Annotated in this window: 50 protein-coding genes and 2 tRNA genes (1 of these 52 running past the window's edge); 18 read left to right on the top strand and 34 right to left on the bottom strand. The window is 62.8% G+C overall.

Features of this window, described 5'->3' with window-relative positions:
* From J2D75_RS10210 to J2D75_RS10220, 3 genes are all read right to left on the bottom strand, one after another.
* Positions 1-341, bottom strand: a 341-nt coding sequence (locus J2D75_RS10210) for a hypothetical protein (RefSeq protein ID WP_408736761.1), incomplete at its 3' end; no start/stop codon positions are given.
* A 296-nt stretch (positions 342-637) separates the two neighbouring features.
* Positions 638-1,769, bottom strand: a protein-coding gene (prfB, locus tag J2D75_RS10215; protein WP_207854727.1) for a peptide chain release factor 2 whose coding sequence is annotated in 2 segments (ribosomal slippage) — positions 638-1,699 and positions 1,701-1,769 — 1,131 coding nt in all. Because the reading frame shifts where the segments join, the coding sequence is not laid out codon by codon here.
* 57 nt (positions 1,770-1,826) lie between these two features.
* The gene (locus J2D75_RS10220) at positions 1,827-4,538 is read right to left on the bottom strand and encodes a penicillin-binding protein 1A (RefSeq protein ID WP_408736762.1); all 2,712 of its coding nucleotides are present in this window, start codon (positions 4,536-4,538) and stop codon (positions 1,827-1,829) included.
* A gap of 237 nt (positions 4,539-4,775) precedes the next feature.
* On the opposite strand from J2D75_RS10220, the gene J2D75_RS10225 reads away from it, so the two are divergent.
* A complete protein-coding gene (locus J2D75_RS10225) occupies positions 4,776-7,196 on the top strand; it encodes an EAL domain-containing protein (protein ID WP_207854729.1) in 2,421 nt (806 codons plus the stop codon).
* Between the two features lie 25 nt (positions 7,197-7,221).
* Here the strand turns inward: J2D75_RS10225 and hrcA are convergent, their stop codons facing one another.
* Positions 7,222-8,304 (bottom strand): heat-inducible transcriptional repressor HrcA, encoded by a 1,083-nt coding sequence (gene hrcA, locus J2D75_RS10230; RefSeq protein ID WP_207854730.1) that lies wholly within the window; start codon positions 8,302-8,304, stop codon positions 7,222-7,224.
* Here hrcA and J2D75_RS10235 point away from each other — a divergent pair.
* Complete coding sequence (locus tag J2D75_RS10235) at positions 8,292-8,468, top strand: hypothetical protein (RefSeq protein WP_207854731.1); 177 nt, start codon at positions 8,292-8,294, stop codon at positions 8,466-8,468. The genes hrcA and J2D75_RS10235 overlap by 13 nt on opposite strands.
* Positions 8,469-8,534: 66 nt before the next feature.
* Positions 8,535-9,134, top strand: a complete 600-nt coding sequence (gene rdgB, locus J2D75_RS10240) for an RdgB/HAM1 family non-canonical purine NTP pyrophosphatase (RefSeq protein WP_207854732.1) — start codon at positions 8,535-8,537, stop codon at positions 9,132-9,134.
* Between the two features lie 183 nt (positions 9,135-9,317).
* On the opposite strand, the gene J2D75_RS10245 is transcribed toward rdgB, so the two are convergent.
* The 3 genes from J2D75_RS10245 to cysS all read right to left on the bottom strand — a co-directional run bounded on the left by J2D75_RS10245 (position 9,318) and on the right by cysS (position 12,446).
* Positions 9,318-10,142 carry an EamA family transporter gene (locus tag J2D75_RS10245; RefSeq protein ID WP_243428682.1) on the bottom strand — a complete coding sequence of 275 codons (825 nt, stop codon included), beginning with the start codon at positions 10,140-10,142 and terminating at the stop codon, positions 9,318-9,320.
* A 145-nt stretch (positions 10,143-10,287) separates the two neighbouring features.
* On the bottom strand, positions 10,288-11,055 hold the full coding sequence (locus J2D75_RS10250; protein WP_207854734.1) for an RNA methyltransferase: 768 nt from the start codon (positions 11,053-11,055) through the stop codon (positions 10,288-10,290).
* Complete coding sequence (cysS, locus tag J2D75_RS10255) at positions 11,052-12,446, bottom strand: cysteine--tRNA ligase (protein ID WP_207854735.1); 1,395 nt, start codon at positions 12,444-12,446, stop codon at positions 11,052-11,054. The genes J2D75_RS10250 and cysS overlap by 4 nt, the downstream gene beginning before the upstream one ends.
* Positions 12,447-12,583: 137 nt before the next feature.
* Between cysS and J2D75_RS10260 the strand changes: the two genes are divergently transcribed.
* Positions 12,584-12,658, top strand: a tRNA-Thr gene (locus J2D75_RS10260).
* A gap of 77 nt (positions 12,659-12,735) precedes the next feature.
* Here the strand turns inward: J2D75_RS10260 and J2D75_RS10265 are convergent.
* From J2D75_RS10265 to tsaE, 6 genes are all read right to left on the bottom strand, one after another.
* Positions 12,736-14,079 carry a bifunctional folylpolyglutamate synthase/dihydrofolate synthase gene (locus J2D75_RS10265; RefSeq protein ID WP_243428683.1) on the bottom strand — a complete coding sequence of 448 codons (1,344 nt, stop codon included), beginning with the start codon at positions 14,077-14,079 and terminating at the stop codon, positions 12,736-12,738.
* Positions 14,080-14,113: 34 nt separating this feature from the next.
* Positions 14,114-15,019, bottom strand: a complete 906-nt coding sequence (gene accD, locus J2D75_RS10270; protein WP_207854737.1) for an acetyl-CoA carboxylase, carboxyltransferase subunit beta — start codon at positions 15,017-15,019, stop codon at positions 14,114-14,116.
* A 113-nt stretch (positions 15,020-15,132) separates the two neighbouring features.
* On the bottom strand, positions 15,133-15,459 hold the full coding sequence (gene trxA / locus J2D75_RS10275; RefSeq protein WP_207854738.1) for a thioredoxin TrxA: 327 nt from the start codon (positions 15,457-15,459) through the stop codon (positions 15,133-15,135).
* Positions 15,460-15,556: 97 nt separating this feature from the next.
* A complete protein-coding gene (gene addA, locus J2D75_RS10280) occupies positions 15,557-19,234 on the bottom strand; it encodes a double-strand break repair helicase AddA (RefSeq protein WP_207854739.1) in 3,678 nt (1,225 codons plus the stop codon).
* Complete coding sequence (gene addB / locus J2D75_RS10285) at positions 19,234-22,566, bottom strand: double-strand break repair protein AddB (protein ID WP_207854740.1); 3,333 nt, start codon at positions 22,564-22,566, stop codon at positions 19,234-19,236. The genes addA and addB overlap by 1 nt, the downstream gene beginning before the upstream one ends.
* On the bottom strand, positions 22,566-23,087 hold the full coding sequence (gene tsaE / locus J2D75_RS10290) for a tRNA (adenosine(37)-N6)-threonylcarbamoyltransferase complex ATPase subunit type 1 TsaE (RefSeq protein ID WP_207854741.1): 522 nt from the start codon (positions 23,085-23,087) through the stop codon (positions 22,566-22,568). The genes addB and tsaE overlap by 1 nt, the downstream gene beginning before the upstream one ends.
* 415 nt (positions 23,088-23,502) lie before the next feature.
* On the opposite strand from tsaE, the gene J2D75_RS10295 reads away from it, so the two are divergent.
* Entirely contained in the window at positions 23,503-24,279 is a 777-nt protein-coding gene (locus tag J2D75_RS10295; protein WP_207854742.1) for a response regulator transcription factor, read from the top strand.
* Between the two features lie 34 nt (positions 24,280-24,313).
* Here the strand turns inward: J2D75_RS10295 and thiD are convergent, their stop codons facing one another.
* From thiD to secA, 17 genes are all read right to left on the bottom strand, one after another.
* A complete protein-coding gene (gene thiD, locus J2D75_RS10300) occupies positions 24,314-25,180 on the bottom strand; it encodes a bifunctional hydroxymethylpyrimidine kinase/phosphomethylpyrimidine kinase (RefSeq protein ID WP_207854743.1) in 867 nt (288 codons plus the stop codon).
* A 56-nt stretch (positions 25,181-25,236) separates the two neighbouring features.
* Positions 25,237-26,586 (bottom strand): phosphoglucosamine mutase, encoded by a 1,350-nt coding sequence (glmM, locus tag J2D75_RS10305; RefSeq protein ID WP_207854744.1) that lies wholly within the window; start codon positions 26,584-26,586, stop codon positions 25,237-25,239.
* Between the two features lie 126 nt (positions 26,587-26,712).
* Positions 26,713-27,756: a dihydropteroate synthase gene (folP, locus tag J2D75_RS10310; protein ID WP_207854745.1), complete on the bottom strand. Its 1,044-nt coding sequence runs from the start codon at positions 27,754-27,756 to the stop codon at positions 26,713-26,715.
* Positions 27,757-27,879: 123 nt separating this feature from the next.
* Positions 27,880-29,811: an ATP-dependent zinc metalloprotease FtsH gene (gene ftsH, locus J2D75_RS10315; protein WP_207854746.1), complete on the bottom strand. Its 1,932-nt coding sequence runs from the start codon at positions 29,809-29,811 to the stop codon at positions 27,880-27,882.
* A gap of 116 nt (positions 29,812-29,927) precedes the next feature.
* Positions 29,928-31,223: a tRNA lysidine(34) synthetase TilS gene (gene tilS, locus J2D75_RS10320; RefSeq protein ID WP_341534975.1), complete on the bottom strand. Its 1,296-nt coding sequence runs from the start codon at positions 31,221-31,223 to the stop codon at positions 29,928-29,930.
* A gap of 129 nt (positions 31,224-31,352) precedes the next feature.
* A complete protein-coding gene (locus J2D75_RS10325; RefSeq protein WP_207854748.1) occupies positions 31,353-32,213 on the bottom strand; it encodes a tol-pal system YbgF family protein in 861 nt (286 codons plus the stop codon).
* A 145-nt stretch (positions 32,214-32,358) separates the two neighbouring features.
* On the bottom strand, positions 32,359-32,829 hold the full coding sequence (gene pal / locus J2D75_RS10330) for a peptidoglycan-associated lipoprotein Pal (RefSeq protein WP_207854749.1): 471 nt from the start codon (positions 32,827-32,829) through the stop codon (positions 32,359-32,361).
* A gap of 351 nt (positions 32,830-33,180) precedes the next feature.
* Entirely contained in the window at positions 33,181-34,551 is a 1,371-nt protein-coding gene (tolB, locus tag J2D75_RS10335) for a Tol-Pal system beta propeller repeat protein TolB (RefSeq protein ID WP_207854750.1), read from the bottom strand.
* 26 nt (positions 34,552-34,577) lie between these two features.
* Positions 34,578-35,579: an energy transducer TonB gene (locus tag J2D75_RS10340; RefSeq protein ID WP_207854751.1), complete on the bottom strand. Its 1,002-nt coding sequence runs from the start codon at positions 35,577-35,579 to the stop codon at positions 34,578-34,580.
* A gap of 30 nt (positions 35,580-35,609) precedes the next feature.
* On the bottom strand, positions 35,610-36,041 hold the full coding sequence (gene tolR / locus J2D75_RS10345) for a protein TolR (RefSeq protein ID WP_207854752.1): 432 nt from the start codon (positions 36,039-36,041) through the stop codon (positions 35,610-35,612).
* Between the two features lie 3 nt (positions 36,042-36,044).
* The gene (tolQ, locus tag J2D75_RS10350) at positions 36,045-36,764 is read right to left on the bottom strand and encodes a protein TolQ (RefSeq protein WP_207854753.1); all 720 of its coding nucleotides are present in this window, start codon (positions 36,762-36,764) and stop codon (positions 36,045-36,047) included.
* A gap of 122 nt (positions 36,765-36,886) precedes the next feature.
* Positions 36,887-37,300, bottom strand: coding sequence for a tol-pal system-associated acyl-CoA thioesterase (gene ybgC / locus J2D75_RS10355; RefSeq protein ID WP_207854754.1), 414 nt, complete (start codon positions 37,298-37,300; stop codon positions 36,887-36,889).
* A complete protein-coding gene (ruvB, locus tag J2D75_RS10360; protein WP_207854755.1) occupies positions 37,297-38,409 on the bottom strand; it encodes a Holliday junction branch migration DNA helicase RuvB in 1,113 nt (370 codons plus the stop codon). The genes ybgC and ruvB overlap by 4 nt, the downstream gene beginning before the upstream one ends.
* Positions 38,406-39,014, bottom strand: a complete 609-nt coding sequence (ruvA, locus tag J2D75_RS10365; RefSeq protein ID WP_207854756.1) for a Holliday junction branch migration protein RuvA — start codon at positions 39,012-39,014, stop codon at positions 38,406-38,408. The genes ruvB and ruvA overlap by 4 nt, the downstream gene beginning before the upstream one ends.
* Positions 39,011-39,517: a crossover junction endodeoxyribonuclease RuvC gene (gene ruvC / locus J2D75_RS10370; protein WP_207854757.1), complete on the bottom strand. Its 507-nt coding sequence runs from the start codon at positions 39,515-39,517 to the stop codon at positions 39,011-39,013. The genes ruvA and ruvC overlap by 4 nt, the downstream gene beginning before the upstream one ends.
* Before the next feature lie 3 nt (positions 39,518-39,520).
* Positions 39,521-40,270: a YebC/PmpR family DNA-binding transcriptional regulator gene (locus J2D75_RS10375; protein ID WP_207854758.1), complete on the bottom strand. Its 750-nt coding sequence runs from the start codon at positions 40,268-40,270 to the stop codon at positions 39,521-39,523.
* Positions 40,271-40,318: 48 nt separating this feature from the next.
* The gene (gene secA, locus J2D75_RS10380) at positions 40,319-43,045 is read right to left on the bottom strand and encodes a preprotein translocase subunit SecA (protein WP_207854759.1); all 2,727 of its coding nucleotides are present in this window, start codon (positions 43,043-43,045) and stop codon (positions 40,319-40,321) included.
* 294 nt (positions 43,046-43,339) lie between these two features.
* On the opposite strand from secA, the gene J2D75_RS10385 reads away from it, so the two are divergent.
* From J2D75_RS10385 to J2D75_RS10405, 5 genes are all read left to right on the top strand, one after another.
* Positions 43,340-44,287: a peptidylprolyl isomerase gene (locus tag J2D75_RS10385; protein WP_207854760.1), complete on the top strand. Its 948-nt coding sequence runs from the start codon at positions 43,340-43,342 to the stop codon at positions 44,285-44,287.
* 125 nt (positions 44,288-44,412) lie between these two features.
* Positions 44,413-45,654 carry a bifunctional glutamate N-acetyltransferase/amino-acid acetyltransferase ArgJ gene (gene argJ / locus J2D75_RS10390; RefSeq protein ID WP_207854761.1) on the top strand — a complete coding sequence of 414 codons (1,242 nt, stop codon included), beginning with the start codon at positions 44,413-44,415 and terminating at the stop codon, positions 45,652-45,654.
* A gap of 19 nt (positions 45,655-45,673) precedes the next feature.
* Complete coding sequence (locus tag J2D75_RS10395; RefSeq protein WP_207854762.1) at positions 45,674-46,345, top strand: RDD family protein; 672 nt, start codon at positions 45,674-45,676, stop codon at positions 46,343-46,345.
* A 212-nt stretch (positions 46,346-46,557) separates the two neighbouring features.
* The gene (locus J2D75_RS10400; protein ID WP_408736763.1) at positions 46,558-48,942 is read left to right on the top strand and encodes a mechanosensitive ion channel family protein; all 2,385 of its coding nucleotides are present in this window, start codon (positions 46,558-46,560) and stop codon (positions 48,940-48,942) included.
* A gap of 127 nt (positions 48,943-49,069) precedes the next feature.
* Complete coding sequence (locus J2D75_RS10405) at positions 49,070-49,789, top strand: 2OG-Fe dioxygenase family protein (protein ID WP_207854801.1); 720 nt, start codon at positions 49,070-49,072, stop codon at positions 49,787-49,789.
* A 35-nt stretch (positions 49,790-49,824) separates the two neighbouring features.
* Here the strand turns inward: J2D75_RS10405 and J2D75_RS10410 are convergent, their stop codons facing one another.
* Positions 49,825-49,971, bottom strand: coding sequence for a hypothetical protein (locus J2D75_RS10410; protein ID WP_207854764.1), 147 nt, complete (start codon positions 49,969-49,971; stop codon positions 49,825-49,827).
* Between the two features lie 249 nt (positions 49,972-50,220).
* On the opposite strand from J2D75_RS10410, the gene J2D75_RS10415 reads away from it, so the two are divergent.
* Positions 50,221-50,673, top strand: a complete 453-nt coding sequence (locus J2D75_RS10415; protein WP_207854765.1) for a hypothetical protein — start codon at positions 50,221-50,223, stop codon at positions 50,671-50,673.
* Positions 50,674-50,770: 97 nt separating this feature from the next.
* Here the strand turns inward: J2D75_RS10415 and J2D75_RS10420 are convergent, their stop codons facing one another.
* Positions 50,771-51,646, bottom strand: a complete 876-nt coding sequence (locus J2D75_RS10420) for a DnaJ C-terminal domain-containing protein (protein ID WP_207854766.1) — start codon at positions 51,644-51,646, stop codon at positions 50,771-50,773.
* A gap of 279 nt (positions 51,647-51,925) precedes the next feature.
* On the opposite strand from J2D75_RS10420, the gene J2D75_RS10425 reads away from it, so the two are divergent.
* The 6 genes from J2D75_RS10425 (at position 51,926) to J2D75_RS10450 (ending at position 55,966) form a co-directional block, all read left to right on the top strand.
* Positions 51,926-52,201: an accessory factor UbiK family protein gene (locus J2D75_RS10425; protein WP_207854767.1), complete on the top strand. Its 276-nt coding sequence runs from the start codon at positions 51,926-51,928 to the stop codon at positions 52,199-52,201.
* Between the two features lie 73 nt (positions 52,202-52,274).
* A complete protein-coding gene (locus tag J2D75_RS10430) occupies positions 52,275-52,775 on the top strand; it encodes a type III secretion system chaperone family protein (RefSeq protein WP_207854768.1) in 501 nt (166 codons plus the stop codon).
* 34 nt (positions 52,776-52,809) lie between these two features.
* On the top strand, positions 52,810-53,631 hold the full coding sequence (gene proC / locus J2D75_RS10435) for a pyrroline-5-carboxylate reductase (protein WP_207854769.1): 822 nt from the start codon (positions 52,810-52,812) through the stop codon (positions 53,629-53,631).
* A 52-nt stretch (positions 53,632-53,683) separates the two neighbouring features.
* Positions 53,684-54,331 (top strand): TetR family transcriptional regulator, encoded by a 648-nt coding sequence (locus J2D75_RS10440; protein WP_207854770.1) that lies wholly within the window; start codon positions 53,684-53,686, stop codon positions 54,329-54,331.
* Positions 54,332-54,426: 95 nt separating this feature from the next.
* A tRNA-Gln gene (locus tag J2D75_RS10445) sits at positions 54,427-54,501 on the top strand.
* 232 nt (positions 54,502-54,733) lie between these two features.
* Positions 54,734-55,966 (top strand): MFS transporter, encoded by a 1,233-nt coding sequence (locus J2D75_RS10450; protein ID WP_207854771.1) that lies wholly within the window; start codon positions 54,734-54,736, stop codon positions 55,964-55,966.
* Positions 55,967-56,076: 110 nt separating this feature from the next.
* Here J2D75_RS10450 and J2D75_RS10455 read toward each other — a convergent pair whose 3' ends face one another.
* A complete protein-coding gene (locus J2D75_RS10455) occupies positions 56,077-56,346 on the bottom strand; it encodes an HU family DNA-binding protein (protein WP_141376020.1) in 270 nt (89 codons plus the stop codon).
* Positions 56,347-57,021: 675 nt separating this feature from the next.
* Here J2D75_RS10455 and J2D75_RS10460 point away from each other — a divergent pair.
* Entirely contained in the window at positions 57,022-57,228 is a 207-nt protein-coding gene (locus J2D75_RS10460) for a hypothetical protein (protein WP_207854772.1), read from the top strand.
* Here J2D75_RS10460 and J2D75_RS10465 read toward each other — a convergent pair.
* Positions 57,179-57,671, bottom strand: partial view of a LysR family transcriptional regulator gene (locus J2D75_RS10465; RefSeq protein WP_207854773.1) — the end only. It continues 551 nt past the right edge of the window; only the last 493 of its 1,044 coding nucleotides appear in the window; the start codon falls outside the window, past its right edge; the stop codon is at positions 57,179-57,181. The genes J2D75_RS10460 and J2D75_RS10465 overlap by 50 nt on opposite strands.

Raw genomic sequence — 57,671 nt, forward strand, 5'->3', positions numbered from 1 at the left:
ACCTTGGGCGGCGTACGCGTGACATGCTGCATGGGCGGCTTGGGCGGCGGCGGCGTCTCGATTTTGGGCGGCGGAATATAGGGCGGGGGCGGCACCGTCATAACCGGCGGGGGTGGTGGGGGCGGCGGGGGCGGTGGAGGGGGCGGAGGCGGCGGTAGAATGCGCGTCTCAATCGGAGCATGGCGCTGCGGCGGCAGCGAACTGCCCCGCATGCCATACATCAGGCCCATAACCGCAAAAATGTGCAGAAGGCCAACAATGACCACGATGGCGGCCAGAAAAGCGCCACCCATCCTGAACACGTAATTTGCCGAGCTTTTCTGCCGCTCGCCGTCGACCATACCTGTCCATCTCCCGTGACTACCTACACGACTGAAAAAAACCGATCCGCCAAAGCCTTGCGGGGTATCAGGCACCCACACGCGCTATGGCCTCATGCGCCTGTATGATAGCCGTGGCGCATGGATCGGTTTTCCGTCTTTTCGCTGAGCGCAATTGGGCTATCTGAAACCGAAGATGTCAAGGGCACCCTCTGTGACGCAGCCCGATATATATGAAAATAATTATCATATGCAACCAATGCACACAGGCAGACCGCACGGAACCGCCACATAAGCGCTTCCGTGCGTATCAATCCTTACTGCGCCGTGGCGCTGGCCTCCGAGCGGGTGGCACCCACACGCATGGCCAGAGCGGCCGCCATGAACGCGTCGAGCCCGCCATCCAGCACCGCATCCGGGTTGCCGGTTTCAACGTTGGTACGCAAATCCTTGACCATCTGGTACGGGGCAAGAACGTAAGAGCGGATCTGGTGTCCCCAGCCAATATCGGTCTTGGCGGCTTCTGTCGCAGCGGCGGCGGCTTCGCGCTTTTGCAGCTCCGCCTCGTACATCCGCGCACGCAGCATCTGCATAGCCGTTGCCCGGTTACGATGCTGCGAGCGGTCAGTCTGACAGGCCACCACAATCCCTGTGGGAATATGGGTAATACGAATGGCGCTGTCCGTTTTGTTGACGTGCTGCCCACCCGCGCCCGAAGCCCGGAACGTATCCACCTTAAGGTCGGAATCGTTGATCTCGATCTCGATCGTATCGTCGATCACCGGATAGACCCAGACGGAAGCAAACGATGTCTGCCGCCGGGCTGCCGCATCAAACGGCGAAATACGCACCAGACGGTGCACGCCCGCCTCGGTCTTGAGCCAGCCATACGCATTGGGGCCAGAGACCAGAATGGTGGCGGATTTCAGCCCGGCCTGTTCGCCTTCCGAGCTTTCAATCAGCGTCACCTTATACTGGTGCGCCTCGGCCCAGCGGGTGTACATGCGCAGCATCATTTCGGCCCAGTCCTGAGCCTCCGTGCCACCCGCCCCGGCATTGACTTCCAGATAGCAGTCATTGCTGTCCGCCTCGCCCGAAAGCAGGCTTTCGATCTCACGCCGTTTGGCTTCCTCGGCCAGCGCGCGCAGGGTTGCGACGCCATCGGCCACAAGCTCGGCATCGCCTTCCATTTCGGCCAGCTCGACCAGCTCGCAGGTGTCGCTCACATTGGTTTCAAGCTGGAGAACGCCCTCGATCTGGTTAGCCAGCAGGGTGCGCTCGCGCATCAGCTTTTGCGCGGCTTCGGCATCGTTCCACAGGTCGGGGTCTTCGGCGCGGTTGTTCAGTTCCGCCAGTCGGGCTTCAGCGACATCCCAGTTAAAGATGCCTCCTCAGCAGCGCCACGGACTGCTTGATCTGGTCGTTAAGGGCTTCTGTCTCGGCAGACATGGGGCCTGATCTCCATGAGTTCGGTAAAAAAAGGGCGCAACACTGCCCGGCGGGCCTTCAATAAAGGCCCCCCATGCCAATGTCACCCCCGGAAGAAGGCTGGGCCGCATGCCCCGCGCTGTCAGAGGCGCCAGCACCGCTCCCCGCCGCACCGGCAGTCGCCCCTGAAGAAGAACCGGACGCCGCCATGTCGCTTTCAGAATCGGGCATGTTCTCGGCCCCTGTATCCGCCGCCGTCAGCTCACGCGAGCCATCGGCCAGATACAGGCTTTCGCCGGGGATCTGCCCATCCTTGAAGGCATCAATCCCGACACCGCGCCCGGTATCATACTGCACGAGCATGACGCCCGGCGGCGCGGGAAAGTCGAGCCGGGGCTGACCGGCCAGAGCCACCTTCATGACCTTGTTCCAGATCGGCCCGGCAATGGCCCCGCCGGTTTCATTCCGCCCGAGCGACTGAGGCGTATCAAAGCCGAACCAGACCACCGTAACCGTGTCAGGCGTATAGCCCGCGAACCACGCATCGTTAAAATTCTGGCTGGTGCCGGTCTTGCCCGCAACCGGCACATCAATCCCCTGCCCGGCCAGCATGCCGGTGCCGCGCCGGATGACATCCTGCAGCATGGTGGTGATCTGAAACGCGCTCTGCTCGCTCGCCACACGCGGCCTGTCATCACGCAGCATAGGCAGGGTATCGGGCGAAAGCAGGCCGGACGATACCGCTGCCGGGGTGGCCGGTACAGTCGCGGGAGACAGCGCCCCAGCGGCATCCACCGGGGTTAAGTCCGTTGCGGTCTTGTCGGCTGGCGCTGCATCAGCACCCTGCGTATCGGACTGGGCAGGCAGGGGGGCCAGTGTCAGGCCCGGAGCGCGCCACAGAACCCGGCCCTGCCGGTCCTGCACATCGTCAATCAGGGTGGGGGTGATCCGCCGCCCGCCCGAAGCCAGCGTGGCGTAAGCCCCGGCTTCCTTCAGCACCGTGGTTTCGACCGCCCCGAGTGCTGCGGGCAGCACCTGCGGCATGGTATCCACCAGCCCCAGCTTGATAGCCATGTCGGACACGGCTTTCATGCCAATATGGGCCGCCAGCCGGATGGTGACGAGGTTACGCGACTCCCGTAGCGCATCATGCAGGGTGGTCGCGCCCCAGAAGTCTTTCTCGTAGTTGTTCGGGTGCCATGTGCCGTAGGAAACGGGCGAATCCTCGAATTCCTGCGAGGGCGAAATGCCCTGTTCCATAGCCGTCAGATATACAAATGGCTTGAAGGAAGACCCCGGCTGGCGCAGGGCCTGTGTCGCCCGGTTGAACTGCGAGGCCTGAAAAGACCAGCCGCCCACAAGAGCGAGCACACGCCCGGTATGGGCATCAAGCGTAACCACAGCCCCTTCCACCAGAGGCACCTGCATAAGGGCCGCGCGGCCACCGGCAGCCTGCGGCTCCACCATGACCACATCCCCATTATGCAGGGGGTGGCTGCGGCGGGCCCATGTCAGATCACGCGCGAGCAGCAACGCTTCCTGAGCAGCCCCATCAGGCATGGGAGCAGACGCCTGCGGGTTGCGCCGCACAACGCTGTTTTCAAGCCAGCCTACGCGGCCCTTGGCGGCGTCCAGCACCACGGCCAGCCGCCACTGCTCTACAAGGCCAAGCGGCGGGGTCTGGGCGGCAAGAGCGGCTGTCCAGCTTGCCTGCGGGGTGTCAGGGCCAATACCCGGCAGGGTGCGTATCGCTCCCTGCCAGCCCCTGTGGGCGCGGTCATAGGCCAAAAGCCCCTGACGCAGGATCCCCTGTGCCGCACGCTGGAGCGGCAGATCAAGGCTGGTATGGACATCCAGCCCGCCCTGCATGGTCATGTCCTGACCATAGCGCTCGATCAGCTCACGGCGCACCTGCTCGGCAAACCATTCAGACCCCAAAGCCGGGCCGGGCCGGACAAACGCCCGCGTATCAAGCGGCTGGGCGGCGGCGGCATGGGCGGCCTCGGGCGTGAGCGCACCGATATCGGCCATGCGCTCCAGCACCCAGTTCCGGCGGCCACGCGCGGCATCGGGAAAACGTTCGGGGTTATAGTTGGTGGGTGATTTGGGCAGTGCGCCCAGAAAAGCCGCCTCGGCATCATCAAGCTGATCGAGCGGCTTGTTGAAATAGGTCTGGGCGGCGGCACCAATGCCGTATGCCCCGTTCCCGAGGTAAATTTCGTTCAGGTAGATTTCGAGAATCTTTTCCTTGGGCAGAACCTGCTCCACCCGCATGGCCAGAAACGCTTCCTTGGCCTTGCGCTTGAGGGACACCGCATTGGTGCCCAGCAGCATGATACGCGCCACCTGCTGCGTAATGGTGGACGCCCCGATAGGCCGCCGCCCCTTGCCGCGCGTAAGGTCCGTCAGCCCCGCGCGCAGAATGGCGGCGGGGTCTACGCCGTTATGAGTCCAGAATTTCTGGTCTTCCGCCGCGATAAAGGCGTTCTTCACCTTATCCGGGATAGCGTTATACGGCACAAAAATACGCCGCTCATTGGCCAGTTCGGCCACAAGCTGGTCATCCTGCGCGTACAGGCGGCTCATGACCGGCGGCTGGTACGAGCGCAGGCCCTCTACCGTAGGCAGATCGGCCATAATGCCCTGATACTGCCCCCACAGCATAATGCCGCCGCCAAGCCCCCCCGCCAGCACAATAGCCGCCGAAGCGCCAAGAAACCTGCGCAGGGTACGCCGCCGCAGGCCACGCCCGCTACTGCGCTGCACAACCCTGTCCGGCTGTTGGCCCATCTGCGTATCCTGACTGGAGGAAGAACCCGTTTCACCGGAAGGTGGAGTGCTTGTCATGTCGCTTCTTTACCATTATCCTATGGGTGCGTCTTCCCCCTCCCGCCGATTGTCTTCACAATCGTGGCGACATTCAGACCGAGCCATATTACGGCTTGCAATGAAGCGCCGTAAAAAGGCCATGGCGTTCGACTACCCCCCTCCCCCCGTTCGGATTATCCGAAATGGAGCCACACGCCAGTGATCGCTTTTCTGCAGCCTCTCTTTCATGACCATGACATCGGGATCATTACGGTTGCAGCCCTTCTGTGCGGGTGTGGTGCGTGGGTCACCACCGGGCTGTTCAACCGTTTTCTGCTCAGCCCCCCTCATGGCAAGGCCCGCTGGCTGGCCAAAACTGCCCTGATTGCGGGCACCACGGTGTGGTGTACCCATTTCATTGCCATGCTGGGTTACAGGCCGGGGGTGGCGGTCGGGTTCTCCTTCAGCCTGACAACCCTTTCACTGCTGATTGCTCTGACAGGCAGCCTGTGCGGCACAGCCCTTGCCGGGTGGCGGTGGGGCCACGCGCCGGTGCGGCTGCTCGGTGGGGCTGTCATGGGGTTGGGGATCGCCAGCATGCATTATGTTGGCATGCTGGCCTACCGGGTGCAGGGCAGCATGGACTGGAACATACCCTGCCTTGTCCTGTCCGTAGCACTGGCGACAGGGCTTGCCGCCGCGGCCTTTCTGGCCGGGGGCATTGCCGATCAGCAGGTACGGCGACCGGGCGTCATGACGGTGCTGCTCATGCTGGCCATTATCAGCCTGCATTTTACCGGCATGCTGGCGCTGCACATAACGCCTTCACCCGTTGCGGGGCATTTTGCCTCGCCCGAAACGCTCTGGATTCTGGCTCTGGTAACAGCGGGCATGGCGGGCATTATCGTGCTGAGCGGGCTGAACATCGCGCTGATGGACCACCGCAACGAGCGTGAACACAAGCGCCTGCTGCACATGATAGACGATATGCCCGTAGCAGTGATGACGGTCGAACCCGATACGCTGCGCATCAACTACGCCAACACGACCTCACGCAAGCTGATCCACAGCATCGAACATCTGCTGCCCGTCAAGGCCGAAAACCTGATCGGCACCTGCATTGACATCTTTCATCGCCACCCCGAGCACCAGCGCCGCATTCTGGCCAACCCTGCCAATCTGCCGCACAATGCGCGGATCAGTCTGGGCAACGAAATTCTTGATCTCAAGATTTCCGCCATCAACGACAATAACGGCCAATACCTTGGCCCCATGCTGACATGGGCGCTGGTTACCAAGGAAGTAGAAGCCGAAAACCGTATCCTGCATCTGGCCCGCTACGACAGCCTGACAGGCCTTGCCAACCGCAACACCTTTCATGGCCTGCTCGATACGCGGCTCCAGTCCGGCTCAACAGAGCTGAGCCTGCTGTTTATTGATCTGGACGGGTTCAAGCTGGTTAACGACACCCACGGCCACCGCGCGGGCGATACCCTGCTGCGCGAAACCGCACGCCGCCTGCAAGCCCTGTGCGATGAACGCAGCACAGACGCATGCCGGGTGTCGATCTGCCGTCTGGGGGGTGATGAATTTGTCATCATGTCCGAAAGCAACGCCCCAACCTTTAACGAGACACTGGCCGACACCGTTATCCGCTGCGTGGAAGAACCCTACCGGCTTGGCAAGGACCTGCATGTCAGGATCAGCGCCTCTGTGGGTATAGCGCTGTGCCCCCAGCACGGCACCGACAGCGAAACCCTGCTCTCGCGCGCGGATATAGCGCTCTACGCCGCCAAGGATGCGGGCAAAAACGCGTTCAAGTTCTTTGCCGATACGATGGAGCAGAACCTTCAGGATCGCCTGCATCTGGAAGATTCGCTCCGCGAAGCCCTGATTACGGGCGAAAACCTGTTCGTGTTCTATCAGCCCATCGTTAACGCCCAGACCAACGCCATTACAGCGCGTGAAGCCCTGATCCGCTGGTATTCGCACGATCAGGGCTGGATTTCGCCTGCCGTGTTCATTCCCGTGGCTGAACAGACCGGCCTGATCGAACGGCTGGGCCATCTTGTGCTGCACCGCGCCTGCCGCGATGCCGCCGCATGGCCGGACGAAGCGCGCGTGGCGGTCAATATTTCCGCAGCCCAGCTTGGGCAGGGCTCTCTGGAAGGCATGATTGCCGGTGCCTTGGATGCAGCGGGCCTGCCCGCCACACGGCTGGAAATCGAAGTCACCGAAACAGCGCTGGTCAATGACGAATCCCGCGTGATGGAAGAACTGCACCAGCTCAGGGCCATAGGCGTGCATGTCGCGCTGGATGACTTTGGCACCGGCTACTCCTCGCTATCGCATATCCGCAGCTTTCCGTTCGACAAGATCAAGATCGACGGTTCCTTCGTGCGCGATTCCACCACCCGCCCCGATTGTGCGGCCGTTGTGCGCGCCATTGCCGATATTGGCCACCGGCTGGGTGTCACCACCGTGGCCGAAGGGGTGGAAACGCAGGAGCATCTGGATGCGATCCGCGCCGAAGGCTGTCAGGAAATACAGGGGTATGTCTATGCCCGCCCCGAACCCGAACCCCACGACCGCGAGGCCATAAACCGCCTGAACGCACAAAAACCCAAGCCTGCCGCATAAAGCGCCCCGGCCGGGGTCTGGCAGGTCAGCCCAGCATGTCGCCCAGAAGGCGGGCGGTATAGTCAACCACCGGCACCACGCGACCATAATTGATCCGCGTGGGGCCAATCACCCCGATAGCCCCCACAATCCGGTTGGCCTCATTACGGGCCGGCGCCATGACCACCGACATGCCCGTGGTGCCAAACAGCCCGCTTTCCGCCCCGATAAAAATGCGCACGCCTTCGGAGTTTTCCACCAGCTCGAGCAGGCGCAGCATGGTTTCCTGAGCCTCCAGCCGGTCAAACAGCGACTGAATGGCCAGGAGCCGCTCCTGCCCGTCCACATCCGCCAAAAGGCGTGACTGCCCACGCACGATCAGCGTGCCGCCACTTTCGGCCCGGCCACCATTCCAGATAGCCAGCCCGCTTTCCACCACCTCGGCCGCCAGACTGTCCAGTGCTGTGCTGTCCTGCTCCATGTCAGTCGCAACCCTGCGCCGCAGATCACCCAGCGAAACCCCCATAGCGCGCGCGTTCAGGTAATTGGCGGCCTCCACCAGCGCTGAGGGTGGCATGCCCGGAGGCGTTTCGATCACACGGTTTTCCACATGGCCATCGGCCCCTACCAGCACCACCAGCGCACGGTTGCTGCCCAGTGCTACGAACTCGATATGCTTGACCCCGCCCTCGCCCTTGGGGGCAATGACCAGCCCCGCCGCACCAGACATACCCGCCAGCAGGGCAGAAGCCTCCGAGAGCGTGTCCTGCAAGGAACGCCCGAGCGCTTCAAGCGACTGGTCGATCACCTTCTGCTCCTCATCCGACAGGGCACCGAACTGTAGCAGCCCGTCCACGAACAGGCGCAGGCCCGCCTCTGTTGGCAGACGCCCGGCAGAAATATGAGGGGCGAACAGCAACCCGGCCTCTGTCAGCGAGGCCATGACATTACGGATTGTCGCAGGCGAAAGCGGCAGTCCCAACCTGCGCGCCACGGTACGTGAGCCGACAGGCTCGCCACTGGCCACGTATTCCTCCACCACCTCGCGCAGGATGGTGGCCGCACGCGCATCCAGACCGGGCGGCAGAGAAGGACGCACAGGCAGCAGGCCACGCATTGTCGTCGTCATCGGTCTTGCTCTCCTTCACGCCCCCTGCCCCGCCAGCCTTCCGGCGGCATCGCACAGCAGACCGCCCGCCTACTCCAGCAGAGGTGCAGGCCGGATTGCGGGGTTTCCTGATTGTCCTATACCGTGGCATTGGCACGCTGCCACCGGGTAGTCTGCCGCTGTAACAGTCTGCCACCGGCCGCATGACCCGCGCCACGTAAAAAACATGACCTGCAAAGGATAGACCCCGCATGACCAAACCCCGGCTCGAACGTGGCAGCCGCCTTGTACTGGCAACCCATAACGCGGGCAAACTGGCCGAGTTCAAAGCCCTTATGGCCCCTTTTGGCATTACCGTTCTTTCCGCTGGCGAACTGGGCCTGCCTGAACCCGAAGAAACCGCCACGAGCTTTGCAGGCAATGCCGCCATCAAGGCGCAGGCGGCGGCAAAAGCTGCCAACCTGCCAGCCCTTGCCGATGATTCGGGCCTGTGTGTTTCCGCACTGGGTGGTGCGCCGGGCATTTACTCCGCCCGCTGGGCCGGCCCGGACAAGGACTTTCCCGCCGCTATGAAACGGATCGAGGAGGGTATCGGCGCGGATGAGCGCACTGCATGGTTTACCTGCGTGCTGTGTCTGGCTTTCCCCGATGGCACGACCCACAGCTTTGAAGGCCGCGTGGAAGGCGAGATTGTCTGGCCGCCGCGCGGTACTGGCGGGCATGGCTATGACCCGATTTTCCAGCCCGCAGGCGAAACCCGCAGCTTTGCCGAAATGAGTGACGCCGAAAAAAACGCAATCAGCCACCGCGCCCGCGCCTTCGAAGCCTTTCGCACAACCTGTCTGGCCTGAGTGATAGCGGCCCTGTCGGTAGTTCTCCCACCGACAGGGCATGCACCACACGGACATCGCCCATAATGATCCGGGATAAAAAAATAGAAAAATTCCTGACAGAACCAGAATCTGTCTGATCTGTTATTTTCTATGCCGTGAATGAATAAGGCCAGATACCACGCAGTGCTTACGCCGTAACAATCAGTTTTCCAGCATAATTTTCTTGCCCCGCGAACCCGCTGTAACGGTCATTCCAATAGAAGCGCAGACAATACTGACAATACCCAGCCACTTGATAAGGGGTAACTCTTCATGCAGCAGTAAAAGCCCTGCCAGCGCCCCTACAACCGGCTCACCACTTGTTAAAACCCCAAAAATCCGCACGGGCAAACGCCGCAAGGCAAACATTTCCAGAGAATACGGAATAGCGCTCGACAATAAAGCCACCAGTACGGCCAGCATGATGACATGCGGCTGCATGATCAGCCGACTGGCATCAAGAATACTGAACGGCAAAACACACAGCGCAGCAAAGATCATTCCCAGAGCAGGCGCTTCCACGCCAAGGGCCTTCCCTGCTTTTTGCCCCATAATGATGTAAATACCCCAAAAGACGCCCGATACCGCCGCCAGCATGACGCCATTGATATTGAGAGCCGCCCCCCCGGCTGAAAACGGCAGTAATAATGCCAGGCCCAGTATAACCAGCGTAATCCACCCGAAATCCTGCAAACGCCGCAGGCCAAACGTGGCGACCGTCAGCGGGCCAATAAATTCAATACCAAGCGCAACCCCCAGAGGAATACGGCTTATGGCCATGTAAAAAAATAAATTCATGGCCCCCAAAGACAGCCCATAGGGAAACGCCGCACGGATCATCCCCCACGTGACCCGCACGCGCCAAACCCGAAAAACCCCAGACAGCAACACCGCGCCAATAGCCAGCCGCAAGGCGGTAACACTCGCAGGCCCCGTGACCATAAAGAGCTGCCGGGCAATGGAAACGCCAGAGGTTACTGAAACCATCGCGGCAACCATTGCGATAATGGGCACTATCAATTGTGATTTTTTATTCATTGCGCCAATATTTATTTAAATAACCGGCATTGTATTGTTTTTGGTAATTAATAGTCCGCCTGCATGGCCCCGCTGATACGGGGCCTACAAGACATCAGGAACGACGCGGGTGGGCCAGTTCGCGCACCACGCCGTGCAGGGTGCGCAGTTCCTGCTCCGTCACTTCGCCACGGGTAAAGAAATGGCGCAGGTTGCGCACCATTCCGGGGCGTTTTTCGGGATTGCGCAGAAAACCGCAATCATCCAGCTCGCGCTCCAGATGGGCGAAAAAATTCTCAAGCTCGCCCTTGGTGGCCACATGCGTCTCATTGGTCATGAGGCCGCGCGGGGGCGTGCTATCCTCGGTCATCCACCATTCATACGCCATGATCATGACGGCCTGCGCCAGATTGAGCGACATGAAAGCGGGGTTGAGCGGGTAGCGGATCAGCGCATCCGCACGGGCCATGTCCTCGTTATCCAGCCCCGCACGTTCGGGGCCGAACATCAGCCCCACCTTGAGCCCACGCTGGGTGGCGGCGCGTAGCTCGGCCGCGCCGCCGCGTGCGGTCATGACAGTTTTGACCACATGGCGCGGACGCGGACAGGTGGCATAGACATGATGCAGGTCGGCTATGGCATCATCCACCGTCTCATGCACGGTGGCGGCGTCCAGAATCCTGTCAGCCCCGGAGGCTGCGCGCCAGGCGCGTTCCTGCGGCCAGCCATCACGCGGGGCGACAAGCCGCAGGTGGAACAACCCGCCATTAGCCATGGCGCGTGCCGTGGTGCCGACATTCTCCGCCATCTGCGGGCGCACGAGGATAACCACGGGCGTATTGCCAATGGGTTCCAGCGGTGCGCCGCCATCACGCCCGGTCATGCGCGCCTCCAGCTTGTGCCCTCTCGGGTGTCTTCCAGTATAATGCCCTTGGCCTGCAATTCATCACGCAGGGCATCAGCGCGGGCAAAGTCGCGCGCCTTGCGCGCAGCCAGCCGCTCGGTAATCAGCGCGTCAATAACGGCATCATCCTCGCTCGCCCCACCCCGAAACCACTCGCCGGGGCTTGCCTGCAGCAGGCCCATCAGCCCGGCACCCTGCCGCAGGGCCAACGCTGCCTCGTGGTTGCCTGCAAGGGCGGCATCGGCCAGTGCATGCAGTTCAGCTATGGCCTTGGGGGTGTTCAGATCGTCCGCCAGCGCTTCCAGAACGCCGTGGAGCATGGGGGCGTCAAGCGGGGTATCATCCGCCGCATCCGCAACACCACCCGCTTCCAGTGCGCGGTAAAAGCGATCCAGCGTGCGCCGCGCTTCGGCCAGTCCGGCCTGTGTGTAATTGAGGGTGGAGCGATACTGCGCGCCCAGCAGCAAAAGGCGCAGGGCCTCCGCCGGGGCCTGAGCCAGCACATCGCGGATGGTCAGGAAATTGCCCAGTGACTTGGACATTTTCTCGCCATCCACAAGCAGCATCGCGTTATGCACCCAGTAATTGGCAAAACGCCCACCAGGAAAGCAGCACAGGCTCTGCGCACGCTCGTTTTCGTGGTGGGGGAACAGAAGATCCGACCCGCCGCCATGAATATCGAAACTGTCGCCCAGATAGCGGTGCGACATGGCCGAACATTCGATATGCCAGCCCGGACGCCCCCGGCCCCACGGGCTGTCCCAGCCGGGCTGCTCGGCATCCGAGGGCTTCCACAGCACGAAATCACCCGCCGCCTTCTTGTAGGGAGCGACCTCGACACGCGCACCGGCCTCAAGCTCGTCAGGATTACGGCCTGACAACGCACCGTATGAGGCAAACGAGCCAACCGAGAACAGCACATGCCCCTCGGCCTCATAGGCGTGGCCGTTTTCGATCAGGCGGGCGATCATGGCCTGCATTTCGGCAATGTTATGGGTCGCACGCGGCTCGATATCGGGCGGCAGCACACCAAGAGCCGCAAGATCCGCATGGAATTCCTGCGTGGTGCGCTGCGTCAGTGCTGCAATATCCTCGCCATTGGCGCGGGCGCGGGCGGTAATCTTGTCATCCACATCCGTGATGTTGCGCACGAAGGTCACACGCGGATACAGGTGGCGCAGGAGCCGCACCAGCACATCCGCTGTCAGCATGGCGCGCAGGTTGCCGATATGCGCCAGATCATACACCGTGGGGCCACAGTAATAGACCGTGACATGCTCGGGGTTGAGCGGCACGAACGGCACGGTGGCGCGCCGCTGGCTGTCATGCAGGGACAGGGTCGGCTGTGATCTTTGCGGAGCGTCAGACATGACCGCCTAATTGCGCCAGCCGCGAAAGCGATGCAAGACGCCCCGCAGCCAAAAAAGCATGAGCACACGCAAAAACAGGGCTTGACGGAACAGTCGGATTTTCGCTTATAGTCCCGCCCTGTGCGTAAAAGCGCCGTGCCCTTATAGCTCAGTGGTAGAGCAACCGCCTTGTAAGCGGTAGGTCGTGGGTTCAAATCCTACTGGGGGCACCACTTTTTTCCCTATAGTGCCAGTATGGCGTTACCGCCGATTCGGCCCAGACTGGCGGCAAACAGGCCCGCTGTGCGCCTTAGCGTGCGCGCCAGCCGTCCTGCCTGAGCGCTACACCAGCCAGATACAGGCTGCCACAGATCAGCACCCGGCCATGGGCCTGCCCATCCGCTACCGCTTGTGCGGCAATCTCACCGAGCGCACGCGCCAGCGTGGGGCCAACCTGCGCCCGCCCACCCGAAGCCCTTACGATGTCTTCCACCGGCAAAGCCAGATGCTGCTCCGGCTCGCTAATGGCCCACAGACCCGTGGCAAACGGCAGAATCGGCCCCAAAAAGCCCGTGGCATCCTTGGTCTGCTTCATACCCACCAGCATATGCAGCGGCGCGTCCGCCCAGCCGGGCAGCGCACCAGCCAGCGCATCGCCCGCACCGGGGTTATGCCCGCCGTCGAGCCATAGCTCCCACCCGGCAGGCAGCAGGGCCGCCAGCGTGCCGTGCAGGCGCTGCATACGCGCAGGCCATGAGACCCGGCCCACACCCTGCCATGCCGCCTCCGGCACAGTCAGGCCGGACAGGCGCAGGGCCTCCACGGCCAGACCCGCATTTTCACACTGCCACGGCCCCGGCAGCGAGGGCGCAGGCAGCTCAAGCGTGCCAAAACGATCCGTCAGGCGCAGGCCTGCACTCACACTCAGGCTACCACCACGAGTCGTATGCATATCGACAGGCAGGGGTTCTACCGTCCAGTCCTGCCCACGGCAGGCGAGTGGCGCCCCCAGCTTTGCGGCTTCGGCCTGTAGCACGGCCAGCACCTCGGGGTGCTGGTGGCCGGTTACAACCGGCACACCGGGTTTGATAATCCCGGCTTTTTCCATCGCGATGGCCGCAAGCGTATCGCCCAGAAACGCCTCATGATCGCGCGAGATGGCGGTTATCACGCAGGCGGCGGGGCGGGTCAGCACGTTCGTGGCATCGCACCGCCCGCCCAGACCCACCTCGATAATGGCCAGTTCAGCGGGGTGGCGGGCAAACAGCACGAAACCCGCAGCCGTCAGCACTTCGAAAACGGTAATGGGCGCACCCTCATTAACCCGCTCGATTTCCTCCAGCGTCGCCACCAGCTCGGCTTCGCTGACCAGTTGCCCCGCAATACGGAAGCGCTCGGTCACATCCACCAGATGCGGCGATGTCATGACATGCACGCGCCAGCCCGCTGCCTCGCCCAGAGCACGCAGCGTGGCGCAGGTGCTCCCCTTGCCGTTGGTACCGGCCACATGAATAACCGGCGGCAACCTGTTTTCGGGGTGGCCCAGACGGGCCAGCAGCGCCTGCAGACGATCGAGCGAAAGGTCGATCAGGGCTGGATACAGGCGGTTGAGCCGTTCCAGAATTTCTCCGGGGCGGCCAGTAAACTCCGTCATGGCCGTAGCCCCCTGCCCGGTGGCCACGGGGCGCTTACTCCGCTGCCCGTGCGGGTTCCGCCTTTTTGGGCGGCGGCGGGGCCGTAACATCGGCAGGGGCACGTGTCAGCAGACCGATAACCCGTGCCAGAGCCGCGGGGATATTCTTGCGCGCCACCACCATGTCCAGCATGCCATGATCAAGCAGGTATTCGGAGCGCTGGAAGCCCGGCGGCAGCTTTTCACGCACCGTATCTTCGATCACGCGCGGGCCAGCAAAGCCGATCAGGGCATTGGGTTCGCCAATCTGCACATCACCCAGCATGGCGAAAGAGGCCGTAACCCCGCCCGTGGTGGGGTTGGTCAGCACGACAATATAGGGCAGGCCCGCATCGCGCAGCATCTGCACCGCAACGGTGGTGCGCGGCATCTGCATAAGGCTGATAACGCCTTCCTGCATGCGTGCCCCGCCTGAAGCAGTAAACACCACCAGCGGTGATTTCTGCAAAATGGCCAGACGGGCAGCCGCTACAAAGCGCTCGCCAAAGGCCGCGCCCATGGTGCCCGCCATGAACTCAAACGCCATAACCGCCACAACAGCGGGATGGCCGCCAATGGTGCCATGCGCCACCGCGAGGGATTCGTCCTCATGGCTTTTGGCGCGGGCATCCTTCAGGCGGTCGGTATATTTTTTCTGATCGCGGAAGCCCAGCGGATCAACCGGAGCCTGCGGCAGTTCGATACGGCTGAACACGCCGTTATCAAACGTCCATTTCAGGCGGTCGGCCACAAGGGCGCGCATGTGGTGTCCACAATGCGGACACACGTTCTGGGCCTTGCGCAGCTCCTTGCTGAGCAGCATCTGGTTACAGGACTCACAGGTGGTCCACAGATTATCCGGCACCTCACGACGCAGAAGGCCGCGAAGTTTGGGACGGACATATTCGGTGATCCAGCTCATCGTAAACCCTGTGCCTGCGCTATGATTACTGCCGACCGGAATGCGGCCCAAACGCCTGCATTACGCTGGCCGCGCCATTCTGCCAAGCTTTATGGCGCGGCCATACCGTCTGTTCAGGCTGCGGATTCAACCCATGCACGCAGCTGGCTCTTGGGCAGAGCGCCTACTTTCGTCTCCAGAACCTTGCCATCACGCACCAGCATGAGGGTCGGAATGCTGCGCACGCCATAGGTGTTGGGGGTGAGGGGATTCTCGTCAATATTCACCTTGGCAACCGTGACCTTGCCCTGCAGATCGCGCCCGATTTCTTCAAGGGCCGGGCCGATCATCTTGCACGGGCCGCACCATTCGGCCCAGAAATCGACCAGCACAAGGCCGGACGCCTTGAGGACATCGGCCTCGAAGCTGGAATCGCTGACAGCCAGAGTATGTTCGCTCATGTTCGGAATTTCCCTGCTTTAGAAACACCCCACGGGGCCAGCCGCCCCGGAGGCTGGTTTTTTCAGTCCCCTACACTTAGGGCGACCACGGGCCGGGTCAAGGGGCGGCGGGGTGGTTGGCCTGCGGGGCGTGACTGTCCAGCAGCGTATCGGGCAGCTGATCAACCCGCGGCCCTTCAGTCCAGACCAGCATGCACACAATGGTGCGCTCGGGCCACAGGGCACGCAGCAGGGCGCGGTACGCTGCCATCTGCCGCAGGTAGAGCACGGGCGTATCCTGCACGCGGGCGGGCGGGTGGCGGCCACTTTTGTAATCGCACACCACAACCTGCGTGGGCAGCACGCACAGGCGATCCACCTGCCCCATGATAACCTGCCCGCCCGCCACACCGGCCAGACGCTGCTCGGCCCGCGCTGAGGGTGAAAACAGCGGCGCGAGATCAGGAGCCTGCAACACGGCCACCACCTGCCCGGCCAGTATTTGGGCATCGTGCGTATCTAACCCGCTGGACGGGCGCATGAGCCAGCGCCGCGCCAGTTCCAGATGCCGCGCGGGCGGATGATCGGGCAGGAACTGCAACAGCGCATGCACCATGTTGCCCCGGTGAAACGCCGCCTCACGCGCCTTGCCCGGCGGCAATCCGCCGACTGCCAGCGGAGAACGCGCGGGCGGGAGCGGGCCTAACATCGCATCATCCGGGCGGGCGGGAGCCAGCGGGCGCGCCAGCGGGGCTTCCGCCACGGGGGCGATGGCCCGCCACTCCGGCGCACGCCCTGCCCACTCTGGCAGCGCTGCTGGCGGCGTGTCTGGCAACGCGACGGGGGCAGAATCGGCGGCACGGCCCGTACCCGCCGGGGGGGCTGGCGTTTGGGCGGGGACCTGCGTGGGGGCGGGTGTGTGGGCGTTTTCTTCCAGCACCAGCATATCGCCCGGCCAGTCTCCGGGGGGGGGAGCCTCCCCCTCCGGCACAGACGTATCGTTCCACGCCACGCTGCGTGCGCCCGCACGCTCAAACCCCTCGCGGCAGCGTTCGTACCAGCTTTCAGCCGGAACCGTGCGGCCCGGTCGCCAGCCGCACACCACCAGCCGTTCGGCCGCGCGTGTAAGGGCCACGTAAAGCAGGCGGTTATATTCCTCCACCGCACGCGCCCGGGCTGTTTCGGCCAGAGCGCGGGTCAGCCCCACGCCCATCGCCACGCGGGGCGTATAAAGCGGCACATCCAGCCCGCTTAGCCTGTCCTGCGCCCAGAACAGCCTGTCCTCCGAACGGGGGGCCGAGACTGTATCGGGCAAAATGACCAGCCGCGCCTGCAAGCCTTTGGAACCATGCGCCGTCATGACCCGCACGGCATTGCCCCCCGCCTCGGCCTCGCGCCGGACAGTCTCGCGGGAATGGCGCAGCCAATGCACGAAGCCCTGTAACGAGGGTGGGTGCTGCTCCTGATAGCGCAGGGCGGCAGAGAGCAGTTCATCCAGCGGTTCCGCCGCCTCCGGCCCCAGTCGCGCCAGCAGGCGTGCACGCCCGCCAAGCTGGCCCAGCGCCATCGACAGCAAGGCATACGGCCCCAGATAATCCACCCGCCCGAACAGCGTATCGAGCACATGCCACGCCTGCGCCCAGTCTGCCCGCTCGGCATGGCGCGTGCGCAGGGCCGACCACAGGGGTTCATGCGCCCCACGCCCCGTAGCCAGCGCCATCAGGCTGTCATCGCTCAGCCCGCCGAGGGGCGATGTCAGCACGCAGGCGAGTGTCAGGTCATCCTGCGGCAGCAGCAGGGCCGAACACAGGGCCATGAGATCCTGCACCGCCAGTTGATCCGCCAGCCCCGTACGCACCAGTGTTGCGACGGGAATATCCTGCTCCTTGAGAGCACGCACCAGCATGGGTACGAAAGAGGAGCGGCGTGGCACCAGCACCAGTACATCCGCCGGGGTCAGCGGGGTTTCTCCCGCTGCCGGGGGGGCAGCAAGCTGGGCCGCGATATAGCGGGCCAGTGCATCAGCCAGTTTCTGGCGCGGGCTGGGGCGCGTTGTATTGGTGCGCACGGGCTGCCACGGGCTGGCATCTTCCGCCGCATCCTGCGTTTCGGCCAGCGGCCACAACTCCACCCGCCCGCCCTGACCCGGCCGGGCGGTAATATGGCGCATCCCGCGCTCACGCGCCTCCACCACGCCGCGCGCGGCCTCGGGGCTGTCGAACACCGCATCCACCAGCGCCAGAACCGGGGCCGTGGAACGGAAAGACACCGTCAGTTCGGGTTCGCACCAGGGTAGGCCCGCCTGCTCCGCCCGCTGCTTGAAACGGGCACGCCATGCCCGGAAGGCCTCAGGGTCAGCCCCCTGAAAACCGTAGATGGACTGCTTGTAGTCCCCCACCGCAAACACCGTGCGCGGTCCGGCCTCCTGTGCGCGTGATCCCGCGCCGGAGAAAAACTCCTCGGTCAGATCCCCCGCGATCCGCCACTGCTCTGGCGAGGTATCCTGCACCTCGTCCAGCAGCAGATGATCAATCCCGCCATCGAGCTTGTAGAGCACCCACGCCGCCCCCGGTTCGCGCAGCAGGGATAAGGTGCTGCGGATCAGGTCATCATACTCAAGCTGGCCCTGTAACGCCTTGCGCGCATCGTACAGCCGCGACACGGGGGCGACTGTCTGCAACAGAGCGCTCCCCAGCCGGGCAAGCGCACAGGCGCGGCGGTTTTCCTCCACCGCGATAATCCGCTCGGCTTCGCGCAGCAGGGCTTCAGCCGCCTGTGTGCAGGTTTCCGCCAGCTTGGCGGTAATCAGCCCCTGCTTGCGGGGCCTGCCATCGCGCGTGAGCAGGCCATCGCGCCAGTCCGCCCACCGCGCCGCACGCTCGGGCGGGGGCAGGGCCAGCCAGTCCAGCAGGTTGAGCGTGTTGGTTTTGATAGCGGGCGTGCCTTTTTCAGACAGTTCCAGCAGGGCCGCACGGACTGCCCCTTCCCCCGCGAAAGCCGTGCAGGCTTGGGTGACAAGCACCTGATCGGGTGTATCCGGCGCGTCCACTGACAGGCCCAGAACCCGGCACAGGGCGGCACGCGCAGCCACTGGCTGGCTGGCCATAAGATCGAGCATGGGCCTTGCCCGGCTCTCGCGCCGCAGGGCGGAGGCAAGGGTCATGAAATCCCCCAGCCCGATCTGTCCCGCCAATGGGGCAATAGCCTCGGCTGTGCTGCCACCCAGAACGGTTTCAGCACAGGTTTGCAGGGCCAGCGCCGCATCGGTTTCTTCCATGACCGTAAAATGCGGGTTCATGGCGGCTTCGAGCGGAAAGCGGCGCAGCAGCGACTGGCAGAAGGCGTGGATAGTGCCGATCCGCATGCCGCCGGGCATATCCAGCACCTCGGCAAACAGGGCGCGCGCGCGTTTGCGGGTCTGGGGCGAAAGCGGCACCGACAGGGCGCGCAGCTCCGCATCCAGCCGGGTGTCGGACAGGGTTACCCAGCGGCCCAGCCGCGTTTGCAGGCGAATGGCCATTTCAGCCGCCGCTGCCTTGGTAAAGGTCAGGCACAGGATACGGCCCGGTGGACTGCCGGGGCAGAGTTCATGCCCACCATCGGCGGCCGGGCGGGGCAGCATCAGGCGCAGCAGACGGTCGATCAGCAGCTTGGTCTTGCCACTTCCTGCTGAGGCAGACACGAACACCGAAGCCGTCGGGTCTGACGCCATAGCCTGCTGGGCGTTGGCCTGCGCTACCGCACGCTCAATAGCGCGGGCAATATCCTGCGCTTCGGAAAAGGAGCCCTCCGTCATCAGGATTCATGCTCCAGACGGCCCTGACTCCATTCCGGCACGCGTGCCAGACGGGCGTAATCGGCAAAGCGCGGCTCCTGCCCCGGATGTGGGTGCGACAGATACGGCTGATCGGGATCGTCATACGCGACGATACGCTCGATCAGGCTGAGCCATGTCTGCTCGGCCAGTTCGCTCAGGCCTGCGGCCTCCTTGGGGGTAATGGCCACTTCCTCTCCTGCTTCGGCGCCACCGGTCAGCCGCCAGTAAATCAGCCCATCCATAAGGCCCGCCTCCGCGCTCTCCTGTGTATGGGCCTGTGCGCTGGCCTGTGCGCCATCCGGCACACCCGCCACGCTGTCCGGCACAACATCCGCAAAACCGCCGCGCAGGATCATGGCGGCTTCAAGCGGGAGCTGAGGGCTCCAGCCCGCCAGCACATCACGCGCGGGTGGCAGCACGCCGGTCTTGTAATCCAGCACGCTGATCCGCCCCGAAGGCCCGCGTTCGATCCGGTCTGCCCGTCCGCTCAGCACGAAAGCGCCCCCCGGTGCATCTGGCACGAGCACACGCCCACGCAGTTCCGTCCAGATCGCCCGTGGTGCGCCCCCCGCCCTGCGCCGGGTTTCAGCCTGCGCCACCCAGCCCGCAATCCGGGCCAGACGCGGCGCCCACCACGCCCGCAGAGCGGGGCGCGGCCTGCGGGCAGCCAGACTTTCCACAAACAGGGCGGTCAGTCTGGCCTGTGCATCCTGCGGCCATGCCACGCCATGCAGCCTGACCCAGCGCTCAAGCGCGTCATGCACGATCATGCCATAATCCGAGGCATCGGCCGCCTCTTCCAGCTCGGGCATGGGGTTCAGCCGCAGAACATGGCGGGCATAGATGGCATAAGGGTCGCGCATCCATGTTTCGATCTCGGTCACACTCAGCCGCCGGGGGCGCAGGGCCACGGGGGGGCAGGGCCGTGGAGGTGCTACCGGCTGCGCCGCCCCACATGGCTGATCCAGCCCATGCAGCCAGTCCAGTACGGGGTGCGTGGGCAGGCTGGCCCCGCGCCCGGCCAGAAAGGCATCAAGCCGGGTGAGCCAGCGCGCAGGCACCACTGGCGCACCCTCGCGCCGCCGGGGGCAGGACAGTACTACGGCCTGCGCCGCCACCGCCGCTGCAACAAAATCATGCGCGGCCTGCCCCACCGCCTCCTCAGGCGAAGGCAGACCCACCGTCTGGCGCATGGGGCGGCTCATCCACGGCCCGGCATCCGCCGTGGCAGGCCATACGCCCTCACACAGCCCGCCCAGAATAACCGTATGCGCGGTTTGCAGCCGGGCCTCGAACAAGCCCCAGACCAGCACACGCGGGTGCAGGCCTGCGGGGTCTCCCCTACGCGCGGCCCGGTCCTGCGCCAGCACAGCCCCCAGCAGCCCATCCAGCACTGCGGGTGGCTGCGTAGGCAGGATATCCGCCGCAAGCATGAGTTCAGACAGGCGCGTGGCCAGCAGATTGCCATCCTCGCCCCGCCACAGACGGGCCTGTGCGTCCTCGCTCTGCGTGCAGGCCAGACGCTCTGCGGTCTCGACCAGCCCCGCCAGCAGCACCGGCACCGAGGCCCGGTGCCCTGCCTCGGGCGTTGCGGCTGCGGCTTCATCCGCCTGCCAGCCCAGTACCGGCGCCAGACAGGTTTCAAGCCTATCCATGAACGTTTCGAGCGGTTCGGGGCCGAAGGGTCTATCCGCCTCCTGCCCGCCTTCTACCTGTTCGCGCTCATGCGCCTGCTGGCGGGCCAGACTGTCCGACACGGCCGCGCGCAGGGCGGCAAAACCCGGAGCGGGGGCCGGGCCGCGCAGCACCTGCCGCTCCAGCAGGCGGGCCGAAGCACGACACACGCCCGGCGGCAGCCCGCAGGCCACCAGCGGGTGCTTGAGCACGGACAGCAGGGCTACGGGAGCAAAGCGGCTTTCCACCATCCGGGCAATCAGACGCAGCAGCACGGCGCCGGGCGTATCGGCCAGCGCCATGCCCGCGCTGTCATCGGCCATGACACCCCAGCGGGCAAGTTCCGTCACCACCCGCGAGGCCAGAACCCTGTCAGGCGTGATCAGGGCGACCGTGCGCCCCGGCTGCACGATGACCTCGCGCATGATCATGCTGATAGCCAGCGCTTCTTCCTGCTCATCCTGTGCGCTTACCCGCACGACACCGGGCAGCAGCCCCTCTCCCGCCTGCAAGGCAGAATCCTGCCCCGGCTCATCGTCCGTGCGCAGCACCCAGTCATCCAGCGCTGTGGCGGGTAGCATCACCCGCGACAGAACAGCCGCGCGCGCAGCCCGCCGGGCGGTCTGGGCCTCATCCGCAGCACCTTCTCCCATCTGGGCAACACCGGCCTGCACCGGCATGGCCGTGGGGGCCGCCAAGCGTGGCTCCTCCGCCCTGTCCCATACCTGCACCTGCCCGCGCCCATGACCCAGCGCCGCCAGCAGGCGGGCCAGCCCGGCCTGCGGGTGGCTATCTGGCAGGGCGTCAAACACGGGATCGGGCATGGCCATGTCCAGACCGGGCAGGATAACCCGCCCCCCGGGGCAAGCCAGCACCGCCGCCAACGCCTCGGCCGTGGGGGCCATGGCATGGGTAAAGCCCGCCGCCCACAGCCGCGTTGTCTCACCCCGTGCGGCCATACCGCGCCACAGGGCCGCCTGCGTGCGTAACAGGGCTACCTGCCGGGCCACCGGGTTCATCAATCCCTGACTGTCCAGCCAGACAGGCCATTCCTCGGTAATGATGGTCAGAAAACGCAGGATAATCTGCCAGTGCTCGGCAAAATCATCCTGCACCGCGCCGGGCAGGCGCTCTGTCAGGGACACGCCCGCCCATTCGGCCTCGTCCATAAGTGTGGCCAGAGCCCCGGCCAGCGGCCACGCCTGATCCAGCGTGGGACGGGTGCCAAAGGCTTTCTCCGCCTGCAAGACGAGGCGGGTCAGCACGGCCTGCCGGGTCATTGCCCCCACAGCCGGAGGCAGGTCGAGCGGGTCAATTTCGGGACTATCCGCCCCGTACCCGCCCTGTGTCACCACGGACAGGCCCAGCTCGGCCTCGTCCAGCGCACCGATGGGCAGGATACGGGGTAGCAGCATGGCGCCGCCATCCATCCGGCGCAGGAAGGCTTCGGTCAGGGCGCGCGCGGCGCGGCGGCCCGGCAGAACAATCAGCCCTTCGCCCATGGCCTCGCGGTCATACCCGCAAGCCTGTAACCAGCGGGCGGCAAGCTGATCCAGAAAGGGCAGATGGGCCGGAATACTCACCAGCCGGGAGTCAGCCTCCGGCCATTCGGGGCTGATTGCGGTAGGCTGCGGCATCAGCCCTGTGCTCCATCCGGGCTGGCGCGCCCCTGTTCCACCACACCCTGTGCTGCAGGAGCTGGAGCAAAACCAGCGGCCCGCAGCGCCTGTGCATCAAACCGGTCTGCCCAGCCCCGCAGATGGGCCACGCGCGTGCCATCGGGCCGGACATCCAGTGTGATATGCAGCGCATCGGCCGGGGTCATGTCTTCCAGCCGTTCGGGCCATTCCACCAGCACCAGCCCGTCACGCGCATCGTCCCAGCCCAGCTCGTCCAGCTCATCCGGCCCACCAAGGCGCCACAGATCGAAATGATGCACGGTGCATGCGGCGGCTGCGTACGGCTGTACAAGAGTATAAGTAGGGCTTGGCACATCCAGCCCCGCATCCTGACAGAACGCCCGCACGAACGCTCTGGCCAGCACGCTCTTGCCTGCCCCCAGCGGGCCGGACAGCAGAATGGCGTCTCCCGCACCGGCTTTGCCCGCCAGAAAAGACGCCAGAGCCTGCGTTGTTTTTTCCGTTTCCAGAATAATCATGTGTTCACCCGCCGCCCGGACGCCCCCGCGTTTTCCCGGCCCGATCCCTCAGGACAGGAGCGCCATATTCCGTTTTCTTTCAAAGCGGTTCTTCCACACCGGGTCAATGGTCATGCCCCTGTGCGCAGCGCGGCAAAAATGACACGCAGGACAGCTTTGCCACAAAAAAACCTTTTCTGACGCAACCCACGCGCGAACCATGCGTCACGGTTCATGTCAACATCAGAGACAAAACCGCTTATCGGCGGAAAACTGCAATGATCGAGGTTCCCATGTGCGTGAACAGGATACAACCACAGAGATATAAACGGCAGGGTTGCGCTTCCCAAAAGGACGCATCGCGCTATAATTTCTCTAGCCATTTGCAACCATAGGGTGCAAAAAATTTCTTGCCGCTTTTCTATGAGGTGCAACCATGCGCATTCTGTTCGTTGAGGATCATTTCGCCTCCAGCCGCGCCATTCTCTCAACACTCAAGAAAGTTGGTCTGACCTGCGATCTGGCACGCTCCGGGCAGAACGCCCTGGAACTCCTGCGCAATTATGATTATGGCCTCGCCATCATCAGTCAGCGTCTGCCGGGTCTTGACGGGTTTGCAATCCTGACCGCGCTGCGTTCGCTCAAGATCACGACGCCGGTTATTATTCTCTCTGGCATTGATACGGCCGAAACCAAGCTCCGGGCCTTTGCACTGGGCGCAGATGATTTCATGCGCCAGCCGCCCGACATGGCCGAGCTTGTCGCCCGTATTCAGGCTATCCTGCGCCGTTCCAACGGTTTTGCCCACCCGGTCATTCAGGTGGGGGATCTGAGCCTTGATCTCAACAGTCAGTCCGTGACCGTCAGGGATCAAATCCTGCACCTGACCGGCAAGGAATTTGCCGTTCTGGAACTGCTGGTTCTGCGCAAGGGCATTGCCCAGACCAAGGAAACATTCCTTAACCACCTCTATGGCGGGCGGGATGAGCCGGATATCAAGATTATTGATGTTTTTGTCTGCAAGCTGCGCAAAAAGCTTGAACGCGTGGGCATCAGAAACCTGATTTCCACCGTCTGGGGCAAAGGCTATATCCTGCACGAACCGCAGACCCGCAGCCTGCCGGCAACCGTACCCGCCATGATGCCAATGGGCACGATTGCGCACACACAGCCCCACACCAATCCGGCGGCTTTACGGGTGGTGGGCGAGTAACACCCCACCAACCTCTTTCAGGCTGGCAGCCTGTTCAGGCCAGCCCACCATGCCAGCCATGCGCATGCCATAATGGCCCCGCCCCCTGCCCAAAGCCGGGGGCATGGGCAATGGCGGCCTGCACATAACGCCGGGCCTGCTCTGTCGCTTCAATCAGGGAAAAGCCCTGCCCAAGCCGGGTGGCCAGTGCGCTGGCCAGCGTGCAGCCCGTGCCGTGGGTATGCCGCCCCGGCAAGCGCAAACCGGGAAATTCCGTCAGCCCGCTGTCATCAAGCAGAATATCGACAATGGTCTCACCCTGCATATGACCGCCCTTGAGCAGCACGGCCGCCCCGGTGCGCTCGCGCAGGGTACGGGCGGCCTCGCGCATATCCGCAAGGCTTTCCAGCTCCCGCCCGACAAGCTGCATGGCTTCGGGTAGGTTGGGGGTCATGACCGTTGCCAGAGGCAGCAATTCCCGCACGAGGCTGTCGAGTGCATCGGCCTGCAACAGAACGGCGCCCCCCTTGGCCACCATAACCGGGTCTACCACCACAGGCAGGCCGGGGGTCTGGTGTTTGATGGCCGCCACTTCCTCCGCCACGGCATGGATTTCAGCCGCACCGCCCAGCATGCCGGTTTTGATGGCGTCCAGCCCGATATCGTCGCGCACGCTGCGGATCTGTTCACGCACGAACTCTGGCGGCACAGGGAGGATACCCTGCACACCCAGCGTGTTCTGCGCTGTCAGGGCGGTCAAAGCGGTCATGGCGTAACCACCGAGCGCCGTTATGGCCTTGATATCCGCCTGAATACCCGCCCCACCGCCGGAATCACTCCCCGCAATGGACAGCACCCGCGCACGTGGCAGGCCGCCTACCCCCTGCACGGAGGCGGTATTCTCAGGAACGGAGGATGACATGGCGGGGCTTTCCATCGGTTTCTCTGCAGCCTGTTCTTTGTCAGCATGGGCCGTTTTCAGGCGGGAAGTATGACCCGTTCCAGACTTTCGCACATCTGGCTGACAGCCAGCTCGACCAGTGCGCTGTCTTCCGCCTCGACCATAACCCGCACCAGTGGCTCCGTGCCACTCCGGCGCAGAACCAACCGCCCGCGCCCGGCCAGAAGCCGCTCAACGTCCTGCTGGCGCTCGCGCACGCTTGGGGTTTCCAGTGGGCAGGCTCCTGTATACCGCACATTGCGCAACACCTGCGGCCAGGGCTTGAACAGGCGGCAGACCTCGCTGGCAGGGCGCTTCTGCTCCACCAGAACAGCCAGAACCTGTAGAGCCGCGATCAGCCCATCGCCCGTGGTGGCAAAGTCTGTCAGCACCATATGGCCCGACTGCTCACCCCCTACGTTAGCCCCGCGCTCACGCATGCGCTCGACCACGTAGCGGTCGCCTACGGCCGTACGCTCAAGCCCGACATTCAGGCTTTCCAGAAAACGCTCAAGCCCCAGATTGGACATGACAGTCGCCACAACCGCCCCGCCGACCAGCCGCCCTTCCCGCGCCCATGACTGGGCAATAAGGGCCAGAAGCTGATCGCCATCAATCAGGTGGCCGGTTTCATCGGCAATCAGCACCCGGTCGGCATCGCCATCCAGGGCAATGCCCAGATGCGCACCATGCCGCACCACCGCCTCGCACAAAGCTGCCGGCTGGGTGGAGCCGCATCCGGCGTTGATATTCACCCCATCCGGCTCACAACCAACGCGCACCACCTCGGCCCCGAGTTCCCACAAGGCCGTGGGGGCCACGCGGTAGGCCGAGCCATTGGCGCAGTCGATCACGATTTTCAGGCCATCGAGCCGCAGGCCACGCGGGAAAGACGCCTTCGCACTTTCCACATACCGGCCCGCCGCATCATTCAGCCGCGAGGCACGGCCAATCTGCTCGGGCGGGGCCAGACGGGCGTGCAGGTCGGCTTCCATCAGGCTTTCGATTTCAAGCTCGTCCTGATCCGACAGCTTGAAACCATCAGGGCCGAACAGCTTGATGCCGTTATCGTAAAACGGATTATGCGAAGCGGAGATCATCACCCCGAGGTCGGCCCGGAGCGAGCGGGTCAGCATGGCGATGGCGGGCGTGGGCAGCGGCCCCACCAGCGTCACATCCATACCAGCGGACAGAAAACCGGAAACCAGAGCGCTTTCGATCATATAGCCTGAAAGCCGCGTGTCCTTACCCAGCAACACACTATGCCGATGCTCGCCCCGCCGGAAGTGCAGGCCCGCCGCCTGCCCCAGTTTCTGGGCGATTTCCACCGTCATGGGCGGCTGATTGGCCTTGCCCCGAATACCGTCTGTTCCGAAAAAACGCCTCATGCCGCCTGTTCCAACCCCAGATTGCCGAGCAGACCCGCCTGTATCCGCGCAAACCGCGCTCCGCCCTGTTCCTTCCTTTTCCTAAAACGGTTTAGCCCCCAGTGAAACCGTATCATGACAAAGAAATTACGCTTTGGCAGCATAAAGCGCCTGCCATACCCTGACACCTTGCATCATGCCCGGCACATCATGCACCCGCAGCACGGGCTGGCCCAACGGCATGGCCTGAAGGGAGGCCGCCTGTGTACCCGCATCCCGCGCAGCGGGCGCGGTCTCGCCCGTCATGTCGCCAATCATACGCTTGCGGGACAGGGCAAACACAACCCGGCACCCCAGATTGGCCAGTAGCAGGCAGCGCCGCAGCAGTTCCACATTCTGCGCCGCTGTTTTGGCAAAACCGAAACCGGGGTCCACCATCAGCCGACTACGCGCAATGCCTGCCGCCTCGGCAGCGTCCACCCGCTCACCGAGTTCACGCACGACTTCGCAGGCGACATCCTCATAAACCGCGTACTGCTCCATGTCCTGCGGTGTGCCGCGCATGTGCATGAGCACAATGCCGCATGTATGCCCGGCCAACAGTGGCAGGGCGCCGGGATCATGCCGCAGGGCCGTCACATCGTTGATAACGGCTGCCCCCGCTGCCAGCGCGCGCTCCATCACCAGACCATTGCGCGTATCGACCGACAGGGCCGCCTGCGGCACCGCCTGCCGTAACGCGGTGATAACCGGCCCCACACGCTCCCATTCCTGCGCGGGCGTAATCACCGCCGAGCCGGGCCGCGTGCTTTCCCCACCAATATCGAGCACCCGGCACCCGGCCGCCACCATCGCCCGGCCTGCCTGCACGGCGGCCTCGGACGTGTCGTGCTGTCCGCCATCGCTGAAACTGTCCGGCGTTGCATTGAGGATACCCATAACCTGAGCCCCCGCAGGCAACCCCGCCGCAGAAACAGGAGCGACAACCCGCGCCAGCTCGCCCTGCCAGCCTGCTGGTATATCAGAAACCGGTCGCGGCGCGGAAAGCTGTGCGCCTTCAATCAGCCTGACGGCTGAAAAAGCAACATCGCCCCCCATAAGCCACTGCGCCGTGCCCTGCCGCACGGCCGTAACGGCCGCATCGCCATAAAGCAGGCCCATGGGTTCCACCAGCCGGTGCCACTGACCCATGCCCGTACTCCGCTCTCTTACGCCAAAAACAAAAGAACCCGGCCAGCGGCTCCGTAACGGAGCACACTGGCCGGGCCATAACACTCAGGCTTGATAAACCAACCCGATAAACCCACCGCAGCCCTAGCCGGGCTGTGGCACGGACTGAGAACCCTCTTCCGCCGCAGGGGTGGAAGGCGCGTCCTCTCCGGCGGCAACCTGCGGCACGGAAGCCCGGCGGTTGATCGGGCCTTTTTCGTCTTCCTCGGCCCGCTCGATCGGCTGACCGCGCATGATCTGACGGATTTCCTCGCCCGACAGGGTTTCAAACTCCAGCAGGGCATTGGCCAGACTATGAAGCTGATCCACATGGCCATGCAGATAAGTGCGGGCCTGTTCGTAGGCATCCTCGATCAGACGACGGATTTCCTCGTCGATCTCGCGCGCCGTTTCCTCGGAGAAGTTCCGGCTCGGCCCACCGAAGAAGCTGCCGCCCTGATCGTCATCCACATAGGCGATCATGCCCAGCTTTTCGCTCATGCCCCATTCGGTCACCATGCTGCGGGCAACGCGGGTGGCCATTTTAATGTCACCCATCGCGCCGTTGCAGATGTTGTCCTTGCCGTAAACCACTTCCTCCGCCACGCGGCCACCCATAGCCACAACCAGATGGGCAATGGCGTTGTTGCGGCTCATGGACAGGCGATCATCCTCGGGCAGACGCATGACCATACCCAGCGCACGACCACGCGGAATGATGGTGGCTTTATGGATAGGCTCGCTTTCGGGCACCAGCACGGCGGTAATGGCGTGTCCGGCCTCGTGATAGGCGGTACGCTTCTTTTCCTCATCGCTCATGACCAGCGAGCGACGCTCAACACCCATCAGCACCTTGTCCTTGGCGTTTTCAAACTCACGCATGGATACGGTACGCCGCCCCAGACGGGCTGCGGCCAGTGCGGCCTCGTTCACCAGATTGGCGAGATCCGCACCGGAGAAACCGGGCGTGCCACGCGCAATGATACGCGGCTCAACATCAGCCGCCAGCGGCACCTTGCGCATATGCACGCGCAGGATTTTCTCGCGCCCCGAAACATCGGGGTTAGGAACCACCACCTGCCGGTCAAACCGGCCGGGGCGCAGCAGGGCGGGGTCAAGCACATCCGGGCGGTTGGTCGCGGCAATCAGGATCACGCCCTCATTGCTTTCAAAACCGTCCATCTCCACCAGCATCTGGTTGAGGGTCTGCTCGCGTTCGTCGTTACCGCCGCCCATGCCCGCACCACGATGGCGGCCCACGGCGTCGATTTCGTCGATGAAGATAATGCACGGTGCGGCTTTCTTGCCCTGCTCGAACATGTCACGCACGCGGGAGGCACCAACACCGACGAACATTTCAACAAAGTCCGAACCGGAGATGGTGAAGAACGGCACATTGGCTTCCCCCGCAATGGCGCGGGCCAGCAGCGTCTTACCCGTACCGGGAGGGCCGACAAGCAGCACGCCCTTGGGAATTTTGCCGCCAAGGCGGGTGAACTTCTGCGGGTCTTTCAGAAAATCCACGATTTCCTGAAGCTCGGCCTTCGGTTCATCAATGCCCGCCACGTCATCAAACGTCACGCGGCCATGTTTTTCGGTCAGCATTCTGGCGCGCGACTTGCCAAAGCCCATGGCGCGGCCACCGGCACCCTGCATCTGGCGCATCATGAACAGCCATGCGGCTACCAGCAGCAGAATGGGCAGCGCGTTCAGGAAATAGCGCAGCAGCGGGCTACCATCCTGATCAAGCGGCTTGGCCGAGACCTCAACCCCCTTGCTCACCAGATGCGAGACAAGGGACGGATCATCCGGCGCGTAGCTTTCAAACGCCGTGCCATCCTTGAGCGTGCCGGAAATATTGTGGTTCTGCATGACCACCGAGCGAACATGCCCTGCATCCACATCCGCCACAAAGTCGGAATAGGCGAGCTGCTGCGCGGCGTGCTGAGCACTTCCGGGCTGGAACATGTTCACAAGCAGGAGAAGCACCAGAATGATGCTGACCCACAGCGCCAGATTGCGGCCTAAATTATTCATCGTGCCCGAGTATCCATAGTTCTAGAGCGAGAGCGCGCCCTGTGCTGTATCTTGCCCGCCCATGCTCAGAAAAAGCAACCTCTCCAGCCTGTAAATGGGTACGAACGCCGCCATTCCTAGGGCTGGAAGCAAATATTATCCGGCCCAGCCCCTGACAGGGGGCCATAAACTCCCCCGCCGCTCAGCGGGGCTGGGGGGGTAAAAAAGAAAGATGCAGCCTTATATCCGCTGGCATCGGCTGGCATCAGCCCCTCTGGCGCAACCCAGTCGAGCGCTGGCACGGCCACCCGCACGCCACGCCACCACAGGGCAGGCAAGGTCGCACAGAAAGCCGCAGGCCAGCCCTGCCGTGCGGCCCGAGGCAACCCGGCACCCGCAGCCGCCACGTAAAGCCCGGCGGAGTCCGCTGTGTTATCGGCCCCCTCTGCTGCCGCCCGGCACGAGTCTGCGGGCACGCTCAGGGTAAAGCGTCCGTCCCACACGGCACCCGCGCGGGCAGGCATGGCCGGGGCCATTGCCGCCGCCTCACGCAGTAGCCACCAGATATCACGCCAGCGCACCAGCCGCGCACCAGCCAGCGTAGCTCCCCCTTGCGCTGGCCCGCCAGCCTGCACCGCAGCGCACAAACGTTCCACCGCATCGGGTGCAGGCGGATACACCCGCCCGCTGATACAGCGGATCAGCATGGCCAAAAGCGCTGGTTCGGGCAGGTGCGGCCCCAGTCGCGCCCAGCCCTGCGGCAGCACAGCAACCGTACGGGCCAGCACAGCCGCGCGCTCGGCCTCACGCGCCATGCGCCCCTCCCCGGCCTCCATCGCCAGACACCAGAATTTTTCGCGCAGGCTCTCATCACCCAGCGCGTGTCTGATCCGCACCCGCTCGGCCCGCCTGTCCTCATTGGAAGGATCATCCACCCATGCCAGCCCGGCGGCCCGTAGAGTATTGCGCAGCGCCAGCCGCGAAACCCCGAGCAAAGGCCTTACCAGCCGCAGGTCAGGCAGCAGGCTGATCCAGCCCATACCCGCCAGCCCGTCCGGCCCGCTGCCTGCTGCCTGCCGCATACAGGCGGTTTCAGCCTGATCATCCGCCTGATGGCCCAACAACAGATCCAGGCACCCTTCCGCCCGGCAGGCCGCACGCAGGGCGGCATAGCGTGCATTCCGCGCACGATGCGCAATGCCCGGCCCATACGGCAGGTCTGTCAGTGTCAGAAGGCGGGCGGGTACGCCCATAACCCGCAGGCGCTCGATGGTAAGGGCCGCTTCGGCAGCGGATTCCGCCCGCAATCCATGGTCCACCACAAAAGCCAGAAGAGAGTGCCGCCACTGGCGGGCAAGCCACGCCAGACACAGGCTGTCACCCCCGCCGGAAACCGCCAGCGCTACAGGCGGCTGGCCGGGGGCATCCGCCACGAATGGCCCCAACCCCGCCATATGTCCGGCAAACCATCGGGGGCAGACAGCCTGCCCGGAAAAAACAGGCCGCCCCGCAAACAGGACGGAAATACCCCTACCCCCCTAAGCCGTGTGGCCGGGCTGGCATCAACCGCATCCACCGCGCTGGGCATAAATGTCCGCCGCGTTACTGACACGCTTGGCAGGCTCAGGAAATTCTGCATGCAGTTTGCTGAGCGCCTGACAGGCGGCCTTCTTGTCACCCAGCGCCAGCAGCGTTGCGGTCACACCCAGCAGGGCATCAGGTGCGCGGGTGCTTTTGGGAGACAGGCTATAAGCCTCGTAATAGGCCAAAGCCGACTGGCGATACTGCTTCTGCCCGGCAAGAGACTGCGCCAGCAGGAACTGTGCATCCACCTTGAAAGCGCCCTTGGCGTGCTGTAGGGCCGCCTGCGCGTTTTCATGCGCGGTATCGTAGTCTTTCTTGACCAGCGCCGCCTTACCCGCCTTGAGCAGATCATCAGGCGTGGTGGGAGCACTTTCGGCCGCCGCTGCAGGTGCGCTGGTGGAGGCTGCCGTGGAAGCCGCTGCACCGGCAGACGCACCGCCTGCACCATTCTGGGCCGCGAACTGGTTATCGCCAATCTGCTTGGCGAGAGCGGCTGTCTTCTGCTGCAAATCGTTGGTGAGCTGATCAATCTCGCCACGCATATCGCGCTGCTGCTGTTCCAGCGTGCTCACACGCTCCAGCAACTGCGAAACCAGATCGCCGTTGGCGGCTGCCCCGCCGGACGATGCTGCGGGTGCCACAATATCGCCCCCGTGAGAGGACTGAACCTGTTCAAGCTCCTGCCTGAGCGCCAGAATCTGGTTCTGCAAGGCAATGCCTTCGCGGCTGGAAACATCCTGCGCCCAGCCTGCGGGGGCCGTTGTAGCCAGCAGTGCCGCTACACCAAGAGCCGCCAGCCCCTGCCGCGCACTCTGCCCTGTCGTGAACCTGGCCTTCATGGGAACCTCTCGCTTGCTTTCCTGTCGGGCAAGGATTTCACCATTGTGCCCGGCAAAATCAAGTACGTAAAAACAAAACAGGCCGGGCCTTTGATGGCCCGGCCTGTCAGCCGATCAGATCAGAAATTCAGAAATACTGAAGTTCTTACTTAACGGAGGTAATGGCGTTACGGTTCTGCGCCCAAGCTTCCTCGTTGTCACCAAGAGCCGTGGGACGGTCCTTGCCGTAGGAAATGGTGGAGATGCGCGTGGACGCAACACCCTTGGACACCAGGAAGTCACGCGCGGCGTTGGCGCGACGCTGGCCCAGGGCGATGTTGTATTCTTCGGTGCCGCGGTCATCGCAGTTACCGGCGACTTCAACATTCACCTGCTGGTACTTCGCCAGCCAGTCAGCCTGCTTCTGCAGGGTCACCTTGGCGTCGTCCTTCAGGCCGCTCTTGTTGAGGTCGTAGAACACGCGGTCGCCAACGTTGGCAACGAGGTCAGCTTCGCTGCCCGGGACGGGGCCAGACGGGATGCTCGCACCCGTGGAGGCACCGGTGTTCGCCTTTTCATTCGCGCAGGCTGACAGAAGAGCAACCATACCAAGCGCGGCAACAACTTTCAGTCTCATGTGTCGGATCCTGAGAATTAGCCCCAAAAGGGAGCTATTCGGAGAAAAAAGAGTTAATAACCTTGTATCCCCGCGTATCCCTTCAGCTCCTCTCCGAATCCCTTCAAAGAGCCGACGAATTTTGGAGACCAATTCGCCCTAAGCCATAGCTTATCCGCGAGGTCAAGTTTCATTTCAATTTGTCATGACTGGCATGACAATACTGATACCGAAACGACACAATAATTCTTGAAAACCCGTGTTCATCCCTTTGAACACACGCAGTTTTGTACGGCCTCGAATGGCGTTTTTCCGCCCTGTCGCCTCACGCGCACACAGCGCGGAGACTCCAAGGCAAAAAAATATTCGTGCTCAGCCGTTCAACGGCGACCAGGTCGGGTCAGACGCCTGTTCAGGCGTGGACACCACGCGGTCGTTAAAGCCGGTAATGTCCACCATACCGATCCCGGAGCTGAATCCGCTACCACCGGCCCCGGCCCGCGTCTGGCGGCAATAAACCAGCACACGCCCGTTGGGGCAGAAGCTCGGGTTTTCAACCGTAAAGCCTTCGGTCATGATCCGCTCGCCCGTGCCGTCCGGGGACATGACCCCCAGCGAGAAGGCATTGTTGGCAATACGCGTAAAGGCAATCAGATCGCCACGGGGCGACCAGACCGGCGTGCCATACGTACCCTGACCATAGGAAATGCGGTGCGCAGCGCCCCCTGTGGCAGGCATGACATAAAGCTGCGGTGCACCCCCACGGTCGGAGTTGAACACGATCTGTGAGCCATCAGGGCTGAAACTGGGGCTGGTGTCGATCGCACCCGATGCCGTGATCTGCCGCCGCACGCCCGAAGACAGGTCAACCGTATACAGGTCGGAGCCCCCATTGCGCGTGACCGACAGCACAACCGTATGCCCGTCAGGCGAGAAATGCGGCGCGAAGGAAATGCCCTGAAAATCACCCAGAACCCGCTGCCGTCCAGTGCTGAGGTTGAACAGATACACACGCGGGCGATCATTGGCGTAGGACATGAACGCAATTTCATCGCGCGTGGGGCTGAAGCGCGGCGTCAGGGTCAGCCAGTGGCCAGCCGTGAGCATACGGCAGTTGGCGCCATCCTGATCCATGATCGCAAGCCGTGTAGTCTGGCGCCCACGCGGGCCATTGCGCGAAATAAAGGCGATCCGGGTATCAAAATACCCTTTCTCACCCAGCATGCGCTCATAGATCACATCACCCACAATATGGGCGATACGCCGCCAGTTGGCGGCCGAGGTGGTGTAGGCCGTGCCCTGAATCTGCTGGTGAGCCAGCACGTCCCACAGGCGGATTTCAACCCGCACGGACGAACCGCTACCCGTGACGCTGCCCGTAACCTGTGCATGCGCGCCCATAGCCTTGGCTGCGGCGAAATCGGGCGTACCCGTATTGGCCCCGCCGGGAATGACGCGGAACAGCCCTGTCGTGTTCAGGTCGTTGGTCAGCACCTGTGCAATCTGCTGGCCAAGCCCCGCCCCAAGATCAGGAACGATAATGGGGATAGGAGCCGTGCGGGCCTGATCGACCGTAATTTCGGCCTCGGCCCCCGTGGTGGCCGCGCGGGCGGTACCCTCAAGCGGCACAGCCAGAATACCGGCAGCGGCCAGACCGCCCCCCAGCAGCGAGCGACGGCCCAGGTTGCTCGCCAGCAGATCGGCGTCCTGATCGGAAATAAGAGGCCGGGTACTTTTCAGCATGTTTTGTCCTCCCTCTGGCCTGATTTTCAAGGCCTGAACACAAATTTCAACTGCTGGGTCTGTCCGAGCAGTTCCTTGGGAATGGGCAGTTTGGCGCAGGTCGGATTCAGCACCGCGGCCCGGGCGCGTTCGGCCAGCGCACGGTAAGAGGAATCCGAGTCCATACGCGCCTGGGTTTCGGGCGCGAACTGCACGATACGTGCTTCACCCGTGCCATCGACCGTCACCACCAGATGCGCGACAAAGGTCGCGTAATCCTTGGCGGCCGTATCTTCGGTGTAGCAACGCCGCACCTGTGCGCCGATAGCCTTCTGCTGGCCAACACTCAGGCTGCCCACGATATTGCCCACCGGCGACCCCCCACCACCGGGCGAGCCACCCGCCAGCGGGTTGGCACGGGCCTTGGGCGGGTGCGTCTGCTTCTGATCCGTGCGGAAGGCATCAAGCGTCGCCAGCAGCGAGTGCGTGTCTGGAACCGATTTCTTGACCTTGTTCGGCTGGGTGATGTGCGAAGGCACCACCATGTCCGGCACCTGATCGGCCTGCTGCGTAATCGGCGCAGGCGGCGCCACCATAGGAGACGGCTTGACCGGAGCGGGGGGCGAAGGCGGCGTTTTGACAGCCTCGGGCGATGGTTCCTCCGCCTTGGGGGGCAGCGGCTCGTCAGGCAGCTTTTCCACCTGAGGTTCAGGCGGGGGCGGCACCGGCGGAGGCGGTGGGGGCGGCGGAGGCGGTTCCTCGTTAGGAACATCCTTCGGCTGATCGGGCGTGGGCGGTGCTTCCTGCGCCTGCGGTGCCGGAGGCTTGGGATTGGTCGAAGGCGCATCGGCCTTGGCCGAAGGGCCACCGCTGTTATCGGATGGCTCGAACTCCATCTCGACTGGTGCTGGCTGCGGCTCTTCCGGCGGGGGCGTATGCGGCAGCGTGACCAGCATGGCCACAATCAACGCCACATGCAGCGCGCCCGACGTATAAAGTGAGCGACGGAGCAGAACCTGATCAAACCGCCGTGGCCGTGCCATGGGCATTCCCTTAACCTCTGTGCCCTTGAAGCTGGTCTAGTGGCTGGCGCCTGCGGGCTGCTGCGCCAGCAGGGCCACATGCGTGAAACCTCCCGACGTGATCTGCCCCATGACCTGCATGACACGCCCATAATCGATATGGGCATCGCCGCGCACGAAGATACGGTGCGTGGGATCGTTGTTGGAGGCGGCCTTGAGCTGCTCAACGAGCTGATCAGGTGTTACGGGGTCATCCCCCAGATACAGGCCGCCATCCGCCTTGATGGAAACGGTAATGGGTTTGGTATCGGAGTTGACCGGCTTGGCGTCCGTCTTGGGCAGGTCAACATTCACGCCGCTGGTCATCATGGGGGATGTGACCATGAAGATGATCAGCAGCACCAGCATGACGTCCACCATGGGAGTCACGTTGATATCGGCCATCGGACGCCTGCGGCGCCCTCTCCCTCCTGATGACGGCATGCCCATGGCTTACGCCCTTTCTTCGGACTGGCGCGACAGGATGGCGGCAAACTCGGCGCCGAAACCATCCAGCCTGTCCTCGAACAGATCCAGACTGTTGCTGATGATGTTGTACGCCACATAAGCGGGAATAGCCGTCACCAGACCGATGGCCGTAGCAAACAGCGCTTCGGAAATACCGGGGGCGACAACGCTCAGGTTGGTATTATGTTCAGCGGCAATGGAGCTGAACGAGTGCATGATGCCCCACACCGTACCGAACAGGCCCACGAACGGCGCAACCGGAGCCACCGTCGCCAGAAAAATCACCCAGCGGCGCAGGCGATCCATCTCACGGGTGATGGTAATGCCAATCGCGCGGTCAACCCGCTCCTTCACCCCGCCACGCACCAGATCAACACCCGGAATACGGGCCGAGCGTCGCCATTCGCCCATGGCCGCGCCAAAAACCGCCGTCATGGGGTTGGTGGGCTTGGCGCCATCCGTGTCGTACAGATCATCCAGACTGCCACCAGACCAGAAGCGATCCTCAAAGCTGGAAGCCTCGCGATTGATGCGCCGCAGCGTCAACGTCTTGGCGAAAATAATGGCCCACACCACAATGCTACACCCGAGCAGGCCAAGCATCACCAGTTTCACCACTAGCGAGGCATTGATGAACAACGCCCATACCGACAGATCTCCCGCCGCGCTCACGCCGAGATTCGCCGTATCAACCGCACGATCCAATAACGCCTCCTGCCTTTAGCACCCCAACCGGACAAAACAGCCACCGACTCGGGAAAAGCCGATACTGCCCGATACTGCCGCCTGTATTACTGTGTTCCTCAACAAAGCAGAAGAGGCGCTTTTCAGTCCCTGACCGCCAGTTTTCGCAGAAGATCACGCCAGTTGGGCGGAAATCGGGCAGGATGGCCATCACTTGCCCGCACGCAGGCCAGACCCACCTCCATTTCCGCAGCGATAACCCCCTCGCGCGTGACGGTCTGGCCCAGTACGCAACTGGCCGCACCCAGCCGCAAAAGCCGGGTTGTGACACATAGAATATCATCCAGACGCAGGGGGCTGCGGTAGGTCAGGCGGGCATCGCGCACCACAAAAACCAGACCATGCTCACGCAAAAGTTCCGAAACCGGCATGCCCATGGAGCGAATGGCCTCGGTGCGGGCGCGCTCGGCAAAAGCCAGATAGCGCGCGTGATAGACAATGCCCCCCGCGTCGGTATCCTCATAATAAACGCGGAACTCTATGGCGTGTTCGCTCATGCCTGATCTCCCACGTGCGGCCCGGCGGAATCGCTTGCCGCCTCGTCATTCAGCCAATCGGACTGGGCACTCTGCCCTGTGCGAGCACTTTCATCTGGCGGGGGCACCAGCCCCAGATGCCGCCAGCCCCGCTCACCCAGAACACGCCCGCGACTTGTCCGCAGCACCAGCCCTTCCTGTATCAGATAAGGCTCGATCACATCTTCCAGCGTATCGCGCGATTCGGCCAGTGCGGCGGCGAGTGTTTCAACCCCAACCGGGCCGCCATTATGGTATTCCGCAATCCGGCGCAGGTAACGCCTGTCCATGCCATCCAGCCCCAGCGAATCGACCTCAAGCCGTTGCAGGGCGGCATCCACCACCTCGGCCCGTACGGCCTCGCCCGATGGCACGGTCATGGAGGCAAAATCGCGCACCCGGCGTAAAAGCCGCCCGGCAATACGGGGTGTGCCGCGCGCACGGCGGGCAATTTCCATTGCGCCATCGGTGGACAGGGCAAAGCCCAGCTTGTCCGCCCCGCGCGCGACAATACGCACCAGCTCTTCGGGCGTGTAGAATACCAGCCGCAGCGGAATACCAAAACGGTCGCGCAAAGGCGTTGCCAGCAGCCCCGCGCGGGTGGTTGCGGCCACCAGCGTAAAGGGCGGCAGGTCTATACGCACCGAGCGCGCGGCCGGGCCTTCGCCAATAATCAGGTCGAGCTGAAAATCCTCCATCGCGGGATAGAGAATTTCCTCAATCGCGGGCTGAAGACGATGAATTTCGTCAATAAACAGCACATCGCGCGGCTGCAGGTTGGTCAGGATAGCCGCCAGATCGCCCGCACGCTGGATAACCGGCCCCGATGTGGCGCGAAACCCCACCCCCAGCTCGCGCGAGACAATCTGGGCCAGCGTGGTTTTGCCCAGACCCGGCGGGCCATGCAGCAGCACGTGATCCAGCGCCTCGCCACGCTGGCGGGCGGCAGCTATGAAAATGGACAGGTTTTCGCGGCTAGCCTGCTGGCCAGTAAAATCGGCCAGTGTTTGCGGGCGCAGTGCGCCATCGGCCGGGTCTTCCTCAAGCCGGGCGGGGTCAACCGCCCGCTCGGGCATGAACTCCGCCGTCATCGCGCCAGATCCTTCAGGCTGTCACGCAGCACGGCATCCAGTGTTGCGCCGGAACCGTGGGCCTCCATCACACGGCGCAGCACAGGCAGCGCCTCCACCCGGCGGAAACCAAGCCCGGCCAGTGCGAGCAGGGCATCAGCCTCGATCCCCCCTTCAGGGGTAGCGCTCACGGGCAGAACAATATCAGCCCCCGCACCGGGCATACGGCCCGCCTTATCGCGCAGTTCGGTAATAATCCGTTCGGCCAGACGCCCCCCGACACCGGGTGCACGTGTCAGGCTGGCCTTGTCCGAAGCGCTCAACACCGCCACCAGCTCCCCCGCGGACAGCGTGGACAGGATCGCCAGCGCCACCTTGGCCCCGACCCCCTGCACCCCTGTCAGCAGCCGGAACCATGCACGCTCGGCACTTTCGGCAAAACCGTAAAGCAGGATTGCGTCCTCGCGCACCACGGTTTCCACCAGAATGCGGGCTTTTTCGGGCGGGTTGGGCAAGGCTGCCAGCGTGCGGCTGGACGCCGCAAGCAGATAGCCCACGCCATTCACATCCACCACGCAGCTTCCGGTTTCAACCTGAATGACCAGACCGCACAGAAACGCTATCATGCCATTCTTACCCCAGCCGCAATATGGCGCGCACTGGCGCGATGATGAGCATGGCAGATCGCCACCGCCAGTGCATCGGATGCATCGGCCCGCGCGACTTCCACCCCCGGCAAAAGGCGGCGCACCATCATTTCAACCTGTGTCTTGTCAGCCGAGCCGGTGCCAACCACCGCTTTTTTGACCGCCAGCGCCCCGTATTCCGCCACCACCAGCCCCGCCAGCGCCGGGGCCAGCAAGGCCACCCCACGCGCATAACCCAGCTTGAGGGTCGCAGCCCCATTCCGGTTAACGTAGGTTTCCTCTACCGCCGCCTCATCGGGGCTATGCCTGTCAATCAGGCCGAGAAGGCTCTCATGCAGCGCCCGCAGGCGCTCAGGCACGCTTTCGGCGCTGTTGGTAGCGATAACGCCATTGGCAACATGGCGCAGCCTGTTGCCCTCGACATCAATCACGCCCCAGCCGGTAAAGCGCAGGCCGGGATCAATGCCGAGCAGACGCGCCACGGATCAGGACGACAGCTTTTCCGCCAGATCATCCGGCAGATCGAAATTGGCGTAAACATTCTGCACATCGTCATGATCGTCCAGAACATCGAGCAGCTTGAACACGCTGCGCGCCTTTTCCTCGTCCAGTGTCACGGTGTTTTCAGGACGCCAGTCCAGCTTGGCACTTTCGGGTTCACCAAAGCGGGTTTCCAGCGCGTCACGCACAGCAAAGAACGACTCCACCTCGCAGGTGACTTCGTGCCCGGCAGCGGTGCTCACCACGTTTTCGGCCCCTGCCTCGATTGCGGCTTCAAGCATGTCATCTTCCGAGGCGGTGGCCGCCGGATACACGATCACACCCAGACGGCGGAACATGAACGACACGGAATTGGCTTCGCCCAGAGAACCGCCGTATTTGGAAAAAGCCGCGCGCACATCGGACGCCGTGCGGTTGCGGTTGTCGGTCAGCGCTTCCACGATAACGGCCACACCCGCCGGGCCGTAGCCCTCGTAGCGAATTTCCACGTAGTCATCACCACCCGCGGCCCCGCTAGCCTTCTTGATCGCGCGTTCGATCGTATCCTTGGGCATATTCACTTCGCGGGCGGCAACAATGGCCGCGCGCAGGCGCGGATTGGAGCCGGGGTCTGGCAGACCGGAGCGCGTGGCCACCGTCAGTTCGCGGATGATCTTGCCGAACTGCTTGGCGCGCTTGGCATCCTGCGCACCCTTGCGGTGCATGATGTTCTTGAACTGGGAATGACCAGCCATATTCCTTAACCCTGTCTACTATCCTGCCATGCCGCCACATGCCCCTTATCAGGGCACGCGACCGTGGCAATGCTTGTATTTCCGCCCCGAGCCGCACGGACACGGCGCATTGCGGGGCGTTTCCCCCCAGCTTGAGGGGTCATCCGGCATAATGGCGCTGCCCCCGATGGGGGTTGCCATGACCGGAGCGGTACCCGGCGCCAGCTCGGCTGCCGTATTGGCGGCAAAGCCCGGCACTTCGGGGTCCGCGTGGATGGCGGCGGTATCCGCGAACGGATCGACGGCCATCGGCGGGGGCGTGACTTCCACCCGCGCCATAAGTGATGTCACGCGCTGGCGCATTTCCTCCAGCATGAACGTAAACAGCGTGAAAGCCTCATGCTTGTATTCGTTCAGCGGATCTTTCTGCCCGTAAGCGCGCAGGCCAATACCCTGACGGAGCTGATCAAGCGCATGCAGATGCTCTTTCCAGACCGCGTCATAGGTTGTCAGCAGAACCTGCTTTTCAATAAAGCGCATCAGATCGGGGCCAATATTGGCCGCCCGTGCCGCCTGTGCCTGCGTGGCGGCCTGACTAATGCGCGAGGCCATGCCCTCGGCATCCATACCGTCCTCACGCGACCAGTCCGCCAGTGGCAGATCAAGCGCGAAAGTGCGGCTTACCTCCTGTGTCAGCCCTTCAATATTCCACTGTTCGGCAAACGATTTTTCCGGGATGTGCTGGGCCACCAGCATGTCGATGACATCATCCTGCGCGTCTGCAACGATGGTGGAGACATCTTCCGTCGCCATGAACTCACGGCGCTGGGTATACACTTCCTTGCGCTGGTCATTCATCACATCATCATATTTGAGCGTGTTCTTGCGCATGTCGAAGTTGCGGGCTTCGACCTTTTTCTGCGCGCGCTCAAGCGCCTTGCTCAGCCAGGGATGAACAATGGCCTCGCCCTCCTTCATGCCCATTTTCTGGAACATGCCGCTCATGCGGTCGGAGCCGAAAATCCGCATCAGGTCATCCTGAAGCGAGATAAAGAAGCGCGAATTACCCGGATCACCCTGCCGCCCGGCACGGCCGCGCAGCTGGTTATCAATACGGCGGCTTTCATGCCGCTCGGTGCCGATCACGTACAGACCGCCCGCTTCGCGCACAATTTCGTGATCACGCGCGACACGGGTACGGATCGCCTGCTCAGCGGCGTCGCGCTCGGGGCCTTCGGGGGCATCGCCCAGTTCCTGAGCGATCAGCATTTCCACATTGCCGCCCAGCTTGATGTCGGTGCCACGCCCGGCCATGTTGGTGGCGATGGTAATCGCACCCGGCGCGCCCGCCTGCGCGACAATCCCGGCTTCCTTTTCATGGAAACGGGCATTGAGCACATTATGCGGCACGTTTTCGCGCTTGAGCAGCTCGGACAGAGCCTCGCTTTTCTCAATCGACGTAGTGCCAACCAGAATGGGCTGGCCGCGTTCATGCACCGCACGGATGAGCGTTACCACCGCACCGAATTTTTCGGCCTCGGTCAGGTAGATTTCGTCATCCTCGTCCTTGCGGGACACGGGGCGGTTGGTGGGGATGGCCACCACATCGAGATTATAGATCTCGGCAAATTCGTCGGCTTCCGTCATGGCCGTGCCGGTCATGCCCGACAGGCGCGGATAAAGCCTGAAGAAGTTCTGGAAGGTAATGGAGGCCAGCGTCTGGTTTTCCTGCTGAACCTCGACATGTTCCTTGGCTTCGAGTGCCTGATGCAGGCCATCGGAATACCGGCGGCCTTCCATCATACGGCCGGTAAACTCGTCGATGATAACGACCTTGCCACCCCGCACGATGTAATCCACATCGCGTGCGAACAGGGTATGGGCGCGAAGCGACTGCTGCACATGATGCACCACGGCTACGTGGTGCAGGTCGTACAGCCCGCCTTCGCCCAGCACACCGGCGGCGCGGAGCAGGTCTTCCACCTGTTCGGAACCGCTGTCCGTCAGAATGACGGTGCGGAACTTTTCGTCTTTTTCGTAGGCTGTCTCATCGCGCACCAGCTCGCTCACCACCGCATCCACCGCGCGGTACAGATCGGAACTGTCTTCCGCCGGACCGGAGATGATCAGCGGCGTGCGAGCCTCGTCGATCAGGATCGAGTCCACTTCATCGACAATGGCGTGGTGGAAGGGCCTCTGAACCATTTCGTTCAGATGGTACTTCATGTTGTCACGCAGGTAGTCGAAGCCGAATTCGTTATTGGTACCGTAGGTGATGTCAGCCGCATAGGCCTGCCTGCGGGCATCATCTGGCATGTTGGGCACGATCACGCCCGTGGTCAGGCCCAGAAATTCGTAGAGCCGCCCCATTTCGGCCGCGTCACGCGCGGCCAGATAGTCATTGACCGTAACAACATGCACGCCCTTGCCCGACAGCCCGCTGAGATAGACGGCCAATGTCGCCACAAGGGTCTTGCCCTCACCAGTGCGCATTTCCGCGATGCGGCCAGCATGCAGCACCATGCCGCCGATAAGCTGCACATCAAAATGCCGCATGCCCAGCACACGTTTGGCCGCTTCGCGCGTTACAGCAAAAGCCTCGGGCAGGAGATCGTCCAGCGTGGAGCCATTGCTCAGACGTTCTCTGAACTCCAGAGTTTTTGCGGCAAGGGCTGCATCATCCAGAACCTGGATCTGCGGTTCAAGCGCGTTGATTTCCTGCACACGGCGTTGGAAAACCTTGAGTGTCCGCTCATTGGCTGTGCCAAACAGGGCGCGGATGACGCGAGAAAACATGAACACCTTTCCGGAACTGAACCGCCTTACGAATGATACAGCCATGACGCCTGCCGGACAGGCAATGGCACCAGCGCGCAGGCCTGTCTTGGGCACGGCTTGCTCCGCAAAATAGGACCGGGCCGGTCTGCGGTCAACCAACCCCTGCCTTTTGTGCCGAACCTCGCCCCCGCGCGCATGGGCCACACCGGCTGCAAGCGGCAGAGCGGGCGCGCAAGAAACAGGGCTTGCCGGGTGGGTTAGCCTCCTTCATACAGGGTGGACAGTTTTCAACCTGTGCAAGGTTCTGATTTCATGCGGTTCACGTCCTACGCGTCCGGGCTGGCGGTTGCCACCCTGCTTGGTTCATCCCTGCTGGTTCATCCCTCCCATGCAGCCGACCCCGCCTCCCCTCCTGCCGCGGCCCCGGCTGCCGACAAGGAAAAGCCGGCAGACCCGGCCTCCGTTGTCGCAACCGTAAACGGTGAAAAAATCACTCTGGCGGACGTGCAGGAAGCTGCGGGCAGCATTCCCCCACAGATGCGCCAGCTCCCGCCCAACGTGATCATTCCCATGCTGGTCAACCAGCTGATCGACCAGAAGGCGATCCTGCTCGCAGCACGCAAGGACGGGCTGGACAAGAAGCCGGAAACCCAGAAGCTGATGACCTCTGCCGCCGACACGGCGCTGCAGAACGCCTGGCTGTCGCAGTCGGTCATGCCGCACCTGACGGATGCGGACATGTCCAAGTACTACGAAGAAAACTACGCCAACAAGGCGCCTGAAAAGGAAGTGCACGCCCGGCACATCCTGCTCAAGACCGAAGCCGAAGGGCAGGATGTCATCAAGAAGCTGAAGGCCGGTGCCGATTTCGGCAAGCTGGCCGCCGAGCTTTCCACCGACAAGGGCAGCGCCCAGCAGAACGGTGGCGATCTGGGCTGGTTCAAGAAAGGCGACATGATCCCCGCCTTCTCCGATGCCGCTTTCGCCATGAAAAAGGGTGATATCAGCACCACTCCGGTCAAGAGCCAGTACGGCTACCACGTGATTCAGGTGCTCGACACCCGCACGGACCCCGTGCCGTCGCTGGATTCCGTGCGTGACAAGATCCGTCAGGCGCTGATCCAGAAATACGTGCGTGAAGCCGTGGATAAAGCCGCAGCCCACGTCAAGATCGTGCGTTTCGACCCCACCACCGGCAAGCAGCTGCCTAATGCACCCGCCGCACCGGCCGGGGCAGCAGCCGCACCCGCCAAAAAATAAGTAACGCATAAACCACCCCCATCGCGGCCATGCCGCAAGGGGGTGGCTGGATACGGCACGGGCGGGTATAATCCCGCCCGTCTTCCATTTTACCCCCTGTCCTTACCGTCCAAGGATTCCGCCTCATGGCGCAGCCTCTGCCTGTTTCTCCGCTTGCTCTTCCCCTGCCTGAACTGGGCCTGGTTCGCGGGGTTCGTCTGGGGGCCATTGCCGCAGGAATCCGCTACAAAGGCCGCAAGGATCTGGTGCTGGCCGAGTTTGACCCCGGCACCACGGTGGCGGGCGTTTTCACGCGCTCCAAGTGCCCCGGCGCCCCGGTGGACTGGTGCCGCGCCATCCTGCCCGCAGGCCGTGCGCGCGCACTGGTGGTAAATGCGGGCAACGCCAATGTTTTCACCGGCCGGGCCGGACGCGAAACCTGCGAGCAGACAGCCCAGGCAGCCGCCACACTCACCCACTGCACGCCGGATGAAGTCTATCTGGCCTCTACGGGTGTTATTGGCGAAATCCTGCCTGCTCAGCGCATTACCGCAGCCCTGCCCGCCCTGCATGAAGCCCTGAGCGAAACCGGCTGGGAAGCCGCGGCACGCGGGATCATGACCACCGACACCTTCCCCAAGGCCGCGCGGCGCACGGCCCTACTGGGCGGGGTTGAAGTCACCATTCAGGGCATGGCCAAGGGCAGCGGCATGATCGCGCCCGACATGGCCACCATGCTGTCCTTTGTCGCAACCGACGCCGCCCTGCCCGCGCCCCTTTTACAGGCCATGCTGTCAGCCGGGGTCAAGCGTACGTTCAACTGCATTACGGTTGATTCCGACACCTCCACCTCCGACATGGTGCTGCTGTTCGCCACGGGTGCGGCAGGGAACGCCCTGCCCGCCAGCACCACGGCCGATGCCCCTGAACTCGCGGCCTTCCGTCAGGCGCTGGACAGCCTGCTGGAAGAACTGGCCCTGATGGTGATCCGCGATGGTGAGGGTGCGACCAAGCTCATGACCATTGATGTGACCGGTGCGGTCTCTGACGAATCCGCATGGCGCGTGGCCATGGCCATTGGCAACTCGCCGCTGGTCAAGACCGCTATCGCGGGGGAAGATGCCAACTGGGGCCGCATTGTCATGGCTGTCGGCAAATGCGGCGAACCCGCAGACCGTGATACGCTGAGCGTTTCCATTGGCGGTGTCTGCATCGCCCAAAACGGCACCGTGCGGGATGGCTATGACGAAACCCCCGTGGTCGCCCACATGAAGGGGCAGGAAATCGCCATCGCGGTTGATCTGGGACTGGGCGAAGGCCGCACCCGCGCCTGGAGCTGCGACCTGACCCACGGCTATATCGACATCAACGGCTCCTATCGGAGCTGAAAACCCGGAGCAGGCTTCAATGTCTACATTTACGCCGCCCCCCGGCTGGGGCTCCCCCCCTGCCACACCCGCCGCGCCAGATAACGGCGCATGGAACAACCCTCAGGCACAGGTCTGGGTTTATGCCGGGTTCTGGTGGCGTGTCTGGGCCTTTCTGATTGATACCGTGCTGCTTTCCGTTGCGGAAGGCGTGGCGGGGATGTTCGTGGGGCCGGAAATTTCCGTCCGCTGGCAGGAGCTGCCTTTGTCCGGGGCGGATGGCCAGTCTACCAATGTGGTGGACATCGCAGCACTGGCGGATACCACGCAGCCATACGCGCATATGCTGCATGGCGTGTCCGTTCTGGTGCCGCACCTGCAAACCGGCAACTGGCAGACCCCCGGCAGCGTCTTGCTGGCCCTGCTGCCAGCACTGTATTTTATCCTGTTCGAATCCTCGCGCCTGCAGGCCACTCCCGGCAAACAGCTATGCCGCCTGAAGGTTGTCACCCTCACCGGCGAGCGGATTTCGCTACCGCGCGCCGTGGTGCGGTTTGCCATCAAGGCATTCATTTCTTTCCCGCTCCTGTATATTGGCGTGCTGATGGTGGCCTTCACCCGCCGCAAGCAGGGGCTGCATGACCTGATCGCGGGCACGCTTGTTGTCCGCCACGACGCACCGCGCACCGTATCCTTCGGCCCTCGGGGCTGAACGCGCACCCGCTGGCCCCGGCCCGAACCGATCGGGCGGGGCCAGTTTTTTTCCTGTTCCTTCATCAGAAAAAGGATATGGCACCCATGGGAACCAGCCCGGACCAGACCCGTTTTCTCACGCATCGTGATGCGGCCCTACCGCCCGATGCCCGCCCCTCCGGCCCTGAAGGACAGAAACGCGTTTCTTCTTCCGGCCTGTTCAGAATGCTTATGCTGCTGGCGGTGTTCTGCCTTGGCCTGCTGGGCCTGAACACCGGCGCACATGCGGCTGACGCCACGGCCGCAGCACAGGCAAACGGGCTGAGCCAGCAGGATGCCCAGCAGCTTCTGTCCGTTCTGAACGACCCGCAAAAACGTGCGGACTTTACCCGCACGCTCTCGCTCATGGCCAAGGGGTTACCCGCAGCCCCCGCCACCCCGAAAGCCAACCCAGCCGCCCCTCCGGTCATGCTGGATACGGATGTGCATTCCGAACTCGGTGTGCTGGGTGACACGGCGCAGTCCTATGTCCAGAACTTCACCAGCCTGTTTACGGATCTGGGTGCGGTCGGCTCCTGGACGCGCCATGTGATCCATACGCCCGACCTGCGCCAGAAGCTGGTGGATTCCTTCACCCGTGCGTTCCTGATCATGATCGTGGCCCTGCTGGCCGAGCGTGGCGCCAGTATCGCCCTGCGGCGGCCGCTGCTGTCCGTAACCCACCATGCCGAGGCCCGCGAGGCCCGTCAGGCCATGGCGCAGGCCACAGCCAGTGTTCAGGAAAGCTCATCCGAAAACCACGATGACGCAGACCAGAACTCCATTCAGGCCCGCGAAACCGACCAGAGGCGCGGCAATGAAGTGCTGCGCTACCTCGTGCGCGTGCCCTATAACGTGCTGCATTTCCTCATCAAGCTCGTGCCGGTGGGCGTGTGCCTGCTGCTGGGCTATCTGGGGGCGGAATTCCTGACCACCACCGATCAGGCCAGCACGGTCACGCTGACCCTGATCAACGCCTATGCCATCGCGCGTGGGCTGTATCTGGTGGTGGAAACCACGCTGGCCCCGCGCTCGCCCGTTATCCGGCTTGTCCCGGCTTCCGACCCCACAGCACGTCTGCTGACCCGCTGGTGGAACGTGCTGGTGGCAGCACCCTCGCTGGTAATCTGCCTGTCCACACTGGGCAGCGAGTTTGACATGGCCACCCGTGGCGTGGACGCAATGCTGCGCGCGGTGGTGCTGATCCAGCATCTGATCATTGCCGCGTTCATCTGGCGTATCCGCACCATTGTCGGCTCAGCCCTTCAGCCTTCGGAAGCCTGGCGGCGCAAGAACGCCCTGTGGGGTTTTGTCAGTTCACTGGCGCGACTGTGGTGGGTGCCTGTCATGTTTCTGGACATGGCGCTGTGGTTTGTCTGGGCGGCCCATCTCAAGGGTGGCTACCAGTGGATTCTGCATGGCTCGTTGCTGAGCCTGGTTTTTCTGGTGCTCTCGCGCGTGCTGGCATTGCTGGTCTATGGCCTGCAGGACAGGCTGTTTCGGGTCAGCCCCGAATTGCAGGCCCAGTATCCTGACCTGCAGCGCCGGGCTGATTTCTATTACCCCTTCGTGCGCCGGATCATGACGGCGTTCCTGATCCTGATCACCCTGATCGCGCTGGCCCAGAGCTGGGGTATTCCGGCCCTGCGCTTTTTCAGCGACTCGCCTATCGGCACACGCCTGCTCGGGGCTGCGATCTGCCTTGTTATCGGTATGGCGGTGGCCGCTGTGGCGTGGGAGCTGGTCAATGGGCTGCTGAACAAGCAGATCACACGCTATGCTTCCTCCGCGCAGGCGGGGCGCGCGGCCCGGCTGCGAACCATTCTGCCGATTATCCGCACCTTCCTGCTCACGCTCATTATCGTGTTTGTGGCGGTTACCACACTCTCCCAGATCGGGATCAATGTGGCGCCACTGCTGACAGGTGCAGGTATTCTGGGTGTGGGCCTGTCGTTTGGTTCACAAAGTCTGGTCAAAGACGTGATCACCGGCTTTTTCATGCTGGCTGAAGACGCCATACAGGTCGGGGACTGGGTAACAACCGGCGGCGTTGCGGGTACGGTGGAGCATCTTTCCATCCGCACGCTGCGGGTGCGCTCCTTTGATGGCGATCTGCACATCATCCCGTTTTCGTCCGTGACCTCCATTGCCAATACCGCGCGTGACTTCAACCAGATTATCGTGCGGCAAACGCTTGATCTGAGCGAAAACTCGGTCAAGGTCGCGCAGATCATGAAGGACACCATCGCGGCCATGCGCAAGGAAGACGCCTTCGCGCCCATGATCCTGTCCGATTACACTGATCTGGGCGTGGACAGTTCCGACCAGAACGGTGCGGTGCTGATCGGCATCATCCGAACAGCGCCGATGATGAAATGGAAAGTGCAGCGCGAGTTCTACCGCCGTATTGCCGCACAGATGGCGCAGGCGGGCATCAAGTTCTACACGCCCACCGCCTACACCACCTCGCCTCCGGGTATTCCGATGCACATGGCGCTGGACGCCCTGCCCGAAGCGGCTTACCCGCATGCCCCCGAGGCCGATACCCCCCCCAAACCCGCCACCCCGGCGGGCTGAAAAAGCACGGCGTCTGTTCGGCGCGGCCGGTTTGGGGCAGACTGGCCGCGCCGCCCTTCATGCGGCGCAGATTGCAGGAAACGCCCTCATGTCCACCATCGCTCCGCCCCCTTCCGCGCCGGAAGGGATGCGGCCCCTCCTTGAAACCCTTCTGGAAAACCCGCTGGCGCACGATGGTTTCGTGTTCGTGCGGGCCGATACCATGCACACCCTGCTACCGGACCTGGCGCAGTGGGATCGTTTCGCCGCAAGCTGGGATGATCTGGGTGTGGATCTTTACATGGCCGATGGCGGGCGCTACCGGCGGCGGCGCTATGCCACGTTCTCGCTCAGTGGCGAGACCATCAGCCGCAAACCCCACCAGCCCCATTACCAGAGCCGCGATTACAATACGCTCAATGGCGGGATTGAGCGCTGGTTTGAACCGTTCCTGCCCGAAACCGCCACCAGCCCTGCGCTGGAATCCATTCTCAGGCTGGTATGCCGGGTGGCAACAGACCTTACCCCGCCCACACGCAGGCCCGGCTCATGGCATGCGGAAACGCACCAGTTCCGTATCGAGGCGCAGTCAGACAGGCCCGGCCACCCCACACCCGAAGGGCTGCACCGCGATGGCGTGGACTGGGTGTGCGTGATCATGATCCGGCGTGAAAATGTGGCGAGCGGCGAGACCTCCATTCACGATCTCAACCGCCAGCTTGTGGGCAGCTTTACCCTGACCCAGCCGCTGGACACCGCCTTCGTCAACGATAACCGCGTGTATCACGGGGTCACGCCGGTTGAACCGCATGATCCCACGCGCCCGGGCTGGCGCGATGTGCTGGTTGTAACCCTGCGGCACGAATAAACCGGGGCAAAACGGGGCCGGTCTGGCCCCGTCTTTCAGTATCCCGCGTAGGATATGGCGTGCAGGCCAAGGGCGAGAATGCCCAGCACAAACAGCATAGCCCCTGCCATCTGTGCGCCTTCGCGCAGGCCAAGGCGTTCGGGTTGCTGGCTCGTGGCCGCCGGTGTGAGTGTCTCACCCATAAAGTCTGCTCCTTACCTGTTGCCAGTAACAGCCCCGGCCACAGCGCTGTCATGCGCGTCTTTGGCCTTCTTCACGGGGCTTTGCACCTGACATCCTCAGGCGCGCGACTTATCCTGTCTTCCTTATCCGGTCCGGGGCGGGCCGCCGTCAAGCACTGGACGCACGCCCCCTGAATACGGCACACAGGAGAGCCTGCCCCGAGGCGGTTTGCCGCACCGTGGAACGGCCTTGCATTTCATGGAGCTGGCATGACCCGTTTTTTCCGTTTTTCCGCAGCACTGCTCTTGAGCATCAGCCCTGCTCTGGCCACACACGCCACCGCAGCACAGCCAGACGCCAAACCCGCAGCCCCCAAAGCCACGGCAACCGCGCACAAGCCATCTTACCCGACAGCCCTTTTCTGCGGCACATGGGCGATGATGTCCGCCGCAGACGCTATCGAAGTGGCGGCAAACCGCGCCATGGGGCCTGCCGCCCGCCTGCTGCTGACCCTGCCGCCCATGTACAGCCGGGTGGTCAAGCAGGAGCGTTTCAGCCTGACACGGGTTGACGGCTCAAGCTGGACAACCTCCAGCCCGCCCCTAACACTTACCTTTACCCTGCAAACGGACAATACAGCGCTGCTGGTCATCAACAGCACGGATGGCCACAAGATGGAGCTGCCGCTCTACCGCGACGACACCCGCACCCAGAACCCCTGAGCCTTCTCCGCCCGCTCAAACCCCGCACGCGCCGTACCCTGAAAACGGGTCATAGCCCCGCTGGCCCATGGCCTGTTGCGGGGCTGGTGTGCGGCCTTCAGGCCTGCGGGTTCCAGTCGCGCAGGAAGGCTTCCAGTGCGGCATCGGCCTTGCCAATTTTAACCTGAAGCGTGACGTACAGATTACCCGCCTCGCGCTTGCCGTGGGCCTGCACACCTTTGCCACGCAGGCGCAGCATCGTACCGCTATCGGAACCGGCCGGCACATTCATCCTGACCGTACCGGTCGGAGTGGGCACCATGATGGGGCCACCCAGAACAGCGGTTTTCAGATCAACCGGCAAGGTTTCGCGCAGGTCAGCCCCATCGCGCGTGTAGGTGGGGTCAGCCAGCACGGTTACGGTAATCAGGGCATCGCCATCGGGGCCGCCCTGCATGCCGGGGTTGCCCTTGCCGCGCAGGCGCAGCACCTGCCCATCCTCTATCCCCGGCGGAATTTTTACATCCAGCGTGCTGCCATCAGGCAGGGACACGCGCGATGTCGTGCCGTTAACCGCGTCCTGAAAACTAACCTTGAGCGCATAGGACGAATCCGCCCCCTGCCGTGGCCCGCCACGGCGGCCACGCGTGCCGCCAAACCCGCCGAACATGCTGCCAAACAGGTCGTTGAAGTTTTCCTCATTGAACCCGCCGCCCGCACCGCCGCCGCCGTGAAAGCCGCCACCATAGCCGGGGGGGGCGCGCTCCTGACCGGAGGCGTCGATTTCGCCCCGGTCGAAACGCGCGCGTTTTTCCGCGTCAGACAGCAGATCATTGGCCTGATTGACCGCCTTGAACTGCTCTTCCGCCTTTTTGTCATCCGGGTTGAGATCCGGGTGATATTTCTTGGCCAGCTTACGGTATGCCTTGCGGATGTCATCCTGGCTGGCTGTCCTTGCAACACCAAGAACCTCGTAGGGATCACGTCCGCTCATGCAACCGGTTTCTCCATCTGCTGCCCATTGGCGGAACCTGCGCCGGGCATTGTCTTTACCTTTTTATCCATTGCCTTAGATAATGGGAATGCTCCAGCCCCCGGTCAATGGAGCGCTGCACCGAAATGCTCCCTCTCCCCCCGCCACAGACGACAGGCATAAAGTTGGGGCGGAACATCTGGGCGCGCCAGCCTTTATCCTTTATAGGTTCAAAGGCAGAACAGGAGATACCAAGCGCGTGAAGGGCTTGTGTATCCCGGATTGAATGGAGAACCGGCCATGGCTGATAGACCCCGCTTCCTTGACGACCTTGCCGGTGTGGCGGGTGGCGCCGTTTCCGCCCTGACAGGCGTGCGCGAGGAAATTCACGCCATTGTCCGCAATCGTGTGGATGAAGTGCTGACCACGCTCCAGGTTGTCCGCCGCGAAGAATTTGAAGTCATGCGCGAACTGGCCGCTCAGGCCCGTATCGGACAGGAAGAGGCCGAACGCCGCCTCAACGCGCTTGAAGAGCGCGTCCGCACGCTTGAACACGCATCGGCGCATAAGGGCTGAACAGGCCGCAACCCGCCCTTTTGCCAGTGTGTCAATCCGTTCATATCTCATGCAGGCACGGAGAACCGCCACCATGCCAGCCCTGACGAGCGATTCCACGCCAGTACCCGCCAACCCGCTTGACCTGATGGAACAGGTTATCGGGGGGCTTGGCTGGACATTCGACCGCTGCACCCCCACCGAAATGGCCGCCGAAGCCCCGGCACGCTGGTGCGATTACGGCCTGTTTTTTTCATGGTCGGCCGAACTGGGCACGATCCTGTTCACCTGCGCGTTCGATCTGCGTGCCGGGGCCACCCGCCGCGCAGCGCTGTACGAGCTGATCGGCCTTGCCAACGAGCAGATGTGGATCGGCCATTTCAGTGTCGATGCGGAAGACGGCGTGCTGCTGTTCCGCCACGCGCTGCTGCTACGGAACACGCAGGCCGTAGCCGATATTTTTGAAGATATGATCGACATCGCCCTGAACGAGTGCGAGCGGTTTTACCCCGCGTTCCGTTTTTTCCTGACGGAAAAGCTCTCCGCCTCCGAAGCGTTGGGCATGGCCCTGCTGGACTGTCAGGGCGAGGCCTGACAGCAGGTTTCGCGCGCATGAACAGGATTTTTCCATGAGCACATCCACACAACTGCCCTCTATCCTTCTGGTCGGGTGTGGCAAGATGGGCGGCGCCATGCTCGATGGCTGGCTGGCCTGTGGCCTGCCCCCCTCCGCCGTGATTGACCGCCACCGCGACAGCCTGCCCGCGCCGCATATCCTCGTGCCATCGCTCGATGACCTGCCCGCGGACTTCCTGCCCGATGTCATCATTCTTGCGGTCAAACCCCAAAAAGCCGATGCCACGCTGGAAATGCTGGCGCAGCGCTTTGCCCGCGCCACCCTGCTCTCCGTCATGGCCGGGCGCAGCATTGCCAGCCTGAGCACTGTTTACACCCGCGCGGCGGCGCAGTCCGCCCCGGTCTTTATCCGCGCCATGCCCAACACCCCCAGCACGCTGGGCGCTGGCATGACCGGCCTGTATGCCCCCGCCGATGCCACACCAGAGCAGAAGCAGCATTGCGACAGCCTCATGCGCGCAGTGGGAGAAACCGTATGGGTGGATACGGAACAGCAGATCGACGCCGTAACCGGCATTTCCGGTAGTGGCCCGGCCTATGTGTTCCTACTGGCCGAACTGCTTGAAAAAGCCGGTGTGGAGCAAGGACTGCCACAGGCAACCGCACGCACGCTGGCCCGCGCCACGCTGTATGGTGCTGGACAGATGCTGCACAGCCTGCCAACCGATGCCGCCGAACTACGGCGCAATGTTACCAGCCCCGGCGGCACTACGGCCGAAGCACTTGGCGTGCTGATGGCCCCCGATGCCTGGCCCGCGAGCACATCGCAAGCTGTTGCCGCCGCCGTGCGCCGCGCAGGCGAACTGGCGGGCTGACCCACCCACCACCGCCGTTCCCTGCCTGACGACTCCACCAGAAAGCGCCACCATGACAACCGATCCGTTCGATACAGCCCTTGTAACCGCTGCCCTGTCTTTAGCGGCTGAAAAGGGTTGGGGGCAATTTAGCGTGCAGGAGGCCGCCCGCGCGGCCGATCTGTCCGAAACCGAGGCGCGGCGGCGTTTTTCATGCAAGACAAAAATTGCACTGGCCCTCGGCCGCATGGCGGATGACGCAGCCCTTGCCGACGATGCCGGATATGGCTCCACGCGTGAGCGGCTGTTTGACCTGCTGATGCGCAGGCTCGATGTCTTTCAGGCCCATCGGGCTGGCGTGCGCGCCCTGCTTAAAGCCATGCCTTTCGACCCGCCAATGGTACTGGCACTTGGCGCGGCTACCCTGCAAAGCATGCGCCAGATTGCACAGGCAGCGGGCATTGACGCTGCCGGGCTGACAGGCATGGCCCGCGCTTCTGCCCTGACCGCACTCTGGACGGCGACCTTCCATACATGGGAAAAAGACGACAGCACCGATATGGGCCGCACCATGGCAGCCCTTGATCAGGCACTGGACAAAGCGGGCCGCTGGGGACTGTTTGCCAGCAACGGCACAGAGCCGGAAGACGAGGCCGGATTGCCCGACCTGCCCGATGACACGCTGGTAGATCAGAACTGGCCGAGCGAAACAACACCCTGAGAAATCGAAATCTGACGCTATCGGTCTTTACGAAAGCCGGTGCTTCAGCCTAAAAGGAAAACCCCGGACAGAATAATTTGTTCTGTCGGGCATAATGGGGCGTAGCCAAGCGGTAAGGCAGCGGATTTTGATTCCGCCATGCGGAGGTTCGAATCCTCCCGCCCCAGCCACGCTCCTGCTTTTCCAAAAAACATCGCTCAAGCCAGTCCGAGCCGGTTTTCTGCCGTGGTGTCATACCCATTGGCCCTGCACGGGTATCTCTGCTCCGTGACTTTTCTTTTTGTCACGATGAGTGCCAAAGTGCTTCCCCTCAAAAACACTGGAGCGGGTCGTACACGCATCTGCCGTGACACCGCCCGCGCCGGTCGCCCGTTTTTCCCTCTCCTGTCACGGCCCCCACGCATGTCCGAACCGTCTTCTCCTTCTCTTTTCAGCCAACCGGGGCTGCCTGCTGTTCTCGGTGGGCGCGCGCTCTCGGCTTTTGCGGCACAAGTACTGGCTGTGGCCGTAGGCTGGCAGATTTACGCCCTGACCCACAGCACTGCAGCGCTAGGTTTTGTCGGGTTGGCGCAGTTTCTGCCCATGTTCGCGCTGATTTTACCCGCAGGCCACGCCGCCGATCAGCACAACCGCCAGAAAATCGTTCTGACCTGCCAGATCATCGAAATGCTGGCGACCGCCGCCACAGCCTATGCGGCTTTCACCCACAACCTGACGCCGGGCATGCTGTATGCGCTGGTGGCGTTGTTTGGAGCGTGCAAGGCTTTTGAAATGCCTGCCCAGCAGACATTTCTCCCCTCTCTGGTCTCACCCGCCCTGTTTCCCCGCGCCACGGCTCTGTCTGCCTCGCTGTTTCAGGTAGCCAGCATTGCCGGGCCATCGCTCGGGGGGCTGCTTTACGGTGCGGGGGCAGCGCTCTGTTACAGCCTGTGCGCCGCAGGGTTTGCACTGGCGGCACTGGCAACAGCCTCGCTGTCCATCACGCGCCCTGCCAAAGCGCGCCAGCCTGCAACACTGGCCAGTGTCTTTGGCGGCATTGCCTTCCTGCGCCGCAAGCCCGCCATGCTGGGTGCGATCTCGCTTGATCTGTTTGCCGTGCTGCTGGGCGGGGCGACCGCCATGCTGCCGGTTTTTGCCACCGATATTCTGCATGCCGGCCCAGTGGCCCTTGGCCTACTGCGCGCGGCCCCCGCTGTGGGCGCGCTGCTGGTTGCCGCCATTCTGGCCCGCCATCCGCTGGGCCGCCATGCCGGGTTGTGGATGTTTGCAGCCGTAGGCATTTTCGGTCTGGCCACCATTGTCTTTGGCCTGTCCCGTTCGGCGTGGCTTTCCGTCATCATGCTGGCGATCCTGGGGGGGGCTGATGTTGTTAGCGTGATGGTGCGCGGCGCTCTGGTGCAGCTTGGCACCCCGGATGAAATGCGCGGCCGGGTTTCCGCCGTAAACATGCTGTTTATCGGCTCATCCAACCAGCTTGGCGAATTCGAAAGCGGAATGCTGGCGTCGCTGGCCGGGCCTGTGGGGGCAGTCGTTCTGGGGGGTGTGGGCACGCTGCTGGTGGCAGCGGGCTGGATGTTTCTCTTTCCCGGCCTGCGCAAACTCGACCGGCTGGAAGACATTAGCCCCGAAAGCTGAACAGCCGGGGGTAATCACCCTGTGTCACGGACATGAAAAAACCGCGCTGGCTTTAAAACCAGCGCGGTTTTTTATCGGCTCTGCCTGAACAGACGAAATGACAGTATGTGTCAGACCGCTTTTTTCAGGTTAGGGCTGGCCTTGAAACGTACGGTCTTGCCCGCCTTGACCTTGACGGGTTCGCCCGTGCGCGGGTTCAGCGCCTTACGGGCCTTTGTCTTGCGAACCGTGAACGTACCGAAAGAAGGCAGGGTAAAACCGCCTTCGCGCTTGAGTTCCTGCACGATCGCGTCAATCAGATCATTGGCGGCCTGATTGGCGGCAACACCGGTGCAGTTGATCGAATCCTGGATCACCGCCGCAATAAAGGCTTTGCTCATCGAGTTTCTGGCTCCCTATTTTTCAGACAGAATTTTAGAGACAATAATTACCTGGCCGTGACGCCCATACTTTATGGGCTTGTAGTCATGTTTTGCTGAAAAACCAACCCAAAAATGTGGCCGGTTTCGATTCTTTCCGACAGGGACAGCAGAAAGGACGGTATCATTTTTCAGTATTCATCCCGCCCCATAACGGAAAGGGTATCAAAACCGCTATTTACCGGCGGTTATCCAGCTTTTCAGGGGAGAGAGCCGCAAGAGCTTTCTGCGTAAAAAATAAATTAATTACTCTTTCTGTTCTCCTTATTATTACAAAAAAATACACCTCCATTGTCTATTTTTTACTCGTAATAACCCCGGCACCCTGCCTGCCTTTTATGGGGATCTGAGGGGCGTCACAATCAGCGGAAAATATGTTGTATTTTATTTATTCCACTATTTTTTATTGACTAATAAAATAAAGCACCATAAAGATTCGTCCCATTGGCGCGCAAAGGGCTGCCACAGCCACCGCGCGCGTTAACACCACGCTGTCAGGAAAGTTCCCATGACCCCCGCACGAATGCGATGCCCGCCGCGATGTCTCGCGGTTTCAACCAAGCAGGCTTTTCCCTTTCCCGGCTGAGTACAGCATCTGGCCGGGAGCAGATTTTTCCCGAACCAGGATACAGAACTATGCGTGACTCCATCATTCTTGAAATCAACGGCGTTTTTGTCGGCACTGTCATTTCTTCGGGCAACCCGCGCCAGAAACGCTTTTACGCCGTGCATGAAAGCGTTCATGCCCTGCATAACCACGTTTTTTCAGACCGGGACGATATTCGCCGTCTGATTATCGGGCATTTTCATCATTCAGCGCCTCGGATCGCCCAGCCTGCCTGAGCAGTTCGCGAATGAAAATCTGGAGCACGTTGCGGCTCTGATCAATGGCCCTGAACGCAATATAATGTTGCGAAACAAAGTAATAGACAGAGGGCTGGATAGGCCGCAACCGGCCCTCGCGCCGGTAGGGAGCGGCGGACTGCTCTGGCAGAAAGCCAATGAACCGGCCTGAGAGAATCATCATCAACTGTGCTTCCATATGCACAATGCTGCCACTGGCGCGTGGATGGTTGATGCGTTGCAGGTCTTCCAGTTTGCGATACGCCCGCACGGAAAAACGCGCACGGTCTATCATGTCCTTGGTAATCCGCTCATCCGCCATATCAAAAAACGGATGGCCCTGCCCGCAATAAAGGGCATGTGGCTCCTCGCATAAAGGCAGATAACGCACACCCGGCGCATGGCGGGCAAACGGGCCAATCGCGACATCCCGCGTGCCATCC

The organism is Acetobacter suratthaniensis (assembly GCF_017377745.1).
GTDB lineage: Bacteria > Pseudomonadota > Alphaproteobacteria > Acetobacterales > Acetobacteraceae > Acetobacter > Acetobacter suratthaniensis.

Coding starts and splice junctions, on each gene's coding strand:
- rdgB (WP_207854732.1), top strand. CDS start 8,535: ATGACCAAACCCCGGCTCGAACGTGGCAGCCGCCTTGTACTGGCAACC.
- J2D75_RS10220 (WP_408736762.1), bottom strand. CDS start 4,538: ATGGGCCAACAGCCGGACAGGGTTGTGCAGCGCAGTAGCGGGCGTGGC.
- J2D75_RS10385 (WP_207854760.1), top strand. CDS start 43,340: ATGCGGTTCACGTCCTACGCGTCCGGGCTGGCGGTTGCCACCCTGCTT.
- J2D75_RS10400 (WP_408736763.1), top strand. CDS start 46,558: ATGCTGCTGGCGGTGTTCTGCCTTGGCCTGCTGGGCCTGAACACCGGC.
- accD (WP_207854737.1), bottom strand. CDS start 15,019: ATGAGCTGGATCACCGAATATGTCCGTCCCAAACTTCGCGGCCTTCTG.
- J2D75_RS10245 (WP_243428682.1), bottom strand. CDS start 10,142: ATGGTTTCAGTAACCTCTGGCGTTTCCATTGCCCGGCAGCTCTTTATG.
- ruvB (WP_207854755.1), bottom strand. CDS start 38,409: ATGACGGCGGAGTTCATGCCCGAGCGGGCGGTTGACCCCGCCCGGCTT.
- J2D75_RS10375 (WP_207854758.1), bottom strand. CDS start 40,270: ATGGCTGGTCATTCCCAGTTCAAGAACATCATGCACCGCAAGGGTGCG.
- J2D75_RS10420 (WP_207854766.1), bottom strand. CDS start 51,646: ATGAGCGGACGTGATCCCTACGAGGTTCTTGGTGTTGCAAGGACAGCC.
- cysS (WP_207854735.1), bottom strand. CDS start 12,446: ATGTCTGACGCTCCGCAAAGATCACAGCCGACCCTGTCCCTGCATGAC.
- J2D75_RS10440 (WP_207854770.1), top strand. CDS start 53,684: ATGACAACCGATCCGTTCGATACAGCCCTTGTAACCGCTGCCCTGTCT.
- J2D75_RS10425 (WP_207854767.1), top strand. CDS start 51,926: ATGGCTGATAGACCCCGCTTCCTTGACGACCTTGCCGGTGTGGCGGGT.
- secA (WP_207854759.1), bottom strand. CDS start 43,045: ATGTTTTCTCGCGTCATCCGCGCCCTGTTTGGCACAGCCAATGAGCGG.
- tolB (WP_207854750.1), bottom strand. CDS start 34,551: ATGCTGAAAAGTACCCGGCCTCTTATTTCCGATCAGGACGCCGATCTG.
- trxA (WP_207854738.1), bottom strand. CDS start 15,459: ATGAGCGAACATACTCTGGCTGTCAGCGATTCCAGCTTCGAGGCCGAT.
- J2D75_RS10295 (WP_207854742.1), top strand. CDS start 23,503: ATGCGCATTCTGTTCGTTGAGGATCATTTCGCCTCCAGCCGCGCCATT.
- J2D75_RS10340 (WP_207854751.1), bottom strand. CDS start 35,579: ATGCCCATGGCACGGCCACGGCGGTTTGATCAGGTTCTGCTCCGTCGC.
- J2D75_RS10430 (WP_207854768.1), top strand. CDS start 52,275: ATGCCAGCCCTGACGAGCGATTCCACGCCAGTACCCGCCAACCCGCTT.
- J2D75_RS10405 (WP_207854801.1), top strand. CDS start 49,070: ATGCGGCCCCTCCTTGAAACCCTTCTGGAAAACCCGCTGGCGCACGAT.
- tsaE (WP_207854741.1), bottom strand. CDS start 23,087: ATGATTATTCTGGAAACGGAAAAAACAACGCAGGCTCTGGCGTCTTTT.
- tolR (WP_207854752.1), bottom strand. CDS start 36,041: ATGGGCATGCCGTCATCAGGAGGGAGAGGGCGCCGCAGGCGTCCGATG.
- J2D75_RS10325 (WP_207854748.1), bottom strand. CDS start 32,213: ATGAAGGCCAGGTTCACGACAGGGCAGAGTGCGCGGCAGGGGCTGGCG.
- J2D75_RS10450 (WP_207854771.1), top strand. CDS start 54,734: ATGTCCGAACCGTCTTCTCCTTCTCTTTTCAGCCAACCGGGGCTGCCT.
- ybgC (WP_207854754.1), bottom strand. CDS start 37,300: ATGAGCGAACACGCCATAGAGTTCCGCGTTTATTATGAGGATACCGAC.
- J2D75_RS10265 (WP_243428683.1), bottom strand. CDS start 14,079: ATGACGGAGTTTACTGGCCGCCCCGGAGAAATTCTGGAACGGCTCAAC.
- thiD (WP_207854743.1), bottom strand. CDS start 25,180: ATGTCATCCTCCGTTCCTGAGAATACCGCCTCCGTGCAGGGGGTAGGC.
- addB (WP_207854740.1), bottom strand. CDS start 22,566: ATGCCGCAGCCTACCGCAATCAGCCCCGAATGGCCGGAGGCTGACTCC.
- proC (WP_207854769.1), top strand. CDS start 52,810: ATGAGCACATCCACACAACTGCCCTCTATCCTTCTGGTCGGGTGTGGC.
- ruvA (WP_207854756.1), bottom strand. CDS start 39,014: ATGATAGCGTTTCTGTGCGGTCTGGTCATTCAGGTTGAAACCGGAAGC.
- addA (WP_207854739.1), bottom strand. CDS start 19,234: ATGACGGAGGGCTCCTTTTCCGAAGCGCAGGATATTGCCCGCGCTATT.
- folP (WP_207854745.1), bottom strand. CDS start 27,756: ATGGGTCAGTGGCACCGGCTGGTGGAACCCATGGGCCTGCTTTATGGC.
- argJ (WP_207854761.1), top strand. CDS start 44,413: ATGGCGCAGCCTCTGCCTGTTTCTCCGCTTGCTCTTCCCCTGCCTGAA.
- J2D75_RS10410 (WP_207854764.1), bottom strand. CDS start 49,971: ATGGGTGAGACACTCACACCGGCGGCCACGAGCCAGCAACCCGAACGC.
- J2D75_RS10395 (WP_207854762.1), top strand. CDS start 45,674: ATGTCTACATTTACGCCGCCCCCCGGCTGGGGCTCCCCCCCTGCCACA.
- hrcA (WP_207854730.1), bottom strand. CDS start 8,304: ATGACGACGACAATGCGTGGCCTGCTGCCTGTGCGTCCTTCTCTGCCG.
- J2D75_RS10250 (WP_207854734.1), bottom strand. CDS start 11,055: ATGACCGGGCGTGATGGCGGCGCACCGCTGGAACCCATTGGCAATACG.
- glmM (WP_207854744.1), bottom strand. CDS start 26,586: ATGAGGCGTTTTTTCGGAACAGACGGTATTCGGGGCAAGGCCAATCAG.
- pal (WP_207854749.1), bottom strand. CDS start 32,829: ATGAGACTGAAAGTTGTTGCCGCGCTTGGTATGGTTGCTCTTCTGTCA.
- ftsH (WP_207854746.1), bottom strand. CDS start 29,811: ATGAATAATTTAGGCCGCAATCTGGCGCTGTGGGTCAGCATCATTCTG.
- J2D75_RS10460 (WP_207854772.1), top strand. CDS start 57,022: ATGCGTGACTCCATCATTCTTGAAATCAACGGCGTTTTTGTCGGCACT.
- J2D75_RS10415 (WP_207854765.1), top strand. CDS start 50,221: ATGACCCGTTTTTTCCGTTTTTCCGCAGCACTGCTCTTGAGCATCAGC.
- J2D75_RS10455 (WP_141376020.1), bottom strand. CDS start 56,346: ATGAGCAAAGCCTTTATTGCGGCGGTGATCCAGGATTCGATCAACTGC.